This is a genomic window from Microcoleus sp. T3_B1, from assembly GCF_036700445.1.
Classification (GTDB): domain Bacteria; phylum Cyanobacteriota; class Cyanobacteriia; order Cyanobacteriales; family Microcoleaceae; genus Microcoleus.
Window position 1 is genome coordinate 1 of the sequence record NZ_JAUBOX010000012.1, and the last position, 57,671, is coordinate 57,671.

Here is a 57,671-nt window from a genome sequence, read left to right on the forward strand (position 1 = left end):
GGCATAGGGCATAGGGCATAGGGCATAGGGCATAGGGCATAGGGCATACCTCACTTTTTTGAGAACCGCTATATTAGCTATTGTTCCCAACTTGCTCTTTCACAAGAAAGGAGAAGGCAGAAGGTGGAATTTTGAAGATTGAAGGTATAAGTCAAAAAATCATGAAGGCCACAAAAATATTTTTTATATGGCACTCAACAATTTGCTCTAAAACCTAATTTCTTCTAATACCAGTTTCTCAAAGTAATGGAACTGTGTAGCAATCCTTGCAGGAGTCGTAAATTTTTTACCCCACCCCAACCATCCCCTTACAAAGGGGAGGGAGTAAGAAGTACACAAATGATGCGAGGATTGCTGTAGGATAGTTTCTAACCCTGATGTCATCAGTTATTCCCTATCGAAAATAGAAAATCGAAAAGGGCATAAATTCTTCCTTCAAAAAGGATCGAGCCCTTGAATATTTTAGTCAGTTTAGCAGCTAGCGACAAAAGACTGCGAACAACAAATAAATAACAAAGTGTAGTTGAGGAGAGAACGTGAAACAGCATCTACGGTTAAGTGGAGGACTCTTATGCAGCGTTGCAGGAGTTCTGATCGCCCAAGCCCCCGTCTTGGCAGTGCCGACTCAAGTCACAGGAGTGCAAATAAGTCAAGGTAATAATGGCGTAAATATTGTTATGGCGACAGAAAAGGGCGATCGCCCGCAAGTTTTCGCCATCAATAACGGCAATACTTACCAAGCCACAATTATCAACACCCAGCTCCGCTTACCACAAGGCAACAGCTTCCGTCAAGATAACCCCGCTCCGGGAATTTCTTCCGTAGAAATCACCCAGGTAGAGGCTAACAGCATCCGCGTTGTGGTAGCCGGCACCAACGGAGTTCCCAACGGACAAATTGTTCCGGGACAAGGCCAAAGCATCGTCCTCAGCGTTGCCGGACAGGGTGGCACAGCACAGTCTGCCCAAACTCCACCCCCGCCGCCTCCGGGACTGCCGCTGAGCCAAACAGCTCCCCCGCCGACTCCCCAAGTCCGCACCTCGCAAAACCCAGGCGTGCTGCTGCCAAATCCAGAAGTTACTGTTACCAGAAACGATCGCCCCCCCCTCCCCAGCGAAATACAATCCCAGACAAATCAGGCAGCGCCTTTCCTGCCGCGGGCCGTGGCGCCGCCCTTGGGAGATATCGCAGTGTCTAACATCGCCCCTGGCGTCGGAAATATTGAGCTGAGTTCGGGAGAACGCATCCCCCGCTTGGTGCTGCGGGATGCCCCAGTCCGGGACGTTTTGGCTCTGCTGGCGCGCGCTGCAGGCTTGAACATTGCTTTTACAGGTGGCGGGGCCCCTGCTCAACCGGGCCAGCCCGCAGTGCCTGGTCAGCCAGGAGCCTCCGGGTCAGATGAAGGGCCGAAGATTTCTTTGGACATCGAAAATGAGTCGGTGCAAGATGTCTTTAATTACGTGCTGCGGCTCAGCGGGCTGCAAGCTAACCGCCAGGGGCGGACGATTTTTGTAGGGACTAGCTTGCCGATCGACTCGCGCAATATTATCATTCGGACTCTGCGGCTCAATCAAGTTCGGTCTACGGATGCAGCTAACTTTTTGAGCGCTCAAGGCGCGGAAACTCAACTGCCGATTACTCGGGTGACTATTCAAAGCGTCGGCCAGGGAAATGCGGCGCGGGATGTGGAAATTAGGGAACCCGACATTAAGGCGATCGGCGCTAGGGAAGGCACCGGGCCGCTCTTGCTGAGGGGACTTTCGGTGCTGGCGGATTCTCGGCTCAATTCCATCACTTTGGTGGGCGACCCGCGCAAAGTTGACATGGCTGTGGCTTTCTTGACACAGCTAGATTTGCGCCGCCGTCAAGTAGCTGTCAACGTCAAGGTGATCGATATCAACTTGTCGGGAGACAACAGAACAAATACTAGCTTCTCTTTCGGGATTAATGACAGTTTCTTTGTCAATGACGGCGGGGCGGCGATCGTCAATTTTGGTGGTATTAATCCGCCCGATACCGACGCTGTAACTACTGGGATAGCTAATCGGCCGATTATTGAGAACCGAGACATTCCCCAAGAATTCAGGGATACTCCTTTCTACGATGCGAACGGCCGGCGTATCGTGCCCTTGACAGGTCAATCTCTAGGTCCAGGTCTACCCCCCACCAAAGGTGTGTTCCTCCAGCCGACAGCCCCAGTGACTAATGACCCCACGCGAGTTGGAATTACGGATTACGATCCAGGCTCGGCAACCACTTCGGGAAGTGCGCTTTTTGGTCAGTTCCCGCTGTTCCAATATCCAAGACGTTTTCTGTCTAACCTGCAGGCCAGTATTACCAGCCAGAATGCCAAAATCCTGACTGACCCGACTCTGGTTGTCCAAGAAGGGGAAACGGCGAATGTGAATATCACCGAAGAAGTGATTACTAACATTCGATCGGAATCGCAGACAACAGCAGGTCAAACTACCAGAACGGTGACGGCAGAAAAAGGCCAGGCAGGTTTGCGCTTGGGAGTGGCGATCGATCGCATCGACGATAACGGTTTTGTCTCTCTGCGAGTCAACCCAATCGTCAGTGCGATCGGCCCGTCTCGACCCCTGAGCACTGGCGCAGGAGAAAATAACAGTATCACCCTGCTGGCTGAGCGCTCTTTGCAGTCGGGGCTAATTCGCCTGCGGGACGGTCAGACTTTGATTTTATCGGGGATTATCCGCGACCAAGACCGGGTTACAGCGACGAAGATTCCGATTTTAGGAGATTTGCCGATTATCGGTTCGCTGTTCAGGAGCACTAATAAGATCAACGAGCGGGCGGAAGTGATTGTATTGCTGACGCCGCAGATTTTGGATGATAGCGATCGATCGAACTTTGGCTACCAAAACAACATCAGTCCCGACGCGCGCCAACTGTTGCAGCGCAGTCAGCCCGTCCAGCCGAGACAGTAGGAACAAAGGAAAAATGCCTTGCTGTCAACTTTCCATGCTCTTTCCCCTGAGTCCGACAGTCCGACAGTCCGACAGTCCGACAGTCCGACAGGGGTTGAAACCCCTGCCTCAAAGCGAAAGTCCTCTCAAAGAGGACTAAAGAACTCATTAGTCCCATGCAAAAGGACTATCAATCACTCTTTCAGTCGTCTTCAGACGACTTTCGCTATTAGCCAGGGGTTTCAACCCCTGGCGGGTTTCGGGAGAATGAAACAGCCCTGCCCACCGGGGAAAGAAAGATGGGAAAGAAAGAAGGAAGAAGGAAAAAACTTTTCCTTTAGCCCTTGACAAATTACATTTTATTCCTTCTATTTCTTCTTTTTTTATGCTTTCAAATCCACCGAGGCGAGAAATCTTCTCTCGAAGGTGGTATTTTTTTACCTAAATTTTGGGATTAATTACAAAAATTAGCAAGTTGCATATAAATTAAAGGTTCCACCGATCCATAACGGTCGGCAAGACTTTAGAATAATGCAGTGAAAATTAGATGCTGTGGGGTTTTCAGCAGTTAGAAACAAAAATTCCTTCTCTGACCAATTATCCTAGGGTAATTGGTATTCAGCAGGAGTTGTGATTCGGGGAAGCGGACGGGAGCAATCGGGAACCACCCAAACCTCCCAATCCACACCTCAATCCAGTTGATAACTCACAGCTAATAGTTGAACTAACTCTGTTTAACGTAATTTTGCAAATCCAGAAGGAGTTCGCAATGAACAAAGGTGAATTGGTTGATGCAGTCGCGGAAAAGGCTAGCGTGACGAAAAAACAGGCAGATGCTGTTTTGAGTGCCGCCCTCGAAGCAATCATGGAAGCTGTCTCCGATGGCGACAAGGTGACGCTGGTCGGTTTTGGCTCGTTTGAGTCGCGGGAACGCAAGGCCCGCGAGGGTCGCAATCCCAAAACTGGCGACAAGATGGAAATCCCGGCAACCAGAGTTCCTGCATTTTCCGCAGGGAAGTTGTTTAAGGACAGAGTTGCACCGCCGAAAAACGCGGAATAGCTGGCGAACTGAGTCTTGATTAGACCTGTACACGGTGGGAATTTAGCTTGGGCAGCCGCACTGGCAGGCTGCCCTGCCTCTGCTATTCTTGATTTTTCTGCGAGTATCAGTCCTTTGGGCCCTCCTGAGTCGGCCCTGGCTGCGATTCAATCACACTTGAGCAGTCTGACGGCTTACCCAGACCCGGATTATGGGGAGCTCAGGACTGCTTTGGGGGAGGCTTTGAAGGTTGACCGGGATTGGATTTTGCCGGGGAATGGTTCGGCAGAATTGTTGACTTGGGCGGCTTGGGATTTGTCGAAGCTGGAGGCGACTTATTTGGTGACTCCGGCTTTTGGCGATTACTGGCGGGCTCTTTCGGCTTTCGGGGCGCAGGTTCTCAAATGTCCTTTGGATCTTAAATCTTGCACCATTGTCAAGAACGGGCAAGATGCCCATTCCACAAGAGATGAATTTTGTGGAACAGGCATCTTGCCTGTTCCTAAACAAGTAATTGAGAATGCTGCAACATCTCAGTTGGATCTGAAATCGTTGGACGCGGAGGCTGGAAGCCGGTTAGTAACGGATGATTTGTCGGTTTCTAACCGTTCCCTTGTCTCCCCTTCTTTGCGTCTCCCGGTTCCTCTTGCTCTCGATGCCGATAGACGAGGTTTGCTCCTGAACAACCCGCACAATCCTACGGGTTTGCTGTTTGGTAGGGAGGCGATTTTGCCTTATTTGAAGCAGTTAGCTATGGTGGTGGTGGATGAGGCCTTTATGGACTTTCTACCGCCTTCTGAGCAGGAAACTTTGATCGATGCTGTTGAGGAGTTTCCGAATTTGGTGATTTTACGATCGCTCACTAAATTCTATTCTCTGCCGGGACTGCGGTTGGGCTGTGCGATCGCCCATCCCGATATTCTCCGCCGCTGGCAGTTACTGCGCGATCCTTGGCCTGTGAATGCTTTGGCTGCTGCTGCTGCTGCTGCTGTGGTGCGAGATACTGTTTTTGAGCGGCAAACTTGGGATTGGCTGCCTGTTGCTCGCCGAGAACTATTTGAGGGTTTGGCTAATTTGCCGGGTTTGCAGCCTTTTGCCGGGGCGGCTAATTTCTTGTTGGTTGAGTCGTCGATGTCGGTTTCTTCTATTCAAAAAAGTCTGTTGGAACGACACCGGATTTTGATTCGGGATTGTTTGAGTTTTCCTGAGTTGGGCGATCGGTTTTTTCGGGTGGCTGTGCGCTCCAAGGCGGACAATCTGCGGCTGATTGCTGGACTTAAAGAAGTCATTAGTCAGTTGACAGTTGACAGTTGACGGTTGTCAGTTGACAGTTGACAGTTGACGGTTGACAGTTGACGGTTGTCAGTTGACAGTTGACAGTTGACGGTTGACTGTTAACAACCAATAAAAGTTGACAAACTGATTTTATTGGTCGTTTGAGCGGACATCCCCAAGAAACCCGGTTTCTATGATAAATCTTGGGTTTTACAGCGAAGTATCTAGGAAGAAACCGGGTTTATGACCCCGCGCGCCGATCGTCCTAAACTACTAACTAATGACTAATGACTACTGACTACTGACCGAAAGCATCCAGGATACAAGCCCCCGGATTCATCCGTCCAGAAATAAAAAACCTGTATCCGATGAAAGTTGCCCCCCGAATTTATCCGTGGTCAATGCTTCAATTCTTTAATCTAAAATCTAAAATCTAAAATCTAAAATCGATTGACTTCTTTATTTATGCTTGACTATGATTTAGTGATTATTGGTGGAACTCCGGCCGGACGTTATGCTGCTTTGACTGCAACTAATTTCCCGGCCCGCGTTGCTTTGGTGGAACCGCTAAGTAATTCCCAAGATTTGCCGACTGGGGAAAAAGAGTCGATCGACCTTGGTTTGAGATACAGCCAAACTTTGAGGGAGGCTGCTCGTTTTGCCCAGCAGATCAGCCGTCAGCAATTGGGGCTTCGCTGGGAAGTCGCTAATTCCTCCATTCCGATCAAATTGGGGTTTGAGGGGGTTCTGAAGTGGGCCGACGGTGTTGTTTCTAATTTGTCAGAAATTGATGATCTCGGCGTTTTGGCTGCTCGCGGGGTCGATGTTATTTTTGGCAGCGGCGAGTTTGTTGCGAAACCGGATTTGGCTTTTGTTGCAGGTGGGCGGAAATTGCGATCGCTCTGTTATTTGCTAGCTTGTCCAACTCTGCCGGCGATTCCCAATATTGAAGGACTTTCGTCTGCTGGATTTTTTACTTCGGAAACTGTCGGGGAATTAGCAAAACTTCCCCAGTTGCCTAAAAGTTTGGCTGTAATCGGTGCCGATCCCAGCGGTGTCGAAGTGGCTCAGACTTTTGCTCGCCTGGGGGTTGCTGTCACTTTGGTGGTGAAAAGTTCGCACATTTTGGCTAAAGAAGACCGGGAGGCTGCTGGTTTGGTGCAAGCTGGAATGGAAGCTGAAGGAGTGCGGATTCTGACTGCTACTGAGGTGACTCAAGCTAGGGTGATTGAGGGTAAAAAGTGGATTCAAGCTGGGCCAAGAGCGATCGAAGCTGAGGAGATTTTTCTAGCCGCCGGTAGAGGGCACAATTTTTCATCGTTAAATCTCGAAGCGGCTAAGGTTAAATACAGCGCTCGCGGGGTGATTTTAAATGAAAAGCTGCAAACAACTAATCGCCGCATTTATGCGATCGGCGATGTTGCTGGGGGTTATCCGTTCCCTCACATCGCTAATTACGAAGCTGCGGTTGCTGTGAAAAATGCTTTGTTTTTGCCGCTGTTTCAAATAGATTATCGCGGGATTCCTTGGGCGATTTTTTCCGATCCGCAGTTGGCGAGGGTTGGCTTGACTGAAGCGCAAGCAAGGCGCCGTTTTGGAGACGATCTCATTGTTTGTCGGGAATATTTCAAGAATGTTGAAAGAGCTCAAATGTCCGGGGATACAACTGGTTTTTGTAAGATTGTCGGGCGTCGCAATGGTGAGATGTTGGGAGCGAGTATTGTGGGGCCGCAAGCTGCTGAGTTGATTCACGCGATCGCTTTGGCTGTGCGTCACGGGATGAAGGTTGAGGCGATCGCCCAACTTCCTTATATTTGGTCGAGTTTTTCGGCAATTAACGGTCAAACTGCGGCTCTTTGGGAGTCGCAGCGCTTGGGTAGCAATACTTTTTCGCGCAATTTATGGGAGAATTTGTTTCACTGGCGCAGGTATTGGAAGTGAAACAATCAAAGGGGTAATTGGTAATTGGTAATTGGTAAGTATGTGAGTGGCAAAATATAATTGACTTGGGCTAATTCCACAGTTGGCTTCTGAATTTTGGCATTAAATGCCTGATTCACTTATTAAAGTGGGGCAGCTTGTTGTTGCATCAGGACAAATAATTCGGCTTGGAGCCTATGACTCCCTACCGATCCGCCATCGAGCGCACAAACTAGATTTCCTCTGCTTCCTGCTTTAAATGCAGAGTCGCCCGAATTGTACTGATGAGATTAAATTCTGAGCTAAACTCGACATTAGATTTAATAGGCGATCGCATACAAGCATCGGTTTTAAAAATACTCTTAAGTACCTGATTAGCCTCTTAAATTCCTCTTCTTTCAACTGCTGTCGTTCAAGGAGCATTAGCCTCCTTCATTTTCTACTGAGTCTTAACTCCAGTATCAACAGCTCTTACATAAACAATTCAAGTATTGTTTTAAACTCTTGCTTTCATAACTCTCTCTCCCAAATATATTAAGAAAAATGTAATTCACTGAATACTAAAGCAGAGCAAGCGAAAATAGTAGATAGTAACTCTCAGAAGCTTCAGACTTGACAGAAGCAGTAGGAATACGTAGATATGACTAACATCACAAATTTTTTTCTAGGATATCACATTAACGAGGAAATATACGCAGGCAATCGAACTCTAGTTTATCGTGGTATTCGCTCTTGTGATCAGCAACCCGTCGCGATCAAACTACTGCGAAATGACTTTCCCAGCTTCAACGAACTGGTTCACTTCCGCAACCAATACGTCATTGCTAAAAACTTAAATATCCCCGGCACTGTCAAGGCATACAGCCTGGAGAGCTATCATAACCGCTATGCTTTGGTGATGGAAGACTTTGGCGGAATTTCCTTATGTAGCTACCTTGCTAGTCTAGCATCCGATAGCAACGAAACCCTAGAAGGCTTGCCAGTTAACGAGTTTCTTCCTATGGCAATTCAAATTGCCAACGCCCTTGACGGACTTCATCGCCACCACGTCATCCATAAAGACCTCAAGCCCGCCAACATTCTCATTAACCCCACCAGTAAAGAAGTCAAGCTGATTGATTTGAGCATCGCTTCCCTGCTGCCGCGCGAAACCCAAGAAATTCAAAATCCCAATGTCCTAGAAGGCACTTTACCCTACATATCTCCCGAACAAACTGGGCGAATGAACCGAGGCATTGATTACCGCACAGATTTCTACTCTCTGGGAGTCACATTCTACGAATTACTAACAGGAAAGTTACCATTCCAAACAGACGATCCAATGGATTGGGTACACTGCCACCTGGCAAAGCAACCTATTCCCGTCCATGAACTCCACCCAGCAGTTCCTCCGGTACTGTCTGAGATAGTTGGTAAACTGATGGCGAAGAATGCGGAAGACCGCTATCAAAGCGCCCTAGGACTCAAGTACGACTTAGAAACTTGTTGGCAGCAGTGGAGAGAAAAGGGAGAGATTGCATCCTTTAAATTAGGACAGCGAGATTTGTGCGATCGCTTCATCATCCCAGAAAAGTTGTACGGTAGAGAAAGCGAAGTATTCTCCCTGCTATCGGCCTTCGAGCGCGTCAGTGCCGGAAGCACCGAAATGATGCTCGTTGCCGGTTTCTCAGGCATTGGCAAAACCGCTGTCGTTAACGAAGTTCACAAACCAATTGTGAGACAGCGAGGCTACTTTATTAAAGGAAAATTCGACCAATTTCAACGCACCCTTCCCTTTACAGTATTTGTCCAAGCTTTTCGCGATTTAATGGGACAACTGCTATCGGAAACCGATGCTAAACTTGAACAATGGAAGTTGGAAATTTTGGCGGCTTTGGGCGAGAATGCTCAGGTGATAGTTGAAGTCATTCCTGAACTCGAACGTATTATCGGACAGCAAGCGCCCGTCCCCGAACTTTCGGGAAGTGCTGGTCAAAATCGCTTCAATTTGTTATTTGAAAAATTCATTCAAGTCTTCACAACAAAAGACCATCCTGTAGTGATTTTCTTGGACGATTTGCAATGGGCAGACTCAGCATCGTTAAAATTAATTCAACTGCTGATGAGCGACGTTGATAACCGCTATCTCTTATTAATTGGAGCTTATCGGGATAACGAAGTTTTTCCCGCACATCCATTGATGCTGACGTTAGCAGAAATTCAAAAAACTGAAGCAAAGGTGAATACTATTACCTTAGCACCACTTGAGCGAGCCGACGTAAATTGTTTAGTTGCCGATACTCTAGCTTGTTCTACAGCGTTGGCTCAGCCTTTGACAGAACTCGTTTATCAGAAAACCCAAGGCAATCCATTTTTCAGCACCCAATTCCTCAAATCTTTGCATGAAGATGGGCTAATTGAATTTAATTTTGACGCTCGGTATTGGCAGTGCGATATTGCTAGAGTGCGAACCTTGGCACTAACAGATGATGTTGTAGAATTTATGGCACTTCAGTTGCGAAAGTTGCCAGCCCAGACCCAGGAAATTTTAAAGTTAGCTGCTTGTATTGGCAATCAGTTCGATTTGGCGACGTTAGCAATTGTTGATGAAAATTCGCCAACAGAAACCGCATCGGCTTTATGGAAGGCACTACAAGACGGGCTAATTTTACCCATTAGCGAAGTTTATAAGTTTTATCAGCCAGAGGGAAATAGCGAATCGGTAATCGGTAATATCAAGAAATCTGACCAATTACTAATTACCCAGGATCAATTACCCAAATATAATTTTTTACACGATCGCGTTCAACAAGCAGCTTATTCCCTCATTCCTGAGGACCAAAAGCGTTCTACTCACTTAAAAATTGGTCAACTCTTATTAAAGAATACGCCAGAAGCCGATCGAGAAGAAAGAATTTTTGATATTGTCAATCACTTAAATGTGGGAGTTGAGCTAATTACCCAGGAGGCAGAACGGGAACAATTAGCACGATTGAATCTGGTTGCTGGAAAGAAAGCCAAAGCTGCTACCGCTTATGCTGCTGCGGTTGAAGATTTCAAGGTTGGCCAGGAATTACTGACAGAAAATAGTTGGCATAGTCAATACGAACTAACATTAGCGCTGTATACAGAAGCAGCAGCAGCGGCATATCTAAATGGTGATTTTGACCAGATGGAAAAATTAGCATCTGTCGTGGAAAACGGCGCCAAAACGCTAGGGGACAAAGTGAAGCTATATGAAGTCCAAATTCAAGCTTATATGGCGCAAAATAAGCTACAGGAAGCGCTGAATACAGGGTTGCCAGTCTTAAAGCAGTTGGGGGTAGAGTTTCCCTCCGAGCCAAATTTATCTGATATTGGACAGGCACTAGGAGAAACCGCGTCAATTTTGAGCGGAAAGGGAACTGAGGACTTAATTGATCTCCCTCTGATGACAGATCCTCAACAAATAGCAACTATAACGATTCTGTCAAGCCTATTTACTCCTGCCTACCTAGCGCTGCCGCCACTCGCGCCTTTGGTAGTTTGCAAACAGGTCAATTTATCTGTCCAATATGGCAATGCTTCTTTGTCTCCCTATGCTTTTGTCATATATAGTTTTCTTCTCTGTGGCATGGGAGATATTGAGCGGGGCTATCAGTTCGGTCAACTGGCTTTACGTCTATTGTCAAAGTTGAATGCCAAAGAAATCCAAGCCAAGACATCCGCAATGGTGCATTCTTGTATTCAACCTTGGAAAGAACACTTCAGAAATAGTTTAAAACCTTTGCTGTCAGATTATACTTGTGGGCTGGAAACCGGAGAGTTAGAATTTGCTGGTTATGCTATCTTTCACTACAGTTATTACTCGTATTTTGTTGGCAAGCAACTAACGCAACTCGAACCAGAAATAGCAACCTACGCAGATGCCGTTAGTAAAATTCACCAAGAAGCCCCACTTTCTTATCAGAAAATTTGTTGGCAAGCCGTTTTGAACTTGATAGGAAGATCGCCAGACCCATGCCATTTAAAGGGAGAAGCCTACGACGAAGAGACAATGTTGCAACTGTATCAGGGAACCAATAACTACCTAGGGATTCATTACTTATACTTGCATCAACTTGTGCTTTGTTATCTGTTTGAAAATTACCCGGAAGCTTTTAAAAGTAGCGCTCAAATAGAAAGTTATTTGAGCGCAGCTTCAGGGCTGATAACTGTTGCCATCTTCCATTTCTACGATTCTTTGGTGCGGTTGGCAGTGTATTCTGACACTCCCCAGTCTGAACAACAGGGCATTCTTGACAGAGTACAAGCTAACCAAGAAAAAATGCAAAAGTGGGCGAATCATGCCCCCATGAATCATCTGCATAAATTCTATCTAGTAGAGGCAGAACGGCATCGCGTTTTAAACCAAAAAATAGAAGCGGTCGAGATGTACGACAAGGCTATTGCCCTCGCCCAAGAAAACGAATACCTCAACGAGGAAGCACTTGCTCACGAACTCGCTGCCAAATTCTACTTAGAATGGGGCAAAGAAAAACTGGCAAAACCATATTTAATTGATGCTTACTATGCTTACGCTCGTTGGGGAGCAAAAGCAAAGATTGACCATCTAGAACAGCGCTACCCCCAATTGCTTGCTGTGATCCTGCAACAGGAGCGAACTCGCCAGAATCCGAGCGAAACAATTCACACATCGACCCATAGTGAATCATCCCTATCTAACACGAATAGAACAATTATCGGTAGCACCAGCAGTTGGGGCTTAGTAGATTTGCCGACCGTTATCAAAGCTTCTCAAGCTCTATCTAGCGAAATTAAACTCGATCAATTGCTCACTACGCTCATGCAAGTGGTGGTGAAGAATGCCGGAGCGCAAACCGGAGCATTAATTTTGAATGAAGAGGGAAACTGGAGGATAAACGTCCACTGCACAAACCGTCAAGACTGCCTTCTGCAATCTATTCCGGTTGAGGAGAGCGAAGTAATTCCTCTCACCCTAATCAACTACGTCAAACGTACAAAAGAAACCCTTATTTTTGATGATGCTAGCAATCAACCAAGATTTGCATCTGACCCCTACATAGTCCAACAGCAACCTCAGAGCGTGCTTTGCACTCCGATCAGCGAGCGAGGGAAAATGATGGGGATTTTGTATTTGGAAAATAATTTAGCCACAGGGGTATTCACGGGCGATCGCGTCGCCATCCTCAACATCCTGTGCTCCCAAGCAGCAATTTCCTTACAAAACGCCCGACTGTATCAACAATCCCAGGAATATGCCCAAAAACTAGAGCAGTCTATCCACGATCTCAAACAGATGCAACTGCAATTGGTGCAGGGTGAGAAGATGTCTGCTTTGGGAAATTTAGTCGCCGGTGTAGCCCACGAAATTAACAATCCCGTAGGCTTTATCGCGGGAAACTTGCAACCGGCTCAAGAATACGTGGGGGATTTATTCAATTTGATTGATTTGTATCAAGAAAAATTTCCCAATCCGGGAGGGGAAATTGAAACAGAAATTGAAGATATGGACTTGGAGTATTTGCGAGAAGATTTGCCTAAATTGATTGGCTCGATGAAGGAAGGAGTCGATCGCATCCGCAATATCAGTATAAGTTTGAGAACGTTTTCGAGGGCTGATAGCGATCGACCAGTTTCTTTCAATATTCACGATGGACTCGAAAGCACTCTGCTAATTCTCAAGCACCGTTTAAAAGCCAGCGAGTTCCGCCCTGCCATTGAAGTTGTGAAAGAGTATGGTAACTTGCCCCTAGTGAAATGCTTTCCCGGCCAGTTAAACCAGGTATTTATGAACGTACTGGCTAATGCCATTGACGCTCTGGAGGAGTCAAATAAGGAGCGCAGTTTTAAGGAAATTAAAGCCCTACCTAATCAAATCACGGTTCAAACTGCTCTGAGCGAAGACCAAAATCAGGTTTTGATTCGCATTAAGGATAATGGAGTGGGGATGTCAGGCGAAGTCAAGGAAAACATCTTTAACCACTTATTCACTACCAAGTCGGTGGGTCAAGGAACTGGATTAGGATTGTCTATAGCCCACCAAATTGTTGTGGAAAAACATGGAGGTACGTTACTCGTGAATTCTTCTTTGGGCCAGGGTTCGGAGTTTGTGATTTCTATTCCGGCGTGAGCATTTCGTAATAGGGCTGTAACGCAATTAGTGCCGCGTCGCAATTACCAGTTCCGTTATTAGCAGAAACAGGAAACGGGACACGGGGAACGAGCAACAGCCTAGGGGTTTTCGTGCTCGGAACTAGCGACTATGGACTAGGGAAACAAAGAATCTCGACTAATTCCCCCATCCTCCGCCCGCACCTTATTGGTGATTGAGACAGCGGTTTGCAACCGCCCGCTTTACCAACTCTCTTCGCTTTTTTTGTGCCCGGTTTTGAGTTAAGAGTTCCCTTGAGTTTTTCAGCCTCTACCTTACCGAAATGAAAGCAGCTATCATGCTACTGAGATTGGGGAGTTGAATTTCATAATATGATAAGGTGCGCGCACCCTAGGTTAATAAGGTGCGCGCTTGACGCTTGACGCTGAGATGTACGGAGAGGGTGGGATTTGAACCCACGTTAGAGTCACCCCTAAAGTAGATTTCGAGTCTACCGCATTCAACCGCTCTGCCACCTCTCCAATTGATTTGAGATGTGAGCTAAAAGTATTTTACCGCACAGTGCGCCAGATTGTAAATCTTTATAAAAAAGAAGTTTGATTTTCTTCAGATTCCAAAGTGGTCTTAAATCCCCCTGCAGGAGTCCACTGGAGGGCTCCGTCGCGCCCTGTCCAGAATATCTGGGTTTTGGTTTGGCGCAGTTGGGCTGCGGTTTCTGGGTCGATTTCGTCAGCAGAGGCGATCGCCACTTGTGGCCCAACCGCGCCCAATAACTCGGCCGTCAGGGCTTTTCCTGACCACCACAGCACTTGAGCCGGCTTCAAGGTTCCCGTTGCTGCCAATTTTTTTTGCGCTTCCGGTGTCATTTCACCGACGAGCAACCAAGTTCGATTTCCCACCAGGAATTCTACCACCGGAATCTCCGCATTCACGAACTGCAACCGCGTCGAACCCAGATCAACTGTACTGCTAGTTTCTAAAGGAATGTAAACGCCTTGGCGAGATTGCACAGCCGTTATAAATTCCTGATTGTTGCCACGGTGAATTTGTTTGGGAGCATTATTATCATAAAATGTTTTAATTGGCAAGCGTTCTAGTAATTTTCCCCAACCACTGCTCAAACCTAAATGACCGTGAGTGGCGATCGCAAAATTCACAGAATTAACTCCTTGCTTCTGCAAAAAAGGCAACACTGTAAACCTTACGGTATTTTCATCACCGCTATTAATTAGCGCCACTTTTCCCCTATCTTGAATTACTAAAACAGGCTCACCAGATGTCGCCAGCAAAGTAACTTGAAATAAAGATGATTGAACGTGCCAAGCTGGCAAAACTATGATACTTATTCCCGCCACCAGCGCCAGCGGTAAAATCCAAGCCGCAGAAAAAATCGGCAGTGCAATAACTCTGCTTTTCGCCTTCTTCCCTTTCCCCTTTTCCTGGTTTTTTCCTCTGACTGCTTCCGGCTTCCGTCTTTTTTCTTCCTTCCTCCTTCTATCCGTTACATCCGTTACAGAATCCGTTGCCGAACTTCCCCCGATCCAAACCCAGCAAATTAAACTGTAAAGCGCGATTAGCTGAAACACCGATACTTGACCGACAGCTACCGAATTACCGGGTAATTGCGAGAAATATTGGGCGATCGCAATTAACCCCTTTGCCGGATAGTCCAGCAGTTGCGCTAAAATACTGCCAGCGGGCGGAAAAATCAATCCAGCTAAAGCGCTAACCATCCCCCCAATACTCAAAATCCACAGCAAAGGAGCCGCAATAATATTGACTAAAATGCTGTAAGGTGATACCACACTAAAAACGTAAAGTAGCAGCGGCAGGACCCAAATTGAAGCTGCAATCGGAACCACAACAATCGAAGCGATCGCGGGCGGCATCCATTCCAACTTTGCCATCAGCGGCGGCGTTGTCACGATTAACCCCAAAGTTGCCAAAAAACTCAGTTGGAAACCTAAATCCCAAATCCACAAAGGGTTAACCAGCAGTAAAATAGTAGCAGCAATTAACAGCAATCCCAGCGGCTTAACTTGGCGGTTCAGCACCAAAGCAAATAGTGTTCCCAATCCCATTAAAGCGGCGCGGCATACTGAAGCTTCAAAGCCGGTTAATCCCACGAGGAAAAATAAAGCACCGACGCCAAAGCTAAATTGTAATTGTTTGGAAAAACGCCTGGTTAAAGCTAGAACTAAAGCCAAAACCATCGAAACTTGAGTGCCGGAAGCTGCGATCGCGTGGGCCACTCCAGCCTGCACAAAAGAGTCGCGGATGTTGTAAGGTAAATCTACTGCTTGTTTGCCGAGGGCGATCGCACTGATCAAGGGCCCTTCTGGAACATTTAACTGCGATAGTTGCGATCGCACGATCCGCTGCCGCATCGCTTGAATTTTCGATGGCTGCATCCCGCTTGACTCCCAGAAAGCAGCCGCTTGGCTGTTAACTCGATTTACATCCGCGATCGCATTTTCTCTCCTCCAGTCAATTTGACGGCCTTTGAGTCCGACAAAAGCCCCTTCTCTGGCTAAATATTTTTGAAAATCAAAAGCCCCCGGATTCGACGGCGGCTGCGGTTTGTACAAGGAACCCACAACTGCGATCGTATTGTCGGCGTACAAGCCAGTTGCTTGCAGCAGGGGCACTGTAACGTAGAGTTTGCCGGATACTGGGCGGTTGACAACTACTCCTCCCTCGCCGCCGTTGATTTCGCTAACTAAATCTGTTTCTAGCCAAAATTGCGATCGACCCGATCGAGTCAATCGAGGCGTACTGGCAACTCTACCGCGAACTGTCACCGCCACTTCTTGAGTGTTTCCAACCGCCGGAATCAGTTTGCTGATGTCATCTATTGCTGGTTGGGGCGATCGAACTGCAAAATAAACGCTAGCTAGAAATGCCACCAAACCCGCAACTGCCCACACCCATTTCCCTCGCGGCAGCATCTCCAACAAACTCAACTCTTCCCTCGCATCTAAGGGTGCTTCAAGAGCATTTTCTTTTTGTCTGCTGCGTCTTTTCTTAGTAACTTGGACAGAATTTTTAGTATATTTTCGCAACAATTTCGGCAGGGCGATCGCTACCGCTATTCCCAAAGCAAGTATCGCGTATCTACCCCAAGAAACCGCTGTAGAAATCAATCCCAAAATGTAGGCAAGACAGAAGATGACACCCGTTGCTTGATTCATTAATTAGCAAGTAATTAGCAATTTTTACTGTCAAAAGTAGAGTTGGTTTCAGTCCAGAACACATAATATCAATTCCGGTTATATCGGAATGATTTAACCACAGAGAACGCAGAGAACGCAGAGGAAGAGAAGAGAGAGAGACGAATAATGCCGATGAAGAGAGGATTTCATATAACCTCTGTATGTAGGGTACACATTGCGACCCTACATATAGCTGGTAAAAGTATAGTCATTTATAGGCATGGGAGGCTTCAAGTCCCTCCCCCTTCACTTTTACTTTGAGCGGATTAACCCGCCTCGGCTGAACTACGCAGCTCCCTATCCCATCGCTGAAGGCATTTGGGATTGCTTTTCTGAGGATATTGTACGCTGCATTCACATCGGAATTAATTAACCGACCAACCGATGTTTTGTACAAACCTCGCTTGATACGCTTACCAGTAAACACAGGCTCTTTATCAGTTGTTCCGTAAACAGGAATTGGGTCTAGACCCAGAAAGTTGGCCCGTGAACTATAGGATTCTTCCTGCACAATTACCTTGATTCCCGCCAGCCGAGCTTTGTATTCCAACATCTCAATTAATCGAGAGTGAGGAATGTTGACAAAGTTTTGGTTGGTTTGCTTACCTAAGTTAATTTCGGTTTTCCACTGTGCATTTTTGCCGATGACCAGCGTTCCAATTTGGTTCACTACCAAATGGTCAACAATCACGCGACTAGCATGATGCAAGTAATTATCAACTTTTTGATGGCGACAACGAGTTAAGCGCTGAATCCGGGGTGACGTTTTGCGGTTCCCTTTTAAGTGGGATTGCAATCGTGCTTTCCGCTTGTTGTAGAACTGGTTGATCGATTTCAATGGTCGCCCGTTAATCAACAAAGGGATAAATCCCGGTTGATTTGAAGTTAACGCCACTAAATTATCCAGTCCCAAATCAATACTAGCTACAGAGTTGGCATTGCCAAGGGTGGACTCCGTTTCATCATAAATCACCTCAATTACATAGGCATCACATTTCGGAACCAGTCTAACTTGACAAATCAGGTTGGGATTGAGTTTGGTTTTAATTGAAAGTTCAGTGCCGGAAAGTTTAATGATTCCTTTCTTCAACTGTTTGCTGCTAATTGCTTGAATCGTGTAGACGAGAAGGTTTCGCCCTTTAGTCTTATCTTTGTACTTTGGCAATTTTGGGCTACCCGTGAATCTTGAAGAGTCAGCTTTGTAAGCTTTAACGGCTTCAAAAAACGATTTCCAATTCTTGTCTAGCACCATCAAGATTTGCTGACTTACTTTAGCAGGCAAAGCCTTATATGCTTCGTGAGACTTCATCAATCGGTTCATTTCGTTATAACTGACATAACCCCATCCATAAATAAAGCTCTGACGAATGACGTAATTGGCGGCATTGTAGAGGTTTTTGGACTTGAAAGCTAGTTCGTCTATTTGGGCGAAACGGTGTTCCGTCGATTTAATGATGTGCCTCTGTGTTAGTTGCATTTGAGACTTGCGTTTTTTGGGCTATGCGTATTCCTTGTTCAACACTCACAACAATAGAATACCATTATTGTTTATAATTGCTTATAAACTCAATGAAGTTTTACAATACTACCACTGCCTAATAAGTCTTCTTCTAAATAGACAGCCCCAATTTTAAACCGAAAGCCGCGTGCAGCACCATAAGTGCAAGGGCCGTCGTGCCTAAATAAGCGTGAACCGCGCGCAGTGCTAGCTTATTGCCCCCAAAACCCGTTAGCGAAATCAAGCTGCCAATAGCCAGCAAAACCAGCACTGCCGAACCCGTCCAAAAATGCGGGCTTTCCATGACTGGCTGGTGCTGCATCACCAGCGACAGCAAGCCGCCTGTATAGCCCAAAGCTAGAAACAGAAACATCCACGGTGCAAGCTTGCGGTGATCCGAGCGACTTGTGAGTGCGACATCTTTATCTGTGGCCAAACGTCCCTGCCATCCCGTATACCCGACAAAACTGCCCATCGCCACTACCACGATCCCCATCATTACAGGGTGTCCCCAATGGGTAATTGGTTCGGGAATTCCTAGACTGCGAAATTGACTGGCGATGGGTTCTAGTAGTTCGCTTAAATTTACCATTTGATACTGACTCCAAACTTGGCGATAAATATTTTCGGACTAATCATTAAAATATTATAAAATATTAGTGTAGCAAGTGCGATCGCGATTTCTAAGAGCTGTTTAATATCAAATCCTTGCTTCATCGTCGAGCGTAAAGTCTCCTTCAATCTGCAACCAAATAGAAGCACAATTTTCAGTTTTTGGGTTCACAGTCAACAGTCAACAGTCAACAGTCAACAATTCCGGAGGAGTGCAACCAGAATCTATCTAACATGATGGTCAAACATTGCGCCGAAGCCTGGATATAGGCAAAACTTAGCCGGCTTGGGCCGGCTGTGAGATGTTTTACAGCAGTGATGCTGCTTCAAGTTAATTCTTAGCCTGATAGGCTAAATCTAAGAGCAAAAATAAACGCCATTCGCCCGCACATCACACCCCGTGGGCTGCCTTTTGCCCAATCTTCACAGCCTCATCCTCACTCTGGATGTTAAATTTTACCTGCCTGCTCAAAGTTAATTTCAATTCCTTGACTTTTGAATGGCCAAGTGAGAAATTAACATCGCAGCCGACGAACCGTCACACTTCTACATTTTGCTAATCGTTCTCAAGGGAGAATCAACTGCTGAAAAAAACTAGAGGTTCCAAGTTTGAGACTTCTGGCATAAAGTATGCCGTCTGCCCAGGCTCACTTCGATCGACTGATCGCTAAACTGTCTCAAGGCACCCTGATAGCACCCTTGGCTGTTGAGCAGCCATCGCTGTGCACCTAAATGAACCCTCTCAACTAACTAGCTGGGGATTCGGTTTTAGCAGACAAGCAGTGACTTTCTTGCGTCGCCTTCCTCGGAACCGTGCAATCGCTACACTCACTGCGCCGTCGCTAAAGTAGCTTCCGAAGGTTGGATTTGATACTTTACGAGATTTGCCAGTTCTTGTAACTGATTAATCGCTTCTGCACCTTCTAGTTTCATCAGTTCGCGGTCGTCCCGCATCTCAGTCCAAGTGATACCGTAATCTGACACTAAAAATCGAATCAGATGGTTGTCCGTCAAACTGACCATAAATGAGGCACTGTTCATCTGACCCCCGCAAGTGTAGCAGGATGCCAGATAACCCCGATGCTCTAGCACGATCGCTAAAGCTTGGAGGTTCATTACCAAATCTTGAACGAATTTACGGTGTTGTTCTGCAAGTCTCAGAAACACAGTTCTCCTCCTATCACCACACCGTGTATTTTACATCCCATTTAATAATTTCTTAATAAGTGGGTATTTAGGTGCTGGTTCAGTATACGTTTAGTATGCTCAAAAAAAATCGGATTAGCGACCTCTTCAGCCTACCTATACTACATTAACCCAGTTGTGCTCGAAACGCAGTATCAGCAGCGACATTCAGCCAAAACAGGCTCTAGCGGGGAACTCCAGCCGGAAAATTTGCCTGCTGTCAGGGCTGATTCAGCCGTCGCAGAGCCCAAAGATACAAATAACTAATGATAGTAATGAAATTAGTTAAGTAGAAGAGTTCAATCACCCTGGGGATACTCCTCCCAAAGCGTCGTCGTCTGCCGCAAGCTCAGAAAATCGCCATTCCCCAAAATCAAGTGATCCAGTAGCGGAATCGACAAAAACTGCGCTCCCGCCAGCAACTGTCGCGTCAAAGCAATATCCTCTGGGCTTGGTTCCACAATCCCCGATGGGTGATTGTGCGAGATAATCGCCCGCGTCGCCCCCTGGCGGATCACCTCGCGAAAAATATCCCGTGGGTGAGCCAAAGTTTCCGTTGCTGTGCCGATCGTAATTACCTGAGTACCCAGCAGCCGATTTTTCACATCCAGCAACACCACAGCAAAACGTTCCTGAGACTGCCACATCAAATCCTGACTCAGGGCATCCGCCGCCGCTTGGGGAGAGTCAACCACAGCCATTTCCGGCGGCCGCGACTGAAACACCCGCTTCCCCAACTCCACCGCAGCCAAAATCGAAGTCGCCTTAGCAGGGCCAATCCCGTGAATCTGCGTCAACTCCTGAACGCTAATAGTGCGTAGCACAGCCAGAGGATCGCGGTGGTGCAAACTCAACTGATTTAAAATATACTGTCCGAGCCCGACGGCCGAAAGTTTGCCGGGGCCCTGACCAGTACCCAGGAGAATCGCAATCAATTCTGCAGTCGCCAAACTTTTCGGGCCACCCGCCATCAACCGTTCCCGTGGCCGTTCACTCGTTGGCAAATCGACAATTCTCAAGCTGTAAGTCATAGCTGCACCCGCACCGCAAGCTCAACAATTAGACAATTTTAGCCGATCGATTTGCCTTCTTCAATTCGTACAATCACCGAAAAAAGCCTTCATCATTAACCGAGGATTTTGGCAGATTAAATCTAACCCAGCGTTTCGCAAGCGATCGAGTCTTGATCTCGATCGAGCTTAAAAGGATCGCCCGGATATGCCTCTAAAACTCGCTGTGCTTCAGCTTGAGTCGCAAAGTCCGAACAGTTGCAATCCGAGTTAACGCAACTCGGAAAATCGGCACTTTTAACCTTTGGTTTAGAAGACTCTTGACATACTCCCCTGCCTAAAGGCGAGAGGATTCTTAACACTTCATCGACCAATGCTACCGAAGTAGTCTTACGAGCGCCTCCATGTTCATTTTAAGTCGTGGCAATGCCCTATCCCGACTATATGTATCGTTTTGTTTGAAAAACATTAACAATACTTTGTTTTGCTTCCAGGTTGGATTTTAACCATTGCCCTTGGGTCTTTCCCTATTACTGGATCAGTCCCGGTTTCAACTCAAGATGAGTATATATCGCTGCAATCTTAGGTGGGGATTTCAACCAATTAAACTATAGCATAAAGCCGTCCTAAAAGGACGGGGCTTGCATCCCATTTTCTCGGTCAATAACTTTCTTGGTATCTTTTTTTGGCTGCTGTGCATCAAGAGCAATCTCTGCGGTTCGTTCAACAGATTTGACTGAAGATGGCAATTTGCGATCGGGCTCTGGTTTGGCAAGTGCAGGTGCGGGAGTAGAAATGGCAGGTTTCGGTGTTGGTGTCGGCGTTTTCACAGTCTGAGACTTGGGTGTCGGCACTGCCGAAAGCGGTGATGGCTTAGCGGTTTGAGAGGATTCTAGCCGATCGGTTGGGGCCGGAAGCGCCACCGAAACTTCCTGAGACGGAGGGGGTGCGGTGACGCCCACAAGTACAAACGAAGCCGCCATCAACCCGCCGTACATCGCGGCCGATCGCTTGCGGGTTGGTGAACCCACCCATTTCGGATTAACAATACCCAGAAAAAAGGCAGGTATCGACAATAGAAAGCTTAAGATGAAAAAATTAAACATAGCGATTTTTACCAGTAGAAGAGAGAAGTAATCCAGGACGCACAAACCGGGTTTCTTTTAGCAAAATCCGAGGTAAAGCACGAAGGATATTTGTTTAAAAACCCGATTTCTTTAATTTCTGTGCGTAAGTCCTGAGAAGTTAACTTCCTTATTTATCCGCAGGCAAACTCACAAATCCCTATGATTTACGAAGTAAACTAGGACGTTGGACACCCGACCCTGGTGCAACCGGGTTTCTGATCGTATTTCTCCTTGCTAAGACCACGATTTTTTCCTACAGTTCGCGAGCGCACTCCGACGCCTAGAAACCTGGGTTTTTAATTGCAGTAAATTAGTAGAACCAAGTATTTTTCTTAAAAAACTAAGTTTCTCGCCCCAACCGGGCGTAACTCCTGGTAAAATTTCTTGTAATGCTGCCAAAAAAGTGAGAAGCATACCCCCAGCTACTTTCAGCGCAAAGGTGCGCTGACCCTCAATTCTGGCCATTCACTTGAGGCCAGCAGCCCCGATGAAACTGCTTGCGGCGGCTTAGGTGCTGTAACCCCAAGCAAAACGAACGAAACTGCCATCAAGCCGCCGTACAAGGCAGCCGATCGCTGGCGAGTTCCCAGTCCCACCCATTGAGGATTTAGCAGACCCAGACAAAAAGCCGGTGTGGAAAACATGAAAGTTAATACAAACAAGCTGGACATCACGCACCTCCGACTAGCGAATTGCAGCGATTAATTACTTTTATCTCCAATTAATAGCTCACAAATCCGCTTAAAAAAGTTGCAATTTATGATTTATAACTTTAGAATTATTGATGTTTATCAAACAATAATAAAACTTTTAAAATCTCTTACTTTCGGTAGTTGTTAAAAAAATAATAGGTTTCTAGAGAGACCAAAAATTTAGCTTAAAATAGAAACTAAATTCCTTACTCAAAATATGAAAGTCCGCTTTAACGTAGTCCGCCAAAATCAAAACGAGGCTCCCCGGGTTCACACTTACACCCTAGATGTGGAAGAGAGCAATACCATCCTAGACTGCCTCAACAGTATTAAGTGGGAACACGACGGCACTTTAGCTTTTCGCAAAAATTGCCGCAATACAATTTGCGGCAGTTGTTCTATGCGAATTAACGGTCGATCGGCATTAGCTTGCAAAGAAAATGTAGCCAGCGAACTCGCAAGATTGCAAAAAATAGCTGATTCCAGCTCAGCAGAAAGGCCGGCCGATTTCATTCCAGAAATCACGGTAGCCCCAATGGGAAATATGCCAGTAATTAAAGATTTGGTTGTTGACATGACCAGTTTTTGGGACAACCTGGAAGCAGTGGAACCCTATGTCAGCACAGCCTCGCGAGCAATTCCAGAACGCGAATTTCTGCAAACTCCAGAAGAGCGATCGAAACTCGACCAAACCGGCAACTGCATCCTCTGCGGCGCGTGCTATTCTGAGTGCAACGCCCGCGAAGTCAACCCGGAATTTGTCGGCCCCCACGCCCTCGCCAAAGCTTACCGCACGATCGCCGACTCCCGCGACAGCGAAACCGAAAATCGGCTCGAAAAATACAACGAAGGCACCGCAGGCGTCTGGGGATGCACGCGCTGTTACTACTGCAACTCGGTTTGTCCGATGGAAGTTGCGCCGATGGATCAAATTGGTAAGATTAAACAGGAGATTCTCGATCGCAAAGATGACCAAGCCAGTCGATCGATCCGCCATCGCAAAGTTTTAATCGATCTCGTCAAAGAAGGTGGCTGGATAGATGAGCGCAAATTTGGCATCGAAGTAGTAGGAAACTACTTCCGCGACGTTAAAGGTTTGCTGAGTCTGGGCCCGTTGGGTTTGAGAATGATCGCTCGCGGCAAGTTCCCGCTGTTTTTTGAGCCTTCAGAAGGTACCGAAACCGTGCGAAATCTGATCGAATCGGTTCAAAGTTTAGAAAAGTCAGCAGATTAGCGATCGGCGGGCATTTTCCTGGTAAATTACAAGTTGTGCGATCGTAAAGCTTCCCACAATTCATCACTCAAAACACGAAACTTAAAACTTTTCAATGACTGCTCAAACTCCTCCATCCTCAAAACCGACAACCCCAAATACCCCAAAACCAGAACCAGCCTTTGGGTGGAATGCCTACGCCGAACAAATCAACGGACGATTTGCGATGGTGGGATTCGTGGGACTTTTGCTGCTAGAATTCTTCACCCGTCAGGATTTTTTTACCTGGCTGGGCCTGCGTTAAATTAATCAAAATCAATTAAAAAAGGAAGCTGAAAAATTATCTATATTTCAGCTTTCTTTTGATTTTTAAGAGTTATTGGAAATACACTTTATCAAATTAGAGGTACCAAATTATAACATTTATAGTGGCATACAAACATATGAATTTACCCAAGTGGATAGTAGTTACTTGTAGCGCGATCGTCCTAGCATCATGCGGAAATGGATCTTCCACCTTAATCTCCGAACCGAAACCGGGAAACAGTGGACGAACATTTGCTGATTGGTGTCGCCAGCGGGCTTCTTTGATTCCTGAAGCTAAACGTACTGTTGATGTGCTGTTGCAGAAAGCAGGGACTACTGAATGCGATGAGGCTAATCAGAAACTTTCTCTGCTCACGGAACTCAGCCTCCGCAGCCATGAAATCAGCGATATTAAACCGCTAGAATCCTTGACTAACCTGACTGTGCTCAACCTCAGAGGCAATAAAATCAGCGATATCAAACCGCTAGAATCCTTGACTAATGTGACTGTACTCAACCTCAGAGGCAATAAAATCAGCGACCTCAAACCCTTACAATCTTTGACTAAGCTGACTGAACTCGACCTCAGCTTTACCCAAATCAGCGACATCAAACCGCTAGCATCTTTGACTAAACTAATCGATCTCGATCTGGGTGACAATAAAATCAGCGACATCAAACCCTTAAAATCTTTGACTAAACTGACACACCTCGTCCTCAGTGGCAATGAAATCATCGAATTCAATAAACCTTCCCCGTTAGTCGCAAAGAGGCAACCCGGAAAGAGTGGACAAACATTTGCGGATTGGTGTCGCAAAAAGGCTGATTTGAGTCTTGAAGCTAAACATACTGTTGAGGTGCTGTTGCAGAAAGCAAGGACTACTGAGTGCGATGAGGCCGATCGAGAACTTTTCCGACTCACAGAACTCGACCTCGGCGCCAATCAAATCAGCGACCTCAAACCGCTAGAATCCTTGACTAAGCTGACTGAACTCCACCTCGGTGCCAATCAAATCAGCGACCTTAAACCGCTAGAATCCTTGACTAGGCTGACTGAACTCGGTCTGATCAACAATAAAATCACCGACATCAAACCCTTACAATCTTTGACTAATCTGACGGGACTCACACTCGAAAGCAATCAGATCGGTGACATCAAACCGCTAGCATCTTTGACTAAACTAACTTTTCTCTCCCTCGGTCTCAACCCGATCGTTTCCAAAATTTGCCCGCTCAAACCAGAGTCTATCTGTCGCTGGGAACCCGTAAGTTAAATGCCAAATTTTTAACTTTACTGGTGTAAAAATTAGATGTACAAGATTATGAGTTTTATAGTTGCACGCCAACATATAAATTTACAAAAGTTAATAGTAGTTACTTGTAGCGCGATCGTCCTTGAATTATAGGGACACGGCATTGCCGTGCCCTGAATCCGAAGTTTCGTTCATATTCTGTTCGGTCGATGGCCCCTAATACGGTAGGGGCGGGTTCACGAAAAATATCTGCCAATAATTGACAATCTCAAAAACCCGCCCTTTTAATCGTTCGAGCAGACATGATATCAAACTAATTTCCAGTTGTTTCACGGACGGTCAAACTGTACTTGCCTCTACCTTTTGGAGGCGGATCGTAAGCGTTGACAATGACGCGATAGCGACCGTTCGCAGACAAGGTAACAGTAAGCTCTGAATTGGAATTTTGCTGCGTCGCATCATCATTTTCTCCAAGTAGCTCCCCCTGGGAGTTGAAAATAGCGAGATAAGTATCAAACTCGGTACTTTCTACGGTAATAATCACTTTTTGACCCTGAGTGCCTTCAAAGGTATACTCGTCGTACAAACTGCTGTCCGAGGGCAGTACAGAAGACTTAGCAGGGCTGAGTTCTCCGTTTTGCTCTAAAATTACCTTAGATGAACCCGCATCAGGACTCGATCGAGGTTCTACACTTGGGCTCTGAGTTGGCGAACTTTGTGGTGATGGCGACGGGTTGGGGCTTGCTTGAGCTAAAACCGCCTTGCCAGCAGGCTTCGCATCAGTTAAATTTTGAGGAAATTCTGCTGAAATGAGGGTGGAACTACTGTTAGCAACTCCACCTAAATTGGAAACTGGCAGGGAGACAGTCGGCTTGCCAGAAAAAGTAGCTACCAGAGCAATTGGCGCGATCGCCCAAAATCTAACTTGACGCATGAATTACCTCGATTTGCAACGAAGAAGGAAGGAAGAAGTCAGTAGTCAGTAGTCAGTAGTCATGGATTATTTGTTAGGTGCTACCAATGCCCCATGCCCCATGCCCCATGCCCCATGCCCCATGCCCAATTTTCACCGGACAGTTAGAGTGTAACGACCCCGGCCCGAAGCATCGTAAGCATTGACAAATACGCGATAGCGACCCGTAGCGGGCAAAGTAACGCTTAGAAACGCATTTTTAGTCGAATCGCTCCCTTCGTCATTTTGTGCCAGTAATCGGTCGTTAGGGCCAATGATAGCCACATACGGCTCGAAATCTGTACTTTCGAGGGAAATGGCTACAGACTGACCAGCTCGACCTTCAAAAGTATACTCTCGATACAGACTGTTGTCAGACGGCAATACTGGGCCGCCTGCGACTAAAGCGCCTTCTTCTTGCAAAATCGCCCGAGAAGGCGCGGTAGCACTCGCTTTCAGTTCTAACGTATAAGCCCCCGACTGCCTAGCTTCGTAGGAATTTGCCACTAACGTGTAAGTGCCGTCTGCTGGCAGCCTGACTGTAATTCTGGCGTTTTTACTGCCGGCTCCGTCATGGTCTTGCGCGATTCGGCGCTGGTTGGGCCCGAGCAATATTAAATAAGGGTCAATTTCTTGACTTTTCATTTCTATTGTGATTTGCTGGCCCGCTTTTCCCTCAAAGGAGTAGAGGTCAAAAAAGCTGTTGTCTTCGGCCAGAACGCTAGAATTGTCGGTGAGTTTACCGCTGATGGCGGGCCCGTTGAGCGCGAGTTTTTCAGGTGATTTGTTGCCACCAAAGGGCGATCGGGCTTGAGCCACGCGGGGAGCTCGCCCTTCTCGTACCGCTGTCAGGAAAGCGGGTACTTTGTCTGCTGAAATTGCAAAACCGATACCGATATTACCTCCACCCCGATCGCGAGTCAAAATAGAAGAATTGACGCCGATTAATTCTCCAGAACTGTTGAGCAGCGGCCCTCCAGAATTGCCGGGATTGATGGCGGCGTCGGTTTGAATTAAGCCCCGAGAAAGGTCGATGCGGCTGACGATTCCGACTGTAAAAGTACCTTGAAGTTGACCGAAGGGATTGCCGATCGCAAATGCTTGTTGCCCGACTTTCACCGAACCGGGACGGGCTAAAGGAATGGTCGGCAAATTGTTTTGACCGCGAATCTTAACCACGGCTAAGTCTAGACCTTCTTCGCCGAATCCGACAACATCGCCGACAAGTTTTCTGCCGTCTGCCAGAATTATATTCACGGTACCGCCGGCCGAAACGACGTGGGCGGTCGTTAACACCATGCCGTCAGGGCTGATAATTGTGCCGCTGCCCTTAGATTTACCGGTATCGACGGTAACAACCGCCGGACTGGCCTTTTCGTAGACCCGAATATTGGTTTGTTCTGCGACATTTTGGGCGATCGCACCCTGGGAATGCACCGAGTTAAATTCTGTTAAATCTGTTGATTGCCGCCCAGGGGATGTCGTAACAACCGCACTGGCGCTGGCTGTTACCCCAACCGTTAAAATTCCCGATACTGCTAAAGTTAGAAGTTTTAAATTCATGGCGATCGATTTAGTATTTAGCGATGGGTAGCTAGGAATTAGGTTTTGTGCTTAACCGCTAACTACCTTCTGTAATTATTTTAAGACTTGCACCACGGTAGTGACATTCCTCACGCCGGTTCTCCAATTCGGGAATCTGAATCAGCAGCTAAATACTTAAAATTAGCTTGTCGTAGCGCAGCATCCTCATTGCCGTAGAAAAAAGACAGCAAAGCAAAACGCTGGCCGCTAATCACCGGCGTCGCTTCATGCAGCAAAGAACACGAAAAAATAATCGCCGTGCCAGAATCGCCTTTATAACCGTGCGGCGCGTACTCGGGAAACCGTAAAAATCCCCCCGTGTACTCTCCCACATTCAAGTTTAGCGTCATCGCAAACCTACGGTGCACCGTAGCTTTGCTAGTGTTGTCGCGGTGCGGCAGAAAATAACCGCCGCTGTCAGCATCGTAACAACCTATCAAATACCGCTCAAACCTGGTAATTGTAAACTGAAAAGCTTTTTCTACTTCCGGCCGCACCCGGCGCCAAATAATCGCACTCAATCGCTGCTGTAACTTCGGGTCTTCAATAAAGAAATCGCGGCGCTTCTTGAAAGTGTCGTCGTGCAGGCCAACTGTTTTCCCGCCTATTTGCCTCATAAAGCCGGAAGGACTGCCACCGTGATTTTTGTACATATCGATTAAACTGCGGCAAGATGCTTTGTCCAAAACGTTAGGAATTACCAACACCGGGGCGTGGCGAGTGGCCGATCGGGCTTCCTCAATTGGGGGTAAAGTTTTGAGAAAATCTAATACTTGTTGGGCGTGTTGGTGCGGTTCGCCCATCGGCAAAATATTAATTACCTGAAGGTTTTCGTTGAGAACAAAAGTTTGTGGTGCATAGTGAACTCCGGCAACTCCATTTTCTTCGACATCTCGGAAAACACCGTACTGCTGGCTGACTGTTTTATCCAAGTCCCAGAAAAAGATGAATGACGGAGCAATTGTTGTTGGTCTGTTTTGTTCTTTGTCTGCTGGGTCAACGCTCACTCCAAACTGCGGTACTTGCAAGCTTTGGAATTCTTCTGAAAGCTCTTGAAAGCTTTTGAGGATAACTTGGATTTGTTCAAAAGCTGCGCTGGCAAAGAAAAACAGCACGACGCGCCGGCCGCCAACAGTCTGGAAATGAAATAAGGGGTTATTTGTAGAAGGAATGGAAAACCAGGGAGCCGGATCTCCTATTTCGAGTAATGGCATCTTGCTGATTTAATAATTGGGATTTTATATTTAGATTATTATGCTGTCGATTAGTTCCACATATTCGGTATGTTAATATTGTTTCTTTATACAAAAATTAGCTTATATCTGTGTATATCTGCGTTTTTCTGCGGTTTTAAACTCGCAATTTAGAGTCTTTTTAATAAGTTGTTTAATATCGGATAATAAGTAGATGGGTATCAATAAACGCAACTTAGATTTCTGCGGTTTCCCAAGCCAGAGCTACGGGATAAATGTTTAGTTTCACCCATCTACTTAGTGTTTGCCTATTTGTCGAAACTGGGGGAATTATCCGGTTGGTCTTCCGGGTATTCTACAGGTCGATATTCCACGTAATCTGACGGCGGTGCTTCCACGTCGCGGTTGCTGGGGCGAGACCTCGATGATTCCGTAGGACGGGGTTTTTTGGTTCTCGGCGGCGTATCGGAACTGCGGTTTTCCGAAGCAGGGGGGCGACTGCTGCGGCTGCGGGTCGGTCTTTCTTCGGGGTTGTCTGAAACGTCCCAGTTGTCAGACTCTTGGGCGGGCGGGGCTTCTGGGCGAGAGGGACGTTTGCGCGAGGATCGATCGGGCGAGTCGGGCCGTCCGGTGTTAACGCTGCCGTTGCGATTCGAGGGGCGGCGGCGGGGTTCGTCGTCGTAGGCTTCCCGAGAGGAACGGTAGTCTTGGCTGCCTCTGATGCGGGGACGCGGCGGATAGTCTTCCTCTGGTTCTAGCTGTTCCATTTCGGAATCATAGCCGTCGTAACCATAGGCGTTGCTGACCGGTCGCTCTTCATCTACGTATTGGGCGCGACTTTTGGCTTGGGCTGTGGTCGCTCCTCGCAGCTTAATGCTTTCTGTTGCAAAAAATATGGCGGTACCGCTGAGCAGAAATTGACCGAATGCCAGAATTGGGTCAAGCCGCCACCCTTGAAATAACAGAATACCGCCGCACAGCAAGCCGACTGCTGCAAAAAAAATATCGTGGTCTCGGGCTAGTTTGGGACGCCACGATCGCAGAAAATACAGTCCTGCCCCTGCTACTGCTAGGATAATCCCTAACAGGCTGCTCCAGTTCAATCCTAAATTGACCATTAGCCTATCTCCTATGTCTTTCCTATGTTAGCGAGTTAGATTTTACATCTATCATTAAGTCTGTCAGCCCGACTGTGCTTTCTGGGGCAGCGTCCGGTCAGGGTTTCAGCTTGGGAAGTGAGTAGTATAATAATGAGTTTAACGGGAAAAAACCTCAGCTTGGCAGTCAACTGAAGGTTTTGCCTTGACAGTTGCTGGCAGCCGAGGTTTCTCGGATCGGGGAAATGCCCGACTTGTAGCCCACAATTGACTTGCAGCGCCGGACTTAGAAACCCGCTGACTTTTTAGGTGCGCTTGATTTTGTCTTTTTGGCTGATGAAGATCAGGGCGATGGTTGCTGGAATCACTACTACCACCACGCCCACCAGCAGGCTGTACAAAAAGTTCGCGAGAGAAGGAGTCATAGATTCAAAGCCTTTGTTACAACAATTTGATTTTTATTAATTTTATACTTTCGATCGCACCTGTGAAACGGTTAAAATTATGAATAGCAGACTTAACAAAACTTAAAATTTCGAGATAAGACCCATGACTGGTATTACCGTTGCAAGTTGGATTCTGGGCTCTGTCCTAGTCGTGATGACCTTGCTGTTTATTTTTCGGATCGTCCTGACTTGGTATCCCGAGGTGAACCTGAGCAAGTTGCCGTTGAGTCTGATTGCTTGGCCGACGGAACCTTTTTTAGCCGTAACTAGAAAGATTGTACCGCCGATCGGCGGGGTGGACATTACGCCGATTATTTGGGTGGGTATCTGTAGCTTGCTGCGAGAAATGATTCTCGGCCAGCAAGGGCTGCTGACGATGATGATGTAAGAGTCAGCGGGCATGGGGCATGGGGCATGGGGCATGGGGCATGGGTTAGTTGCCAACTGCCAACTGCCAACTGCCAACTGACAACTGACAACTGACAACTGCCAACTGACAACTGCCAACTGCCAACTGACTAATGACTGTTTTGGTTCAAGAACTGTTCGACGAAATTCGTGTAAACTTCGCCGCTGAGAAACTCGGGGGAATCGAGGATTTTTTGGTGAAAGCCCAGGGTGGTAGGAACGCCAGTGATGGCGCATTCCCGCAATGCCCGTTTCATCCTGCGGATGGCGGTCGGTCGATCGCGCCCCCATACAATTACTTTACCGATTAAAGAATCGTAGTAAGCGGGTATTTCGTAATCGGTGTAAACGTGAGAGTCCATCCGCACGCCAGGGCCACCGGGAGGCAAATAACCGCTGATTATGCCGGGGTGGGGTCGGAAATTGCGATCGGGGTCTTCAGCATTGATGCGGCACTCGATCGCGTGGCCGTTGAGAATTACTTGGTTTTGCTTGATTTGCAGTTTTTCTCCTTGGGCGATGCGGATTTGTTCGGCTATCAAGTCGAGGCCTGTAATCATCTCGGTGACGGGATGTTCTACTTGGATGCGGGTGTTCATTTCCATGAAGTAGAACTTGCCCGATTTGTCAAGCAGAAATTCGACAGTGCCCGCACCCGTGTAGTTGATGGATTTGGCAGCGGCAATGGCGGCGTGACCCATTTGATCTCGCAGTTTCTGGCTGAGGGCGGGGCTGGGGGCTTCTTCGAGGAGTTTTTGGTGTCGGCGCTGAATCGAACAATCTCTCTCGCCGAGGTGGATGACGTTACCGTAGTTGTCGGCGAGGATTTGGATTTCGATGTGCCGGGGTTTTTCGATGAATTTTTCGAGGTAAAGTCCGGGGTTGCCGAAGGCTGCGTCGGCTTCGCCTTGGGCTGCTGAGAATAGTTTGGGGAGTTCGGATGCTTCTTTGACTAGCCTCATCCCGCGGCCTCCACCGCCGGCGGTGGCTTTGATCATCACAGGATAGCCGATGTCGCGGGCGATCGCCAAAGCTTCGCGATCGTCCGCCAGCAATCCACCGCTACCGGGAACTGTGGGGACTTTCACTCGCTGCATAGTTTCTTTGGCGGTGGATTTGTCGCCCATCGCCCGCATTGCTGCCGGAGAGGGCCCGATGAAGGTAATTTGATGGTCGGCGCAGATTTCGGCAAATCGGGCGTTTTCGGCGAGGAAGCCGTAACCGGGGTGAATGGCTGCGGCGTTGCGTGTCAGGGCAGCCGCGATGATGTTGGGAATGTTTAAATAGCTTTTGCTGCTGGTGGGGGGGCCGATGCAAACGGCTTCGTCTGCCAACTGGACGTGCAGGGCGTGTTTATCTACGGTGGAGTGTACGGCGACCGTGGCAATCCCCATTTCCTCGCAGGTCCGCAATATGCGGAGAGCTATTTCTCCCCGATTAGCGATTAAAATTTTCGAGAACCCCATCTTCGCTGCTTAATTCACTCAATATTCTGTACAATAATGCCTTTCGGTATGTTCTGGATAATCGTTTTCCAGAAATTGTTCACAAAAATTTATTTTACATTTTGCTGGTAGTGGTGCTATGATTGTAAATCGGCGGTGTCAAAGGGCAAGTTACAAGTTAAATGTCAGGAACCTCAACCTGTGAATCTTTAACTGGTAACGCAAAAATCCCGGAGATTGCCAGAAAGAGCGGATGTGGCGGAATTGGTATACGCGCACGCTTGAGGTGCGTGTGGCAATATGTCCTTGCGAGTTCGAGTCTCGCCATCCGCATTGAATATAAAAAACAACTGTTGACGGTTTTGGCTGTCGGCAGTTGTTTTGTTTTTGATGGGTGGGTGGGCAGAAACCGGGTTTTTGCGAGAATATTTGGTTACGGTGGGAAGATTTGGGAAAAAACCCGGTTTCTTTGATTGTGCGCGAGTACGGTAGGGTGCAGATTCATCCGATATCCTCAAGTGCGATTCCCTACGGGATAGCTTCGCTTCACGAACTTCTGACAGATCCGCACCCTACAAAATACTGTTTAACTGTCGATCGACTATTGTGTTTGAATTAAAAACATAGATAGTTATCGTTTGTCAAGTAGAATGGGGTTAGTTAGGTTCCGAATCCGAGAGTTGGCTGATGAAAAAGGATGGACGCTAAAGGATGTTGCCGATCGATCCGAGGTTCCGTACAGCACAGTCAGGCACTATGCTCGATCGGAAGGACTAGCAACGGTTGATATCACATCCATTCAAAAAATAGCTCGCACCCTCGATGTTTTGATTGAAGAGTTGATGGATGTTGTCAAAGAGTAATAATGAGAATGGTGTTGGATAGTGCCACAATATTTTGGGGAGGCTAATCAGAAAGAAATCCGTCAATATGCAGAAATTATCGCCATGACGGATGATGTGTATACAATAGCTAATTATCTAGAGATTTCTGAACAAATTATCCGCCAAGTAAAAGAGCACATATTTATCAAGGAACACGAGCTTGACATTCCCAATGATGAGACAAATACTATTAGTCATGTCCGAGGTAATTTTACACCCGATGGTGAGATTGCTGATTTATGGATAAGTGCAAAAAATGGTGAGCTACAACCGAGAGAACTTAACAAGTTTAAACGGTTGATAGCCCATGAGTATATAGAGCAAGCACTAATGGCTGATGGACTTCCTTATCGATCGCCTAAAGCTTGGATAGACCATCCCATGTATGGTTTTGGCAACTGGCCAACCCCGGAGAATTTCGGAGCACACGATATAGCTCCTCATACCAGCAAGCCCAATCCATTTTCCCACTGGGTTAACATAATAGGTAAGTCAGCGGAAGGACTGAGGCTTGCGGACAACCTCTCGAATCTTGATGAGTTGCTTGAAGCTATTAGAGAAAGAATATGACTGCGAAAACAATTACCGACACTGCACTAGAGCGAATTTTAGCAATTAAATGGGAGCCAGACGATAGTCGCGTTAACTCTCACATTGCCCTTTTGCGAGAATACTTGAGACGTGCTGCACTGTGGGCCAAGGCTTTAGATTGTACGGATGAATGGCCGTTTTTTGATGTGGCGGCTCATATTGATTCTCTAGATGCCGATGAAACTAAGGTTAAAGTGCTTAAGACTCATTTCACAGAGACACCGTTTTATGTGGCGGGTATTATTGAGAAAACCTGCGAGTGGTTCCTTCATTGGGATAGCGCGAAAAATTCACCAAAAGTCAGTGAATTTACTCTACCTGAACCCTACGAACCGCTAATCCTAATGTATGAACGCGGTGGCATATTCTCTATGGAACATGGATTTTTTGATTTTGCTGTTGGGGGTTTTCCTAGAGGTAAATGGCAGAAATACGACCAAATCATGCCTTTGTTGAAACTAGATGCGAGAACTTTAGATCGACTAGATATTGATTCGGGCGATGGGTTGAATGCAATTAACCCGAAAGCAGAGGGAGGTTACACATCAATAGAGCGATGTTGATTTTCGGAACTAGGTAAACTTGTCTGCGCGGATGATGGTTTTAACACTTTACGATCAATCAGCCAAGCAACTCCTCCCAAGACTCCACCGCCTAAGCAACTAACTATAATGGCAATAAAGAAGGGATGAAGTTTCTTTGTTTGTGTAGCTGCATTTTCAACCGCCAGGTTTCTACACAAAAGAAGTACAAAAATTATGGCAAAATAAGAATTACTCATTTATTTGCTCGCCATTATCCCAATGACTACCGTTACCCAATCAGAAATTGAACAGTATCGCTCCCAATTACAAGAATATCCCGATGCTCTAATAGCTCTTGATGTACTTGAAGAGTGTGAAGGCGATTTAGAATATGCAGCCGAAACCTTAGCAATTAAGTCAGGAGAATTAGACAACGATCTAGATGCAAAAAACCCAAATGAGCCTAGCTGGTTAGAAAAATCAGCCGAGAAATTGCGTCCTCATATTTGTACGCAAGCCTTTAAAGACGTATTGAGTCAAGGTTTTGCTGTTGCATTGGGTTCGCTAATAACTGCTGGCGTTTACCCAGGAGTACCATTAACACTGGTACTTATTTACATAAGCACGAAAAATTTGGACAATTTTTGTCAGGATTGCTAAACGCCGATTGCAGTGAAGCCAGCCCAGTAATGAGGTTCAGCAAAAGGAAACGGCTTCCGGTTCAGTGCGCCATCCAGAGGAGCATTAACAAAGCGTGTGCGTTCTTTTTTGGGCAACAGTTTAAATGTTTGATCGATTTGCGGTTTGAGGCATTTTAATAATGCTTCAAGCGCCTCTGAGGTCAGATTCCGCAGCCATTGTTGTGCCTCATTGAGAGCAGTAACCGTTGATAGAGTTTCTAGGTTTTCATAGAACCGAATCAGTAACAAAGTGCTGGCGAGTTCATCCACTTTCCAAAGGGTACTTACCATACTAGGGCTACCTGCTAAGAGAAATCCGAAAGGTAAGCCAATATATTCATCGCTGGTTCTGGATTCTGTCAATCCAGTTTCGCAGGCGGAGAGAGTGACAAGACGACATTGATTTAGGTCAAGATTAAAGATTTCCAATAGTGTCAAACGTTCTTTATTGGCGAATACCAGGGATGATTCCAAAGGGGAGGCAGGCTCGAAGTTGCCGTGACAACCGAAATGGGCGCAGTTGGCAAAGCTGAGTTTCGCGTTTAGAATTGCGTTCTTATTAGCATCATCTTTTGCCAAGAAATCATTAGACTTGAATTTGTGACGGATGTTAGCGGCTTGCAGTTCAAGTAAGTAGCGGTCTTTGGTAGGATTGGCAATAGCAAATAGGTGAGAGAAATTAGGGCGTTGTCGCTGTGAAGCCTGTTGCAGTAGTTGGCAACTGGGGGCATAGCTGACTCCACCAGGGAATAAGTCGAGAAGGCACGATTCGGATTTGGAAAGGGATACAGTGATAGAAGAATCGATTTCATCGGTGCATCCGCTTTCAAAATCCCTTTCGTGGGAGATTGGCAACGCATGAAGGGGGAAAAGATGCAGGAAGCGATGGGGAATTAAAATCAGTCGATCGCACGGTTTCGGAATATTCTTTAAAATCTCATCAAGATGCAAAATCTCAGCTAGGTTTTGGAGGCGGGAGGCTAGCTTTTGCTTCCATTGGGGTTTTATCTCTTTGTAGTCTTTCCGATACTCGTTATCCCAATTTACCAAGGCTTGAAAGTCTTCTGTTGAAGATTGCCAGATTATTGGTGTTGGGGATTGCGGGGTGATGATGAAAGTTAGAAATTTATCGCCTATGATGTACCACTCAAGAATAGCGGTGTTTTCACCTGTCAGAGTTTGAATGTCTTTGTAGAGGATGGGCTTAACTTTTTGGGTTAGGCTAAAATCAGGATCAATTGATGTAATTTCATGAGCAATCAATTCATCGAGTTGTTTACGCAATTTGGTGAGATGAGTAGAATCGCGGCTAGTGGTTAGGCTGTCGATTTTGAGGCTGGGTTCTCCCAATATTCTGCCACCATTACTGTTACGGTTTATCTGTTGGATGTCCAGTTGTCGCTGTTCGGCCTCAATTTCTCGACCGAGGCGCGACAATTCGTTGAGAACAGTTTCGGGGATATTGCCTTTAGGTTTGATGTCACGGTTGGCAAAGAGTTCTACAAGGTTGCGGGCTTTGCTGCGTTCGGCATATTCCACAGCTTCGGTGTAGCGTTGCAGTTCGATGCAAACTTCTACCAGGCCCAGATAAAGTCTATTCCATTCTTCGGCTAATTTCTGTTTGGTTTCATCCCCAGATTGAATCTCGCCCCGTAAAAATTCTACTGTTTCAATCGCTGGGGCATAGGTATCATAAGCTAGTTGCCATTGCTGGTTACTTCGGTAAAGATTACCTAAATTAAACAAAGTTTTTGCATGATTTTGTGGGAAAGCTTCGCGGGTACGAATTGAAAGTGCATCTCGGTAACAAAGGATCGCCCGTTCCAGATTTTCGGCCTCGGAACCGCTGATTCTGTCACTGTAGGTCATAGCTAAGTTATTTTGAGTCATTGCCCAATCTTCGGGGAAATCCTCACGGGTACGAACTGTTAAAGCAGCCTCATAAAACTCAATCGCCCTCTCCAGATTATCCGCCCGCGAACCTTTGATTGTGTCACTGTAGGCATTACCTAGGTTGTTTTGAGTCATTGCCCATTTTTCAGGGAAATCCTCAAAGGTACGAACTGTTAAAGCACCCTCAAAAAAGCCGATCGCCCGTTCCAGATTATCCGCCCGCGAACCCTTGATTCTGTCGCTGTAGGCATTACCTAGGTTATTTTGAGTTATTGCCCAATCTGCTGGGAAATCCTCAAGGTTATAAACTGTTAAAGTAGCCTGAAAGAAGCCGATCGCCCGCTCCAAATTATCCGCCCGCGAACCGTTGATTCTGTTTCTGTAGGCATTACCTAGATTATTTTGAGTCATTGCCCATTTTTCGCGAAAATCCGCAAAGGTATAAACTGTTAAAGCAGCCTCATAAAACTCGATCGCCCGTTCCAGATTATCCGCCCGCGAACCTTTGATTCTGTGAGTATACGCATTAGCTAGGTTATGTTGAGTCGCTGCCCATTGTTCAGGGAAATCCTCACGGGTAAGAACTGTTAAAGCAGCCTGAAAGAAGCCGATCGCCCGTTCCAGATTATCCGCCCGCGAACCTTTGATTCTGTGAGTATACGCAGCAGCTAGGTTATTTTGAGTTTGAGCAAACTTTTCGCTCCCCGGTTCCCGATTATTTAAAACTATTTGATAACCAGTAATTGCTATTTCAATATTATTTGTTTTCTTCCCACCGGGAAAGTTACTAATATGAATACTTAAATTTCCGCTGTCACGGAGAATTAACTCAATTGCTTCTGGATGTTTGGCAATTAAATTCTTAGCCACTTCCTGTAAAATTTCGGCAAAATTAGCATTGAGGAGATGTTGCCGTTTACGGAGAATGGAGTAAATTACTTTAATATTGCTACTGCTAGGTTCGGCTTGCAATAATTCTAGGATAAAGTTTTCATACTCTTGTGAATTTTCAATTTCACAGTAATCGCGCTCTCCGTCATCGTTCGTACCCAATAATTGCCCTATCTGACTGGCAAAATTCCGTAAAAAATTAGCGTGATTTTCCTGTCCTTCCTCTGCCAGGTTTTCTGCTACTACCTCGCAAACTTGGAGAAACCCCGAATCTACCAATTCTAAGTTAGCCTGTAATATCTGCTGTGTCTCACCTTTGGGACAAGTCAGGAGTGTCTCTATCAATTGCCGATAAGCTTGGGCGCGGGTTTCTTCCATTGTGGGGAGTTGTCAGTAACACCGATGTTTATTTTACCATGATTGGTGGTTTGGCGGTTGACGCTCCCCCGTATCAATTTCTACCCCATCCCGAACAAGTAATCGAAGTTACCGTCTCCCACAGAGTTTTTAAGCGTATTGATAATTTTCCTTGTATTATCGTGAGGCCCTTCAATATAATAAGGTTTTCCATTGCGACCGAATTTCAAGCCAATTTCGCTGGTTGATTCTCCTAAATGAGCCTTCGACTGCTCGAAATCGCGATGCGGTTCAAAGCCTAATGTTTTGGCATAAGCGATCGCACCCCAAACCAGGGCTTGTGCTTGCTCTAAACTAATCTCCTCGTACTCTTGCATAAACTGCGAGTAAGAAAGCTGAACGAAATTTTTATATTGGCTATCGTTGCAGTTACGTGGCGGGATGACATCCTTGACTCCCAAACACCAGTAGTCGATCAAATAAGAGGCTGTAACAAAACGATTGTATCCCTTGGAACGAGTCACCACCACTAAACCCAAACCGCTCGTTTCAGAGGTTTCATTCCCCAACAATACCTTCGCAAAATTTACATCCACGAGACATTGAGCAACGGGCAATAACTCTCCTTTTTCGGCGCTAGCGAGGGCTGTTTGTTCTGCATGAGATTGAAGAAAGGTACTGACTTCGGATGCTTTCAATCCTAACTTTCGGGCAATTTGTTTGGGCGTTAATTGGCGATCGCGCAGGTTGAGAATTTCTTGTTCTTGTTCGGGCTGCATAGTTTTTCTATTGCCGTCAGGGCTGGGTTCGAGCTGAGTCGATCATTGTACCGCGTTTTTGCGACCAACTTCGTAACATTGCAAAGATTGAGGAAAAAACCCGGTTTCTTTGATGGTGCGAGTGGCGAGAAACCTCGGTTAGCCCGATAGTCCGCCAGGGGTTGAAACCCCTGTCTCATAGCAAAAGTCCTCTGAAGAGGACTAAAGAGTTTTTCATTTTTATATCGGATTTTCAGTCGGTTTCAACCGACTTTCGCTATTAGCCAGGGGTTTCAACCCCTGGCGGTTGTGGCAACACCGCTAGAATGCAAGCAACATAGGAAAAAACCCGGTTTATTCTAATTTTGCGCTAATTTGGGCGGCCGCCCCATTAAACCGGTCATCAAGCGCAAGGCTAAAAATCTCACTGGGGGAATTGTCCGCAAACACCACAATCCGAAGCGGCGAAATGCTACAATTGGCAGCCAAGTATTAGAAAATAATCTGTCTAGAAAATCGGTAAATCCTAACACGATTAAATTCTCTTTTTTCCGCCAGTTGTGATACCGTTTCAATACTCGCAAATCGCCGATGTCTTCGCCTTTTTGGTGCGCTTGCTGCAAGATTTGGGCGATCGCCCCAGCGTCTCGAATGCCCATATTTAATCCCTGGCCGCCCACGGGATGGCAGCAGTGGGCCGCGTCCCCAATTAGTGCTAATCTGGGCAAAACGTAGCGATCGCTCTGCATTAACTGCACCGGAAACAAAAAGCGATCGCTCTCCAATTCCAAACGCCCCAAAAGCCCGCCCGTGCGCTGTTCCAACAAAGTCAAAAACTCTGTTTCATCCATTTGTTGCAAAGCTTTTGCTTCCGCGTGGGGTGCTGTCCAAACAACTTGACAACGGTTCCCAGGTAATGGTAAAACTCCCATCGGGCCGCTCGGCCAAAAGCGCTCAAAAGCGATATCATTGTGCGGTTTTTCTGCTTTAATAGTGATAGCAACGCAGGATTGCCAGTATTTCCAGCCGCGAGTGCTGATGTTGGCTTCGGTGCGGATGCGCGATCGCGAACCGTCGGCTGCGACTAATAATTTGGTGCGAATTGTGCGGGTTTCGCCGTGTTGTTTGACTTCTATTTCCGCGCAATCGGTTAAATATTTTACCTCGACTACTTCCGCCGGACAAACCCAACTAAAATTCGGGTTTTTTGCCAAAGATTCTTGCAAAGCTGACAGCATGACTCCGTGCTCGCCAACGTAACCTAAAGCTGCTTTTGGTACGGGCAATTTGCCAGTATTTCCCAAATCCGGGCGGTGGAATTCGACGACACCGGGATAGTCGCCGTCGCAGAGGCTAATTTGCTCGAAGGTGGTGATTTGCGGCAAGATTTGCTGCCACACGCCGATACCTTCTAAGATCATTCCTGATAGCAGGGTGATTGCATAGGCTTGTTTTTTGGCTGCGGCGGCGGCGGGGAGTTGGGTTTCAATTATAGCGATTTTTAATCCAGAATCTTTTAACGCGCTGGCTAAGGTGGCCCCGACTATGCCACCTCCGACGATGGCTATGTCAAAGTCGAGTGTCGGTGTTTGCGTGGAGGCTGTTGTTGGAGAAAGTTGGTTTACAGGCATTTTCAAGGGATTTATTTAAGTGAATAATCATATTTACTATTTTATTGTAAAGAATTATTGCAGTTTGGGGCGATCTTGAGGCAGAGCTTATGTCATATCAATTCTGGCTGTGCCGGAATGATATCAAATCCCATCGCACATTTCTCTCAAATTCGATCGCCCATCAACCCAAAAATCCCATCGGCCATCAACCCAAAAACCCCGGCGGTTGAAACCGCGTCTACACAGACAAAACCCGCCTCCGCGGGTTGAAGAGTCGTAGCGTAGCGGGGCGTAAGCCATCGCACATTTATCTCAAATTCGATATTTCTTCGTCCGCGGAGGCGGACATCGTTTGTGTAGACGCGGTTTCCAACCGCCCGGTTATATCAAATCCGCTAGCTTCGGAATGATATAATTGTAGGGAAACGGCACTGCCGTTTCCTGATTTCGGGTAATATTAATTCCGATGCCACCGATCGCAACTAACAATTAACTACCAACTGCTGCTAATTGATTATTTCCTGTGACTAGAGGCGATACTTTTTGGCAAATGGGAATCTCGATGACAAACTCTGCACCTTCCCCAGGCGTGGAAATACACTGCAATTTGCCTCGGTGTTTTTCAACTATAATCTGATAGCTGATTGACAGCCCCAAGCCTGTGCCTTTGCCGACTGGTTTAGTAGTAAAAAATGGGTCGAACAACTTGCCAATAACTTCTTGATTGATTCCCATGCCGTTGTCGGCAATCCGAATTGTTACTGTCTCGGAATTCGCACTTGTGCTAATCCGAATTCGGTTGTGACGAGCATATATTTCTTTTGAAGAATGAGTGCTGTTGTACTCTTCGAGGGCGTCGATCGCATTTACTAAAAGATTCATAAATACTTGATTGAGCTGACCTACATAGCACTCGACTTTTGGAAAATTGCCGTATTCTTTGATAATCTCAATAGCGGGACGAAGTACATTAGCTTTAATCCGGTGCTGCAAAATTAGCAAAGTGCTTTCGATTCCTTCATGAATATCTACTCGCTTCATCTGCGATTCGTCGAGTCTGGAAAAGTTGCGTAAGGATACAACTAAGTCGCGGATGCGATCGGCTCCAACTTTCATTGATTCCAAAATCTTCGTAAAGTCTTCCATTAAGTAATCGACTTCAATATCTTCGGCTGCTTCTACAATTTCCGGGACGGGATTTGGGTATTTTTCCTGGTAAAGGTGGAGCAAACCGAGCAAGTCTGTGGCGTATTCGTTGGCGTGGGTGATGTTGCCGTAGATGAAGTTAATCGGATTGTTAATTTCGTGGGCGACGCCGGCGACTAGCTGGCCGAGAGAAGAGATTTTTTCGGTTTGGATTAGTTGAGTTTGAGCTTGGTGCAACTCTTGGACAGCTTTTTCGAGCTCGGCTGCTTGCGATCGATACTGTCCCTCGGACTGCTTGAGTGCTTCCAAAACTTGGACTCGATCGCTAATGTCGGTGTGAGTTCCCACCCATTCGCGAATGCTGCCGTCGGCTGCCAAAAGGGGGACGCCCCGCACCCAGAAGTGTCTGTAGCTGCCGTCGGCAGCCCGCAAGCGGTGCTCGACTTCGTAGAGACTTTTTGTTTCTATGGCCCCCATCCAAGCTTGAATTGTGCGATCGCGGTCTTCTGGGTGCACTGCTTCTATCCAGTTGTCCTTCTCTTTCCAACTCATGCCCGTATAAGCTATCCAATCAGGCTGAGGCTTGTCGAAGATTCCGCTAGCGTTGGTCGTCCAAACCATCTGTGCGGTGGCCATTGCCAGCGATCGGTATCTTTCCTCGCTCAGACGCACAGATTCTTCGGCTTGGCGGCTGGCTGTCACGTCGCGCAAAATAGTTGTGAATATGATTTCGCCTGCCACTTCGAGTTTGGAAATAGAAACTTCGGCGGGAAATTCCGTACCATCTCGGCGGCGGGCGAAAATTTCTTTGCGGTTGCCCATTTTTCGGGCTTGTTTAACGCCACCGCCGAAATTGCTGACGAGGTGACTATGATGCGTGGCAAAAGCTTCGGGCAACAGCAGGCTCAGGGATTGCCCGATCGCCTCAGCAGCCGTCCACCCAAAAATCCGTTCTGCACCTTGGTTGAACAGGATAATTTTTTGGTCAGCATCCACAGAAATAATCGCGTCCTCGGCAATTTCTAAAATGCCGGCGAAACGAGCTTGTGACAGTTGCAGCGCCTGTTCAGCTTGTTTGCGATCGCTGATGTCGCGGGCGATCGTCGAAATGTATGCGAGTTTGCCGTCCGGTGCGGAGTGGGAGATGATAACTTGGCTGATGGGAATTTCGAGTCCCGATGCTGACACGAAGGCTGTTTCTCCACTCCAAAAGCCCTCCGAAACAGCGGTGGCGATCGCTTGATTCAAATTGCTGCGGCCTGACGCTGGCGTGAATTCTGCAACTTGTCGCTTGGATATATCCTCGTTTTCGCCTATACCCACCATTTTTCTGCCTGCTTTGTTGATGTAAATCGGGCGTCCTTCGAGGTTGGAGATACCTACAAAATCGGGGGTCGCTTCCAGAATTGCTGCCAGACTTCTGTTGGCGATTTCGGCTTGTTTACTCTCAGTAATATCCCGCGCGATGCTAACTATACCGCTGATATTTCCTTGTCCGTCCCGGTAAGCGCTTTTTGTAGAAAGAAATGTCCGCAAATTGCCTTTAACTGGCAGTTCTTCTTCGATCGCTTCCGTTGTTCCCGCTGCCATAATTGGGCGATCGGTTTTTATAATATTGCCCGCAATTTCCGGCGGAAATAACTCGCTGTCATCTCTGCCGATAATGTCGTCTACAGACTTGCCAATTATACTGGCTCCTGCAGCATTAAGCATTAGGTAACGGCCATGAATATCTTTGACAAATAGGGCGGCGGGCGTACTGTTGATGACTGCCATCAACAGGTTATAGTTTTTTTGAAGCGCCTGCTTTGTTGTTTGAGAGTCGAAAATTTGCTGCTGCAATTGCTCGTTGGTGATTTGCAGTTGGAGAGTCCGTTTCTCAACTTGAGTTTCTAAGTCTAATTTAGCTTTCCTCAGTCCCAGTTCCGCTCGATAGCGCTTCCGGTCTGCGCTGCAGAGAGTTTTGGCATTCTGCCAAATCAGAACTGTAAAAATAATCACGTTCAATACACTTAACAGCGATATCCCTACCTCCGGCGTGTAGGCTTGTAACCGATCTCCCAATAGGATGAAATAACCGACTAAAGGCGGGATAATGATTGCCCGTGGCAACAAGCGCCTCGCCATGATGCCGCCCGCGCGATCGCTCGTCATTACTGATATCAATCCTCGCTCTGGACTGGCAAATAAAATACCGAAGCTCAGCAACATAAATGCTGCGGCAGTGTGCAAAGCCATGCCGGTATTTTTGCCAATTTGGTAAAATAAAGCTTTGTCGTAGAAATAGCCTATCAAACCCATAAAGGCAATTAAAAATGCACAACAGCTTAAAATTTGAATCCGCAAGTATTTAGGCCGACGTTCTGACAGCAGCAGCAGCGCTATTCCCAGCAATAAAAAAGCACCAGCAGTATTCGGTGCCATGCGTCCTGGTGTTCCGGGGGTTGTCAACCTGTAACTTTCTTTAAATAGCAGTTGGTCGATGCCTAAATCTAAATTAAAGCTATATTGAACTAGGGTTAATAGGCTAATTAATATAATTAAAAATGAACATACCAAAATTAAATATTTATGCTTTTTTTGATACTTTCTTGCTGTTAATTCTGGCCGCCGCCGCTGTTGGATGAATAGAGAAAACCCGCCCAAAATAAAGCACACCGCAGTATTGGCTTTCATCGTCACGAGTCCGGGCAGAATGCTTTTTAAGAGTGGCAGATCGAATATCCACCCCAAAATGACTATACAGCCGATCGCCATTACTGCAATACTCGCTTTTTTGGAAAAAGACTGGACAGCAGCCATTCGGGTTGAGGGCGTTTGCAGTTGTTGTGCTCGTTCAAAAACTTCCAATTTCTCGCTCCCTCCAATTATTGGGGTTTATACGTATCCAAGGTAACAATTAAGACTTTAGGTATATTGTCGCCCGCTATACAAAGCTGCCTAAGATTTGGTTAAAACTGCTAAGCATAAAATATGAATTATTTTATCTAACTTTAGAGAGATAGTCAAGTGAAGGTTGAAGGCTCTTATGTAAAAGGCATTCGGCAGAATTCAATAATTTTTCTTGCTGGTTAGTTAAAACACAAAATTCCTTGTTTCTTCAGCCTTGTTCCTTGTTTCTTCAGCCTTGTTCCTTGTTCCTTCAGCCTTTTTCCTTGTTCCTTGGAAATTAGCGCCCGATTCATTGGTCGGGCTGAGCGTTTTTACTCAGTCCATCGAGGCGTAATGGTAGCGGATGAATCGATCGGCAATAAGATCACTCGCATTGTAAACCGGGTGCTGCGGGTGTGGGAAATGCGATCGGCACAACAATAAGACTCGGCGGTTGAAACCGCTACTACACAAACAAAGTCCGCCTGCGCGGACTAAAGAGGGGGATATTAAAGTGGGATTTGGTAACGGTCAACAGTCAACTGACAACTGACAACTGTCAACTAACTCCCAACTTTTGAAGTGCTTCCAAAGCTTCGGTTGCTGACGGGTAACGCTGGGGGAAATGGTAAAGCACCATCTTGTCTAAAACGCGAGCCAACTCCGGGGTGACAGTTGCATTTTTCTGCCAGATGAGATTGCCTAAATTATCAACTCTGAGTTGTTTCGGGCGCATTCCTGTCAAGGCTTGAATCCCGATGAGCCCCACAGCATAGATGTCGCTGCACAATTTCGGGGAACCGATGGCTTGTTCGGGAGGAATGTAGTCTTGCTGAGTACCGCCGCGCGATTTCGTTTGACCGATGCTGTTTGGTGAAGTGTTGATTTCTTTAACTGCCCCAAAGTCAATTAATACAATCTTGCCATCTGATGTCCGCCTGATTAAGTTTTGAGGGTGAACGTCGCGGTGAATTACATCTTGTTTGTGAACAAAAACAAGCACTTCTAAGATATCTTTCAACAAAGCGATAACCTGATGTTCTTGCCAGGGTTGACCTTCGATTAGTTCTTGATACAAGGGTTGCCCTTCGATGAATTGATAGACTAAATAAAAATATCCATCTTCTTCAAAGCGAGCTAACAATTCTGGTATCCGATCGTGTTGGCCCAATCGATATAAAACGCGCGTTTCTCGATCGAATAAATGGCTGCTTCTCTCAGACTGGCTTTTGAGGCGCTTGACGAGGCACAAAGGTCGATCGGGCAAATTTTCATCTTCAGCCAGATAGGTATCGCTGTACTCGGTGTTCACCAAATGTTCTCTAATTCGGTAACGCATCCGCAGCAGCTTTTGCAACATCGGATCGACAGATTTAGCGGGTTGTGTGCCTTGTACAGCTCTCATGATACAGTCCCAAAGATTTGCTCCGACTACTCTTTCTTCTTGACCGAGAATTTCTGCTTGTCTCAGTACCTTTGTCAGTTCTTTCCACAAGTTGTAGCCGACATACCGCCCCAGGTAGCCCACTGTGTACCCGCGGGCGATCGGATCGTTTTGCTGAATTTCTTGATAGGTCAAACCCCCTACAACGCCTCGAATTATCGACTGTTGCAACCGACTCAGGTGTTTTTCCGTTTGTTCGTATACCAGATTGTCCAAAAAGATTATTGCTTCTTCTACCGTCATAGTTTCATATTTTAAGTGATTTGTACAGGAGCCACGCATTTTTATATCCCTAGATTTCTGTTATATATGATTTCTCTTAAATTTGCTAGATTGTCTACTTATTGAAATATATTTTTACCAATATGACTTTTATGACTTTAGGTTATGAATTTTATGAATTGACGTTTTAAGTAGTTACTGGTACTATCTCAAATACAACTTTTAACTAGAGAGTACATTGCCAAATTAGGGTCTCGCAGATTCGGCTTTACAACTCCAAACATCAGAAACGACTGTTGTCAATTAATAGGTAAATTAATCATGTCTATCTTCAGTACCGCAACCAGCTTCCCTGTCGGCGAAGGGCCGAGTGACGTTGTTGTAGCAGATTTTAACAAAGACGGTAAGCCAGATATCGCCACAGCGAATCAAGGAACTAACAACATCTCGATTCTGTTGGGCACAGGCACTGGCAGCTTTGGCACTGCCAACAACTTTAACATCGGCTTTAAGCCCATAAGTCTGGCATTAGGGGACTTTAACAGCGACGGCAACCTCGACATAGCTTCTGTAAAGAGGGACAGCGCAGATGTAGGTCAAGTAGCCATCCTGTTGGGAAATGGCACAGGTAGCTTTGGCACTCCCACGAACTTTGATACGGGGGAAGCTGATGGGAAGTCAGATTTTGGCCGTGGTGTTGGTGTGGGTGACTTTAACAGCGACGGCAAGCTAGATTTAGTTACGATAGGCAATAACAATCTATCGATCCTGTTAGGAACTGGTACAGGCAGCTTTGGGGCTCCTACTAACCTTAATGTTAATGGGTCGAATTCGCGGTTTTTCGCCGTGGAAGACTTTAATGCTGACGGCAAGCTCGACTTAGCTTTCATAGACTCTTCTGATAATGTATCGATCCTGTTGGGGACAGGGACAGGCAGCTTTGGGACTCCTACTAAATTTAAGGCGGGGAACGATCCGATCGGGCTCGCCACAGGGGACTTCAATGGGGATAACAAGCCAGATTTAGCTGTAACAAACACCGAATCTGACGAATCTGACAACGTATCAATCCTGTTGGGGACAGGGAAAGGCAGCTTTGGGGCTCCCACTAACTTTAATGCGGGGGACTTTCCCAATAGCGTTGCTGTTGGGGACTTTAACAGCGATAACAAGTCAGACTTAGCTGTGACGAACGATGATGGTATCTCCATTTTGTTGGGAAATGGTACGGGCAGTTTTGGTGCGCCCGCCAACTTTTCGGCTGGGGAATATCCCTTTATCATTGCTGTTGGGGACTTTAATGCTGATGGCCTGACAGACTTAACTACGACAAACGATACTGAAGAATCTAGCAACGTCTCGGTTTTGCTCAACAACAACAATACGCCTGTAGTGAATTTTGGTGCTGCTACCTACAGCGGCAGAGAAGGAAACGCGAATAGGGTTGTTGATATTCCGGTGACAATCAGCAGCAGTCCCGTCAAAGATTTGACAGTCCCGATCGTAATTGACTCTAGCAGCACAGCCACCCAAAATTCAGACTACACTTTTTCACCTGCCACTGTCACATTCCGTGCAGGTACTAACACTCTCACTCAGAATGTTGCTGTCACTATCAAAGCTGACAATATCGCAGAAAACGCCGAAACAGCGGTGTTCAACTTTGGCACGATTACTGATGGGATTGCAGGTAAAACAAATCAAGCAAAATTGACGATCGCAGCTAATGATACTAATGCCATAGCTTACGCCATTGCTACTGATACTGCCAGTATGACCGAACGCAACATTATCACTACTCCCGTTACTTTTACCGTGACTCGCAGTGGAGGTATCAATGCTGCCAGCAGTGTAAATTACGCAATAGGAGGAACTGCTACAAATAGCAGCGATTACAACAATATCGGTGGCACTTCTGGAGCAACTGCTACTACTGGTCAGATTGATTTTGCTGCGGGTCAGAAATCGAAAACGATTACTCTCAATGTGTTAGCCGACACCATAATTGAAGCAGATGAAACTATTGCTGTCACCCTGTCAAATCCCACAGATCCAGGGGTAACACCAACTATTACCACTGAAACGGCTACTACTACTATCAAAAATAATGATTTGGCCGGCTTTAGGGTTAATCGAAAAGCGGTATCAACAACAGAATCTGGTGGCAAAGCAGAATTTACGGTCAAATTAAAGGCTGCACCAACTGCTGACGTTACCATCGGCTTGAGTAGTTCCAATACAGGGGAGGGAACTGTTTCGACGAATAGCTTAACTTTCACTCCCGCTAACTACAATAAACCGCAAACAGTAACGGTGACTGGTGTTGACGATTTGGTAGTTGATGGCAATATTGATTACAAAATTGTCACGGCGGCTGCTGTCAGCACCGATCCTAATTACAATAACCTTAATCCTAATGATGTCACCGTCACCAACAGTGACAATGAAACTTCGGGAATTACGGTTAATTCGACTGAGGGATTAACTACTGACGAAGATGGGAACACTGCCAACTTTGATATAGTCCTGAATACCAAACCAACTGCTAACGTGACTATCGGTTTAAAAAGTGACAATGTTGCCGAAGGAACAGTTTCGACTAATAGTTTAACATTTACTCCTATTAACTGGAATACACCGCAAGAGGTAACAGTAACTGGGGTTGACGATCGCATTGGTGATGGTGATATTGACTACACAATTGTCACGGGTACTACTGTTAGTACCGATCCGAAATATAACAACCGAAATGTAGCGGATGTTAGCATTACTAATGAGGACAATGAGACTGCTGGTGTTTCTGTTAGTCTTACCGAAACGGAAGTTACAGAAGGCGGCGCGAATGGCAGTTACCAGCTCAAATTAAAGTCGCAGCCAACAGCCCCCGTTACCATCAATCTCACAACCAATAATCAGATTCAGCCGATCGCCCCTGTGACTTTCACTCCAAATAATTGGAATGTTGCTCAAACCGTTACGGTAAAAGCTGTTGACGATACAGTTGCCCAAGGTACAGACAGCGCTAATATTACTCACACTGCAACCAGCACTGATGCTAAGTATAACGAAATTTCGGTGCCAGGGGTGATAGTGGCGATCGACGATAACGACACTACGCCGACACCGACGCCGACACCGACACCGACGCCGACACCGACGCCGACGCCAGTTACGCCGACACCAACGCCGACGCCAGTTACGCCAGTGACGCCGACACCAGTGACGCCAGTCACCCCGACGCCAGTGACGCCGACGCCAGTCACCCCGACGCCTGCAGAAGTGACGCCGACGCCTGCAGAAGTGACGCCGACACCAGTGACGCCAGTGACGCCGACACTAGGGACGCCCCCACTGATACTTGCAACTCCAGACATTATTATTAATGTACCACTGGGATTCTTAGTCACTTGGGAAACAGGTGACGCAGCCAGATTCTTTGTCAAACTCAACAGCCCACCTACTGCTGATGTGAGTATTACTTTTAGTACCAATAATGCGGGAGAAGGAGTAATTGACAGGCCAACTGTTACCTTCAATTCTACTAATTGGAATGCAATACAGATGGTGAGTGTAAGAGGCGTTGATGATTTTGTATTTGATGGAGACCAAAATTACCTTATTATTGCCGACCCTGCTGTTAGCGCCGATCCCAATTACTCCGGGTTAACTACATCAATTGTTTCCGCTTACAATAATGACGATGACGATCCTCTTCTTGAGACGAGCGTTATTATAGGCAACGTTATTGATGGTTACATCTCCGGTGCAACCATCTTCCTAGATGCTAACAAAAATGGCATTAAAGATAGTAACGAACCATCAACTACTACTGACTTTAACGGTGCATATCAGCTCGATATTCCCTTGGAGACTTTCGACAAAAATAAAAATGGGAAAATCGATGCAGATGAAGGCAATTTAGTTGCTTTTGGCGGGACGGATACTGCGACAGGTTTGCCGCTGGAAATGCCTCTTTCTGCACCTGCGGATGCTAATGTTGTCACTTTGTTAACCAGTTTGGTAACTGATTTGATGGCTGGGGGAATGACGCAGAGTGAAGCCGAGTCAAAAGTTAAATCTACTCTGTCTATTCCTGCGGGAGTTGACTTGAGCGACTTAGATCCGATCGCCTCTACAGCAAAAAATGAGCCTGGGGGCGTTGAAACTCTAGTCGCCATGACAAAAGTCCACAACGTCATCACCCAAACCAGCAGCCTCATAGACGGTGCATCTACGGCGGACAATGCTGCGATCGTCAAAGCTGTTGTCGGGGCAATTAACAGTAAAATTAAATCCGGTGGTTCCCTGGATGTGAGCGATGCGGCACAGGTAGAAAGCATTATCGAGCAATCTGTTGCCAAGGTCAAAGAAATTGACACCAATCTCAACACTGAAAAACTTTCCCAAATTGCCCCGGAAGCTGCGAAGGTAATGGCTGAGGCAAATCAAAGCACGGATAAAGTTAAATCTAACTTTTTGCCTGAGTTTATTCCCTCGGAAATTGCCAAAGTCCAAAAGGTGACATTAGGTGAAAGTTCGATCGCCCTCGAAGAAGCGGCGGCTGGCACAAAACCAATCGCACAGGTAGTTTCCGAAAATACAGGCGAATTTTTAACGGCCAAAATTCAAGGTAATCCAGCACCTTCTCAACCTGCTGTTCCGGTTGTACAAGGTGATGTGGAACTTGTCAATAATTCTCCTGAAATTCTCGGTGATGAGGGCAAAAATCTTGTCGGTACTGATGATAGCGATACTTTAATCGGCGGCAGCGGTAACGATTTTATCAGTGCCAGAAAAGCTAGTGATTCCCTCGATGGTGGCAGCGGTAATGACAGCATTTACGGTGGCCGGGGACTAGATATGCTGACAGGTGGCAGTGGATCTGATATCCTATTTGGAGGCCGCGGTGCTGACAGTTTGGACGGCGGTATCGACAATGACAGTTTGTACGGTGGCAAGGGAGATGATACTTTGCTTGGCGGTTTGGGAGATGATTTTTTCAGCGGCGAAAATGGCAACGATTTTCTGACAGGAGGTAGCGGGATCGATCGCTTTTTGTTAACTCCAGGTGGCGGCTCGGATACGGTGCTTGATTTTGAGGTGGGTATCGATAAATTTGCGATCGATAACAGTTTGAATTTCCAGCAGTTAGAAATTAGTCAAACTGCGGGAGGAACGCTGCTGAAATTGGCCTCAACTAATCAACTTTTGGCAACAGTCACTGGGTTGAATAGTTCGATTACTGAATCGGATTTTGTGTTGGTTTAGAGCCAACTCCAGCGTAGGGGCAATCCTGTGATTGCCCTTCTCAATGAGGTAGGCACTAAAAACGAATCATTTGTTAAATCACTTTTACTGGGAGGAGCATCATGTTTAAATTTGGAAAAATGACCCTAGTATTCATCACCGCATCTGTTGCTGTTTTGCAGCCAGCTTTTTCAGCTAGCGCCCAAGAAACCAGCAGCGAATTCAGGCAACTGCAAACCTTATTAGAAGCTAAGAAATGGGACGACGCCGATCGCGAAACCGTCTCTATACTCCGCAACAACCCCACGTCTTGTCCTAACCTCCGCGCGATCGACCAATTGTGGATGCAACACAGCAATAATAAATACGGCTTCACTCCGCAGTTAGAGATTTGGCAACAGACGGGGAAGGGTTTAAATTGTCAAACTTGCGAAGAAGAAATTAAAGAATTTAGCAGAAAGGTAGGATGGAAACTTGACTCGCGAGACATTCCTCTGCTAGGGGATTTTCCCGCTCAGTACCCAACTGTTGCTGCATTAGGTTGGCAAAGCTACGTTGGTAGAGATACAAGTTTTTTTGGCGATCGGCGTAATACATGGCAAGCGTCGAAAGTTCAAGGTCATAACTTGTTCTCTACTTTTGCTAATTGCGGCAAGTAATATCAAATCCGTTAGCATCGGAATAGTAAATTCCAGTTCACTGTTCACTGTTGACTGTTCACTGTCAACCGTCAACCGTCAACCGTCAACCGTCAACCGTCAACATCATTCCGGTGTAACCGGAAATGATATAAGTAGACAAACCTAAAAAAACAGAATACTCAGATACCCGACTTCTTAAAGAAGTCGGGTATCTAAAGCGCGAGGTCGTTTTACGTTCTTTTGCTTTCATACTTCTGCTTCTTTTAAAAAGCTGGTTTTGCTGAATACAGGTATGAATTAAAAATTTCCCAATTGCTATGGGCCAAGTATGGTGAGTTTTGTAACGTTGGAGAAAAGTTTATTCATACCGTAAATCAGCAACGCCATTTATAGAACACAGGCAAGATGTCTGTTCCACAAATATAGAATAAGAAATAACAATCAACTGTCAACTGTCAACTGTCAACTGTCAACTGTCAACTACTTAATCTTATTTACATAGCCCCACAAACTATAATCGCGACTCAACCAACCCCGGAAAAAAGCCATCTGAGTCGGATCTTCTTGCACCCTTTTGTAGCGGTAAATAATTCGTTCATTAATCATTTGCAGTGCGGTATTTTTGTTATTTGCCCCTTTCAGCGCTTCCTTGGTGCGCGGGTCAAAAACTCCCGTTTGCGGCAATCCTAATGCTTGCTGAAGAAAGGTAATTGAGTTATTAATACCGAAATTAACGGCGGTGTCAAACATGACGATCGCCAAAGCCGGCTGCATCGTGCCCGAAAGGCTCGAATCCCAGTAATATTTATAAATTTCTAGGAGCTCTGCTTCCGACATCTGCGTCACGTCGAGGGGCGGAAGCCCACGACTGTAGCGGTAGGCGTTGTATTCCGTTTGCAAGACGCCCCGATAAGTTCTGCCACCCTTATCGGCAGGGTGATTGCTGAATCCACCCTCAAAATATAGGGTGAAATAAAGAGCAGTTTGAAATAATTTCTGCCGAAAGCTGGCTGTCTGCTGCTGCTGTGCGAAAGTCTTTTGGGCAAAGGGTAAGGGGATTGCTAAGGTTAACAAGAGTATCCCCAGCAGGAGGTTTGGTTTCCACTTGATGTTATGTTGGCGCTGTGTCGCTTGCTTGTCGCTCATAAATTCTCTGTGACGATCGCCCGTAGTTCCGCTAAAACTGCTACTCTGCAAAATAATATAGATTCAACCTTTAACTTGATAGCACAGATAGGCCGCAAAATGAATTCCGATTTTCGCAACCAATCCGAAACACCCCAATTTGAAGATGCTGCATCGCTGACAGTCGCTGCAGAAACCTATTACTCTCAAGGCAATTTAGCAGCAGCCGTCGCTGCTTGTCGCCGAGCTCTGGAATTGCAACCGGATTGGGCGGCGGCTTACGTGACAATGGGCAATGTGCAGCAAGCAAGCGGCCAAATTGAGGAAGCGATGCGGTTTTATTCCGAGGCGATCGCTCTGAATCCCGATTTTGCTGAGGCTTATGCTAATTTGGGCAGTATGCTCTACAAACAAGGGCTTTTGGTGGAGGCGGTTGTCAATTACGAAAAGGCGATCGAACTTAAACCAAATTTGGCTGCTGCTTACTGGAATTTGGCAGGGGCACTGAAGCAGCAGGGGCAGCCGGATGCAGCCGTAGCATACGAGCAAAAAGCTCTCGAACTCAATCCCCACCTTGCTCAAGTAGATTTTCACTTAAATTTAGGAGATAAATTAGCGCAGCAAGGGAAGTTAGATGAGGCGGTGGCTGCATGGAAGCAGGCGATCGCATTCAAACCCGATTTAGCCGAAGCATACTGTCAAATTGGCCGAGTTTTGCGCTACCAAGGTCAATTTAAAGACGCAATACCCAACCTTCAAAAAGCCCTAGAAATTAAACCAGATTTTATTTCTGCCCACCAACATTTGTGTGGCATCCTCAGAGATACTAGCGATTTAGCTGCCGCGCGGCAAGCCGTACACCAATACAGCCAAATGTGTGCCGAAACCGATCCAATTATGACCGCGATTTACTTCATCAGCACCTATCAAGTGTCGGGATTAAATCAAATTGCGGGCGATCGATTTTTAGAACTAGAGTCATACTTGCAGCAAAACTTAGAAACCGCTAGCCCGGTGGAAATTAAATCGCTTTATGCAAACTTGTTATTCAGCACGCCCTATTTGCGAGATGACTTGGCAGCCAACTCAAAACTTTACAGATTAATTGCCCAAAAGTATATCGACCAATGTATTAAACCTAATTTTTCTCAACCCGCAAATTACAGTTTCAAACCAAGGGTTCCATCCAGCAAGTTAAAAATCGGCTTTTTGTCCAATCACTTTAGCCGCCATTCTGTAGGTTGGTGCAGCGCTGACATCATTCGCGAATTGTCCGATATCACACCCCATGTGTATTTGTACGCTTCCGAAAGAATTGTTCCTGACGATCGCACTCAGCAATTTGAAAGTTTTGGCAAACTGACTTTTCCCACAACCTACCCGAACGGACTTGCCAATTCTGCCGAAATTATCGACCAAATTCAGCAAGATGAATTGGACGTTTTAGTTGATTTAGATTCTCTCAGCGTACCAGTTCACGCTGACATTCTCTACCAAAAACCCGCACCAGTTTGTGTTTCTTGGCTGGGATTTGACGCCCCTTACATATCGCCGGAAAATTACTTTCTTACAGACGGGCACTCGCACCCAGCAGGGCAAGAAAAATATTATGACGAACAGCTAATTAGGATGCCTGATTCCTTTGTAGCGGTGTCCGGTTTTCAGAGATATGGAGTCGATCCAGTTGCATTGAGAAGGTCGCATCGGATCGGCTTGGATCAGATAGTTTACCTGTGCGTCAGTCCCGGCAGAAAATTCAATAGCGAGTTGGTAAAAGCACAAATTGCGATTCTCAAAGAAGTGCCGAACAGTATCTTAATTCACAAAGCTTTAGGGGATGCAGCAGTGTTTGAGGGTGCGTATCACCAAGCTTGCGAAGCTGAGAAAGTGAGCAAGCACCGAATTAAGTTTTTGCCGAGGTTTGCTACTGAGGAAGAACACAGAATTATCTATTTGCTGGCAGATGTTTTGTTAGATTCTTATCCTTACAACGGAGGAACTCAAACTTTAGAGGCTTTGTGGTCTAATTTGCCGGTGGTGACTCGCACAGGAGAGCAATGTTTGTCGAGAATGGGTTATTCGTTTTTGCAGACTTTGGGAATTGAAACAGGCGTGGCTTTGTCTTGGTCGGAATATGTGGAAGTGGGTGTAAAATTGGGCAAAGAACGTGAATTGAGAAATGCAATTAAAGCACAGTTGGTGAAATCTAAAGATTCCGCCAATTTGTCGCCGCTGTGGAATCCGAAAAAGTTTGCTGGTGATATGTATGCGGTGTTTGAAAAATTGTGTAAAATAGGATAAATGCTGGCTAGTGACTGCTGATAATGACCGAAAGCATCCAGGATACCCGCCACGTGATTCATCCGTCCAGAAATAAAAAACCTGTATCCGATGAAACTTGCCCCCCGACTTTATCCGTGGGGTCAATGCTTGAATCTAAAATCTAAAATCTAAAATCTAAAATCTAAAATCGATTGACTGCTGACTACTGACTAATGACTACTGACTAATGACTTCAACACTGCCAACTATTAAGTTTTTGAAACAGCCGACTTCGGAAGCTTGGGTGCAACAGGCGATCGCCCATTTGGATACAATCTTATTAGACCATTCTCACTGCGAGCGGAAAGCGGCGGGAGTAGCGTTAAATTTAATGTTTCGCTACCCAGCCCGCGAAAAATTGGTGAGGATGCTAACGGCGATCGCCCGCGAAGAATTAGAGCATTTCGAGCAAGTCAACCAGCGGTTAGAACAGCGCGGCATTGCTTTAGGCCCTTTGGCCGCACCCCCCTACGGTGCCGGTTTGTCCGCCCAAATTCGCAAGCAGGAACCGGAGAGACTTTTGGATTCTTTGTTGGTTTCTGGTTTGATAGAAGCGCGCAGTCACGAACGGTTGGGGCTGCTGGGCGATCGCTGTCCCGACGCCCAATTAGCTAAATTTTACCGCAGTTTGATGGCTTCGGAAGCTCGCCATTACGGTGTATATTGGATTTTAGCAACAACTTATTTCGATCGCACTCTTGTGATTGACAGGCTGGAGGAATTATCATTAGTAGAGAGCGAGTTGCTGGCAAGTCTTCATCCCGAACCGAGAATTCACAGTTAAAATCTAGGTGCATTTAAAGACTGTAAAACCCAAAAAATGAGTAATTTTACAGTTGCTAAAGTCAAAAAATAAATATACGTTGCAACAACCAATGAAAACCCAACATCTGGATTTTTTAATTCGTTCCTGGGAAACGCGCGATCGCGCTGAGGCGTTCTATTTAATTAGAGATGTTTTAGCAGAGTACGGTTTAAAATGCGAACCTCACGGGGCCGATCGAGATGTCTATGATGTAGAACTACATTATCATAATCAAGGCGGCGAATTTTGGGTAGTTGAACGGCAGGATAAAATAGTGGGTACGGCGGCTTACTATCCGATTGATCGGGGAAATAATGCTGTGGAAATTCGCAAAATGTATATTTTGCCAGCAGCAAGAGGACAGGGTTTGGGTAAATTTTTACTGCAAGAATTGGAAAGTAAAATTATCGCTCGCGGCTTTGAGGAAATTTGGATAGAAACTGCTAGCATTCTCAAAGAAGCTGTGAAAATGTACGAAAATAGCGGATATCTACCGACAACTGGTGTGGAGACGCACAGGTGCGATCGGGTTTACGTAAAATCTCTAGGTATAAAAAAAGTACAATAAGGTTTGTGAAAACAATGATTAATTTACTCAGTTTCAATCAACAGTTGATTGAAACTGAGTAAATTAATCTAGGAGGAAAACACATGACTATCACCACAGAAAACTCTCACTCTCAAAATCATGCTACCAACAAATTGCTAGACGGCCCTAAAGACGCTAGATTTGTTCAGACAGTGCGGGGAATTTTAAATCCTCTGTATTATTTAGATAGTAATTCTCAACGCTACGGCGACCTTTTTACCAGCGAATTCAGCAACTTTCCGCCGCAAGTAATTATTAGCAATCCTCAAGCTATTCAAGAAATTTTTACATCCGATTCCAAACTCTTTGAATCCAGTACGGGAAACCAGATAACGCTACCTTTAGTAGGCTCGAATTCGTTATTGTTGTTAGATGGCGATCGACATTTGCAGCAGCGCAAACTTTTAATGCCACCTTTTCACGGTGAACGGATGAAAGCTTACGGACAAATCATCCGCGATACAACCGAAAAAGTAATTAATAATTGGACTCCTGGTAACTCGGTAATCGCGCAATCAACTATGCAGGAGATTTCCTTGGAAGTAATTTTACACGCTGTTTTTGGGCTGAGCGAAGGAGA

General features: G+C 46.3%; 41 protein-coding genes and 2 tRNA genes (1 of these 43 running past the window's edge). 21 read left to right on the forward strand and 22 right to left on the reverse strand.

Going from position 1 to position 57,671, the window contains the following annotated elements; all coding sequences use genetic code 11:
• Nucleotides 1-536 precede the first annotated feature (536 nt).
• From QT990_RS08925 to QT990_RS08945, 5 genes are all read left to right on the forward strand, one after another.
• Nucleotides 537-2,948, forward strand: coding sequence for an AMIN domain-containing protein (locus QT990_RS08925; protein ID WP_333140066.1), 2,412 nt, complete (start codon nucleotides 537-539; stop codon nucleotides 2,946-2,948).
• A 730-nt stretch (nucleotides 2,949-3,678) separates the two neighbouring features.
• On the forward strand, nucleotides 3,679-3,987 hold the full coding sequence (locus QT990_RS08930; RefSeq protein ID WP_278187376.1) for an HU family DNA-binding protein: 309 nt from the start codon (nucleotides 3,679-3,681) through the stop codon (nucleotides 3,985-3,987).
• A 15-nt stretch (nucleotides 3,988-4,002) separates the two neighbouring features.
• Nucleotides 4,003-5,280, forward strand: a complete 1,278-nt coding sequence (locus QT990_RS08935) for a threonine-phosphate decarboxylase (protein ID WP_333140064.1) — start codon at nucleotides 4,003-4,005, stop codon at nucleotides 5,278-5,280.
• Nucleotides 5,281-5,706: 426 nt separating this feature from the next.
• A complete protein-coding gene (locus tag QT990_RS08940) occupies nucleotides 5,707-7,182 on the forward strand; it encodes an NAD(P)/FAD-dependent oxidoreductase (RefSeq protein ID WP_333300246.1) in 1,476 nt (491 codons plus the stop codon).
• Between the two features lie 619 nt (nucleotides 7,183-7,801).
• Complete coding sequence (locus QT990_RS08945) at nucleotides 7,802-13,273, forward strand: AAA family ATPase (protein ID WP_333140060.1); 5,472 nt, start codon at nucleotides 7,802-7,804, stop codon at nucleotides 13,271-13,273.
• Between the two features lie 416 nt (nucleotides 13,274-13,689).
• Here the strand turns inward: QT990_RS08945 and QT990_RS08950 are convergent.
• From QT990_RS08950 to QT990_RS08990, 9 genes are all read right to left on the reverse strand, one after another.
• Nucleotides 13,690-13,776 (reverse strand) — tRNA-Ser (locus QT990_RS08950).
• Nucleotides 13,777-13,836: 60 nt separating this feature from the next.
• Nucleotides 13,837-16,446: a ComEC/Rec2 family competence protein gene (locus tag QT990_RS08955; protein WP_333140058.1), complete on the reverse strand. Its 2,610-nt coding sequence runs from the start codon at nucleotides 16,444-16,446 to the stop codon at nucleotides 13,837-13,839.
• Between the two features lie 229 nt (nucleotides 16,447-16,675).
• Nucleotides 16,676-17,944, reverse strand: coding sequence for a transposase (locus tag QT990_RS08960; RefSeq protein WP_333140056.1), 1,269 nt, complete (start codon nucleotides 17,942-17,944; stop codon nucleotides 16,676-16,678).
• A gap of 133 nt (nucleotides 17,945-18,077) precedes the next feature.
• Nucleotides 18,078-18,557, reverse strand: a complete 480-nt coding sequence (locus QT990_RS08965) for a DUF4079 domain-containing protein (RefSeq protein WP_333140054.1) — start codon at nucleotides 18,555-18,557, stop codon at nucleotides 18,078-18,080.
• An 848-nt stretch (nucleotides 18,558-19,405) separates the two neighbouring features.
• Entirely contained in the window at nucleotides 19,406-19,744 is a 339-nt protein-coding gene (locus QT990_RS08970; protein WP_015176985.1) for a DUF1815 family protein, read from the reverse strand.
• Between the two features lie 317 nt (nucleotides 19,745-20,061).
• Nucleotides 20,062-20,793: a RadC family protein gene (radC, locus tag QT990_RS08975; RefSeq protein WP_333140050.1), complete on the reverse strand. Its 732-nt coding sequence runs from the start codon at nucleotides 20,791-20,793 to the stop codon at nucleotides 20,062-20,064.
• A 122-nt stretch (nucleotides 20,794-20,915) separates the two neighbouring features.
• Nucleotides 20,916-21,134, reverse strand: coding sequence for an excalibur calcium-binding domain-containing protein (locus tag QT990_RS08980; protein WP_333140048.1), 219 nt, complete (start codon nucleotides 21,132-21,134; stop codon nucleotides 20,916-20,918).
• 264 nt (nucleotides 21,135-21,398) lie between these two features.
• The gene (locus tag QT990_RS08985) at nucleotides 21,399-21,878 is read right to left on the reverse strand and encodes a hypothetical protein (protein WP_333465146.1); all 480 of its coding nucleotides are present in this window, start codon (nucleotides 21,876-21,878) and stop codon (nucleotides 21,399-21,401) included.
• Nucleotides 21,879-22,327: 449 nt separating this feature from the next.
• On the reverse strand, nucleotides 22,328-22,570 hold the full coding sequence (locus QT990_RS08990) for a hypothetical protein (RefSeq protein WP_333305779.1): 243 nt from the start codon (nucleotides 22,568-22,570) through the stop codon (nucleotides 22,328-22,330).
• 238 nt (nucleotides 22,571-22,808) lie between these two features.
• On the opposite strand from QT990_RS08990, the gene QT990_RS08995 reads away from it, so the two are divergent.
• The 3 genes from QT990_RS08995 (at nucleotide 22,809) to QT990_RS09005 (ending at nucleotide 25,384) form a co-directional block, all read left to right on the forward strand.
• Nucleotides 22,809-23,825, forward strand: a complete 1,017-nt coding sequence (locus QT990_RS08995) for a succinate dehydrogenase/fumarate reductase iron-sulfur subunit (RefSeq protein WP_333140042.1) — start codon at nucleotides 22,809-22,811, stop codon at nucleotides 23,823-23,825.
• A gap of 94 nt (nucleotides 23,826-23,919) precedes the next feature.
• A complete protein-coding gene (locus tag QT990_RS09000; RefSeq protein WP_333140040.1) occupies nucleotides 23,920-24,108 on the forward strand; it encodes a chlorophyll a/b-binding protein in 189 nt (62 codons plus the stop codon).
• A 139-nt stretch (nucleotides 24,109-24,247) separates the two neighbouring features.
• Nucleotides 24,248-25,384 (forward strand): leucine-rich repeat protein, encoded by a 1,137-nt coding sequence (locus tag QT990_RS09005; protein ID WP_333300243.1) that lies wholly within the window; start codon nucleotides 24,248-24,250, stop codon nucleotides 25,382-25,384.
• A 292-nt stretch (nucleotides 25,385-25,676) separates the two neighbouring features.
• On the opposite strand, the gene QT990_RS09010 is transcribed toward QT990_RS09005, so the two are convergent.
• From QT990_RS09010 to psbX, 5 genes are all read right to left on the reverse strand, one after another.
• A complete protein-coding gene (locus tag QT990_RS09010) occupies nucleotides 25,677-26,297 on the reverse strand; it encodes a pre-peptidase C-terminal domain-containing protein (protein ID WP_333140036.1) in 621 nt (206 codons plus the stop codon).
• 132 nt (nucleotides 26,298-26,429) lie between these two features.
• The gene (locus tag QT990_RS09015) at nucleotides 26,430-27,878 is read right to left on the reverse strand and encodes a trypsin-like peptidase domain-containing protein (protein WP_333305776.1); all 1,449 of its coding nucleotides are present in this window, start codon (nucleotides 27,876-27,878) and stop codon (nucleotides 26,430-26,432) included.
• Between the two features lie 110 nt (nucleotides 27,879-27,988).
• Nucleotides 27,989-29,113 carry a redoxin domain-containing protein gene (locus QT990_RS09020; RefSeq protein WP_333140032.1) on the reverse strand — a complete coding sequence of 375 codons (1,125 nt, stop codon included), beginning with the start codon at nucleotides 29,111-29,113 and terminating at the stop codon, nucleotides 27,989-27,991.
• 287 nt (nucleotides 29,114-29,400) lie between these two features.
• Nucleotides 29,401-30,210, reverse strand: coding sequence for a Ycf66 family protein (locus tag QT990_RS09025; protein ID WP_333411337.1), 810 nt, complete (start codon nucleotides 30,208-30,210; stop codon nucleotides 29,401-29,403).
• A gap of 284 nt (nucleotides 30,211-30,494) precedes the next feature.
• Nucleotides 30,495-30,614 (reverse strand): photosystem II reaction center X protein, encoded by a 120-nt coding sequence (psbX, locus tag QT990_RS09030; RefSeq protein ID WP_190741405.1) that lies wholly within the window; start codon nucleotides 30,612-30,614, stop codon nucleotides 30,495-30,497.
• A 124-nt stretch (nucleotides 30,615-30,738) separates the two neighbouring features.
• On the opposite strand from psbX, the gene QT990_RS09035 reads away from it, so the two are divergent.
• Nucleotides 30,739-31,023, forward strand: a complete 285-nt coding sequence (locus QT990_RS09035) for a YggT family protein (protein ID WP_006634856.1) — start codon at nucleotides 30,739-30,741, stop codon at nucleotides 31,021-31,023.
• 130 nt (nucleotides 31,024-31,153) lie between these two features.
• Here the strand turns inward: QT990_RS09035 and accC are convergent, their stop codons facing one another.
• Nucleotides 31,154-32,509, reverse strand: a complete 1,356-nt coding sequence (gene accC / locus QT990_RS09040) for an acetyl-CoA carboxylase biotin carboxylase subunit (RefSeq protein WP_333140026.1) — start codon at nucleotides 32,507-32,509, stop codon at nucleotides 31,154-31,156.
• A 228-nt stretch (nucleotides 32,510-32,737) separates the two neighbouring features.
• Between accC and QT990_RS09045 the strand changes: the two genes are divergently transcribed.
• The 4 genes from QT990_RS09045 (at nucleotide 32,738) to QT990_RS09060 (ending at nucleotide 34,526) form a co-directional block, all read left to right on the forward strand.
• A tRNA-Leu gene (locus QT990_RS09045) sits at nucleotides 32,738-32,821 on the forward strand.
• Between the two features lie 317 nt (nucleotides 32,822-33,138).
• Nucleotides 33,139-33,351 (forward strand): helix-turn-helix domain-containing protein, encoded by a 213-nt coding sequence (locus QT990_RS09050; RefSeq protein ID WP_332973393.1) that lies wholly within the window; start codon nucleotides 33,139-33,141, stop codon nucleotides 33,349-33,351.
• 21 nt (nucleotides 33,352-33,372) lie between these two features.
• Complete coding sequence (locus QT990_RS09055; protein ID WP_333140024.1) at nucleotides 33,373-33,942, forward strand: hypothetical protein; 570 nt, start codon at nucleotides 33,373-33,375, stop codon at nucleotides 33,940-33,942.
• Complete coding sequence (locus QT990_RS09060) at nucleotides 33,939-34,526, forward strand: hypothetical protein (RefSeq protein ID WP_333109560.1); 588 nt, start codon at nucleotides 33,939-33,941, stop codon at nucleotides 34,524-34,526. Before QT990_RS09055 ends, QT990_RS09060 begins: the two co-directional genes overlap by 4 nt.
• Here the strand turns inward: QT990_RS09060 and QT990_RS09065 are convergent.
• Nucleotides 34,502-34,744: a hypothetical protein gene (locus QT990_RS09065; RefSeq protein ID WP_333109561.1), complete on the reverse strand. Its 243-nt coding sequence runs from the start codon at nucleotides 34,742-34,744 to the stop codon at nucleotides 34,502-34,504. The genes QT990_RS09060 and QT990_RS09065 overlap by 25 nt on opposite strands.
• Nucleotides 34,745-34,766: 22 nt before the next feature.
• On the opposite strand from QT990_RS09065, the gene QT990_RS09070 reads away from it, so the two are divergent.
• On the forward strand, nucleotides 34,767-35,147 hold the full coding sequence (locus tag QT990_RS09070; protein WP_333300238.1) for a hypothetical protein: 381 nt from the start codon (nucleotides 34,767-34,769) through the stop codon (nucleotides 35,145-35,147).
• On the opposite strand, the gene QT990_RS09075 is transcribed toward QT990_RS09070, so the two are convergent.
• The 3 genes from QT990_RS09075 to QT990_RS09085 form a co-directional block, all read right to left on the reverse strand.
• Nucleotides 35,144-38,329, reverse strand: coding sequence for a CHAT domain-containing tetratricopeptide repeat protein (locus QT990_RS09075; RefSeq protein ID WP_333465147.1), 3,186 nt, complete (start codon nucleotides 38,327-38,329; stop codon nucleotides 35,144-35,146). The two genes, QT990_RS09070 and QT990_RS09075, sit on opposite strands and share 4 nt — an antisense overlap.
• A gap of 80 nt (nucleotides 38,330-38,409) precedes the next feature.
• Nucleotides 38,410-39,087: a DNA-binding response regulator gene (locus QT990_RS09080; protein WP_333465148.1), complete on the reverse strand. Its 678-nt coding sequence runs from the start codon at nucleotides 39,085-39,087 to the stop codon at nucleotides 38,410-38,412.
• A gap of 338 nt (nucleotides 39,088-39,425) precedes the next feature.
• Complete coding sequence (locus tag QT990_RS09085; protein WP_333465149.1) at nucleotides 39,426-40,697, reverse strand: FAD-dependent hydroxylase; 1,272 nt, start codon at nucleotides 40,695-40,697, stop codon at nucleotides 39,426-39,428.
• Between the two features lie 89 nt (nucleotides 40,698-40,786).
• On the opposite strand from QT990_RS09085, the gene QT990_RS09090 reads away from it, so the two are divergent.
• On the forward strand, nucleotides 40,787-40,909 hold the full coding sequence (locus QT990_RS09090; protein ID WP_333109292.1) for a hypothetical protein: 123 nt from the start codon (nucleotides 40,787-40,789) through the stop codon (nucleotides 40,907-40,909).
• Nucleotides 40,910-41,168: 259 nt separating this feature from the next.
• On the opposite strand, the gene QT990_RS09095 is transcribed toward QT990_RS09090, so the two are convergent.
• Together QT990_RS09095 and QT990_RS09100 are read right to left on the reverse strand one after the other, a co-directional pair.
• Nucleotides 41,169-44,675: a PAS domain S-box protein gene (locus tag QT990_RS09095; protein ID WP_333140012.1), complete on the reverse strand. Its 3,507-nt coding sequence runs from the start codon at nucleotides 44,673-44,675 to the stop codon at nucleotides 41,169-41,171.
• Nucleotides 44,676-45,255: 580 nt separating this feature from the next.
• Entirely contained in the window at nucleotides 45,256-46,383 is a 1,128-nt protein-coding gene (locus tag QT990_RS09100) for a serine/threonine-protein kinase (RefSeq protein WP_333140010.1), read from the reverse strand.
• 300 nt (nucleotides 46,384-46,683) lie between these two features.
• Between QT990_RS09100 and QT990_RS09105 the strand changes: the two genes are divergently transcribed.
• Entirely contained in the window at nucleotides 46,684-51,630 is a 4,947-nt protein-coding gene (locus QT990_RS09105) for an FG-GAP-like repeat-containing protein (protein WP_333465150.1), read from the forward strand.
• 101 nt (nucleotides 51,631-51,731) lie between these two features.
• Entirely contained in the window at nucleotides 51,732-52,268 is a 537-nt protein-coding gene (locus QT990_RS09110) for a GUN4 domain-containing protein (protein WP_333140006.1), read from the forward strand.
• 462 nt (nucleotides 52,269-52,730) lie between these two features.
• Here the strand turns inward: QT990_RS09110 and QT990_RS09115 are convergent, their stop codons facing one another.
• Nucleotides 52,731-53,396, reverse strand: a complete 666-nt coding sequence (locus QT990_RS09115) for a glycosyl hydrolase 108 family protein (protein WP_333140089.1) — start codon at nucleotides 53,394-53,396, stop codon at nucleotides 52,731-52,733.
• 99 nt (nucleotides 53,397-53,495) lie between these two features.
• Here QT990_RS09115 and QT990_RS09120 point away from each other — a divergent pair, with 99 nt between their 5' ends.
• The 4 genes from QT990_RS09120 to QT990_RS09135 form a co-directional block, all read left to right on the forward strand.
• Complete coding sequence (locus QT990_RS09120; protein WP_333140004.1) at nucleotides 53,496-55,676, forward strand: tetratricopeptide repeat protein; 2,181 nt, start codon at nucleotides 53,496-53,498, stop codon at nucleotides 55,674-55,676.
• Nucleotides 55,677-55,884: 208 nt separating this feature from the next.
• Complete coding sequence (locus QT990_RS09125; RefSeq protein ID WP_333140001.1) at nucleotides 55,885-56,481, forward strand: tRNA isopentenyl-2-thiomethyl-A-37 hydroxylase MiaE; 597 nt, start codon at nucleotides 55,885-55,887, stop codon at nucleotides 56,479-56,481.
• A gap of 91 nt (nucleotides 56,482-56,572) precedes the next feature.
• Complete coding sequence (locus QT990_RS09130; protein WP_333139999.1) at nucleotides 56,573-57,070, forward strand: GNAT family N-acetyltransferase; 498 nt, start codon at nucleotides 56,573-56,575, stop codon at nucleotides 57,068-57,070.
• A gap of 83 nt (nucleotides 57,071-57,153) precedes the next feature.
• Nucleotides 57,154-57,671, forward strand: partial view of a cytochrome P450 gene (locus QT990_RS09135; protein WP_333139997.1) — the start only. 871 nt of this gene lie beyond the right edge of the window; the window shows 518 of its 1,389 coding nt (coding positions 1-518); the start codon lies at nucleotides 57,154-57,156; its stop codon lies beyond the right edge, outside the window.

Bases quoted from the DNA above. Each gene is read 5' to 3' on its own strand.
- QT990_RS08940 (WP_333300246.1), top strand. From the start codon at position 5,707: ATGCTTGACTATGATTTAGTGATTATTGGTGGAACTCCGGCCGGACGT.
- QT990_RS08945 (WP_333140060.1), top strand. From the start codon at position 7,802: ATGACTAACATCACAAATTTTTTTCTAGGATATCACATTAACGAGGAA.
- QT990_RS08955 (WP_333140058.1), bottom strand. From the start codon at position 16,446: ATGAATCAAGCAACGGGTGTCATCTTCTGTCTTGCCTACATTTTGGGA.
- QT990_RS08960 (WP_333140056.1), bottom strand. From the start codon at position 17,944: ATGCAACTAACACAGAGGCACATCATTAAATCGACGGAACACCGTTTC.
- QT990_RS08965 (WP_333140054.1), bottom strand. From the start codon at position 18,557: ATGGTAAATTTAAGCGAACTACTAGAACCCATCGCCAGTCAATTTCGC.
- radC (WP_333140050.1), bottom strand. From the start codon at position 20,793: ATGACTTACAGCTTGAGAATTGTCGATTTGCCAACGAGTGAACGGCCA.
- QT990_RS08985 (WP_333465146.1), bottom strand. From the start codon at position 21,878: ATGTTTAATTTTTTCATCTTAAGCTTTCTATTGTCGATACCTGCCTTT.
- QT990_RS08990 (WP_333305779.1), bottom strand. From the start codon at position 22,570: ATGTCCAGCTTGTTTGTATTAACTTTCATGTTTTCCACACCGGCTTTT.
- QT990_RS08995 (WP_333140042.1), top strand. From the start codon at position 22,809: ATGAAAGTCCGCTTTAACGTAGTCCGCCAAAATCAAAACGAGGCTCCC.
- QT990_RS09000 (WP_333140040.1), top strand. From the start codon at position 23,920: ATGACTGCTCAAACTCCTCCATCCTCAAAACCGACAACCCCAAATACC.
- QT990_RS09005 (WP_333300243.1), top strand. From the start codon at position 24,248: ATGAATTTACCCAAGTGGATAGTAGTTACTTGTAGCGCGATCGTCCTA.
- QT990_RS09010 (WP_333140036.1), bottom strand. From the start codon at position 26,297: ATGCGTCAAGTTAGATTTTGGGCGATCGCGCCAATTGCTCTGGTAGCT.
- QT990_RS09015 (WP_333305776.1), bottom strand. From the start codon at position 27,878: ATGAATTTAAAACTTCTAACTTTAGCAGTATCGGGAATTTTAACGGTT.
- QT990_RS09020 (WP_333140032.1), bottom strand. From the start codon at position 29,113: ATGCCATTACTCGAAATAGGAGATCCGGCTCCCTGGTTTTCCATTCCT.
- QT990_RS09025 (WP_333411337.1), bottom strand. From the start codon at position 30,210: ATGGTCAATTTAGGATTGAACTGGAGCAGCCTGTTAGGGATTATCCTA.
- psbX (WP_190741405.1), bottom strand. From the start codon at position 30,614: ATGACTCCTTCTCTCGCGAACTTTTTGTACAGCCTGCTGGTGGGCGTG.
- QT990_RS09035 (WP_006634856.1), top strand. From the start codon at position 30,739: ATGACTGGTATTACCGTTGCAAGTTGGATTCTGGGCTCTGTCCTAGTC.
- accC (WP_333140026.1), bottom strand. From the start codon at position 32,509: ATGGGGTTCTCGAAAATTTTAATCGCTAATCGGGGAGAAATAGCTCTC.
- QT990_RS09050 (WP_332973393.1), top strand. From the start codon at position 33,139: ATGGGGTTAGTTAGGTTCCGAATCCGAGAGTTGGCTGATGAAAAAGGA.
- QT990_RS09060 (WP_333109560.1), top strand. From the start codon at position 33,939: ATGACTGCGAAAACAATTACCGACACTGCACTAGAGCGAATTTTAGCA.
- QT990_RS09065 (WP_333109561.1), bottom strand. From the start codon at position 34,744: ATGAGTAATTCTTATTTTGCCATAATTTTTGTACTTCTTTTGTGTAGA.
- QT990_RS09070 (WP_333300238.1), top strand. From the start codon at position 34,767: ATGACTACCGTTACCCAATCAGAAATTGAACAGTATCGCTCCCAATTA.
- QT990_RS09075 (WP_333465147.1), bottom strand. From the start codon at position 38,329: ATGGAAGAAACCCGCGCCCAAGCTTATCGGCAATTGATAGAGACACTC.
- QT990_RS09080 (WP_333465148.1), bottom strand. From the start codon at position 39,087: ATGCAGCCCGAACAAGAACAAGAAATTCTCAACCTGCGCGATCGCCAA.
- QT990_RS09085 (WP_333465149.1), bottom strand. From the start codon at position 40,697: ATGCCTGTAAACCAACTTTCTCCAACAACAGCCTCCACGCAAACACCG.
- QT990_RS09090 (WP_333109292.1), top strand. From the start codon at position 40,787: ATGTCATATCAATTCTGGCTGTGCCGGAATGATATCAAATCCCATCGC.
- QT990_RS09100 (WP_333140010.1), bottom strand. From the start codon at position 46,383: ATGACGGTAGAAGAAGCAATAATCTTTTTGGACAATCTGGTATACGAA.
- QT990_RS09105 (WP_333465150.1), top strand. From the start codon at position 46,684: ATGTCTATCTTCAGTACCGCAACCAGCTTCCCTGTCGGCGAAGGGCCG.
- QT990_RS09110 (WP_333140006.1), top strand. From the start codon at position 51,732: ATGTTTAAATTTGGAAAAATGACCCTAGTATTCATCACCGCATCTGTT.
- QT990_RS09115 (WP_333140089.1), bottom strand. From the start codon at position 53,396: ATGAGCGACAAGCAAGCGACACAGCGCCAACATAACATCAAGTGGAAA.
- QT990_RS09120 (WP_333140004.1), top strand. From the start codon at position 53,496: ATGAATTCCGATTTTCGCAACCAATCCGAAACACCCCAATTTGAAGAT.
- QT990_RS09125 (WP_333140001.1), top strand. From the start codon at position 55,885: ATGACTTCAACACTGCCAACTATTAAGTTTTTGAAACAGCCGACTTCG.
- QT990_RS09130 (WP_333139999.1), top strand. From the start codon at position 56,573: ATGAAAACCCAACATCTGGATTTTTTAATTCGTTCCTGGGAAACGCGC.